Here is a 50,468-nt window from a genome sequence, read left to right as displayed (position 1 = left end):
CTGCCTGCGGACGGCGCGGCCAACGATGGCCGACGACCTCTGGTCTGTATGGGTGGCTTGCTCGAGGTTGAGTATGGCAGCCATACAGCGCGGGTGCGCGTCGCCAAGAGTTTGGCGCCCCTGTGGAGCGCCTGCGGCGCGTGAGCACAAAAATTGTCTTCTGAAGAAAAACAAGTTTGCACGACGCAATTTGCGTTTGTGCCTGTTCTGCAAAAATCGTGAAGAGAAGATTGATCTGGAGGCTTCCAGGTGTGGGTTTTGACCCATGTCCGAGGCCGGTTCCAATGACGTCGTTGATGGCCTAGCCGGCCGGATACGAAAGAGGGACCGGAAGAGGTAGGAAGCTTGTCACTCTGGTCGTCCGTTGTTGGTGTTCTTCGGAGCGCCTCTGACGGATCACTGATGATCGTTGCCTGACCGCGCGATCCCGGATTTAATCTCGAGAAGCTGGTCTTAAAGACAGGTTTGCAAGCGGGTCGCTCGGCGTGACCCCAATCAAGCAGGCTTGTCGAACACGTCGATGGCATCTGAAATGGCCCGGTTGTAAAAGGTAACCGGGTTTGGTCGGGCAGTAGGATTTAGGCATTAGGCAATGGGTTTTAGGATCTGTTGGCTCATGCCTATTGGTGATTGCCTTCCATATGGATGAGCATTGGCAATGAGAACGATTAAGTGTCGTAAGGGCATTTGGTGGATGCCTTGGCATGCACAGGCGAAGAAGGACGTGATACGCTGCGATAAGCTGTGGGGAGCTGCGAATGAGCTTTGATCCATGGATCTCCGAATGGGGAAACCCACCTTAAATACCTAGAAAGTTTAAGCCGCCCTTTGGGACGGTTTAGGTTTCTAGGTATTGCGATAAGGTATCTAACCTTGAATACATAGGGGTTAGAAGCGAACTCAGGGAACTGAAACATCTAAGTACCTGAAGGAAAGGACATCAACCGAGACTCCGTAAGTAGTGGCGAGCGAACGCGGACCAGGCCAGTGGCAATGAGGAATAAAGCTGAACAGGTTGGAAAACCTGGCTATAGTGGGTGACAGCCCCGTAGGCGTAGAACACTCATTGTCCTTGAGTAGGGCGGGACACGTGAAATCCTGTCTGAACATGGGGAGACCACTCTCCAAGCCTAAGTACTCGTGCATGACCGATAGCGAACAAGTACCGTGAGGGAAAGGTGAAAAGCACCCCGACAAGGGGAGTGAAATAGAACCTGAAACCGGATGCCTACAAACAGTAGGAGGGCGAAAGCCTGACTGCGTACCTTTTGTATAATGGGTCAACGACTTAGTGTAACGAGCAAGCTTAAGCCGGTAGGTGTAGGCGTAGCGAAAGCGAGTCTGAATAGGGCGTTCAGTTCGTTGCATTAGACCCGAAACCGAGTGATCTAGCCATGAGCAGGTTGAAGGTTGGGTAACACCAACTGGAGGACCGAACCCATATCTGTTGCAATAGATCGGGATGACTTGTGGCTAGGGGTGAAAGGCCAATCAAACTCGGAAATAGCTGGTTCTCCGCGAAATCTATTTAGGTAGAGCGTCGACCGAATACCCTCGGGGGTAGAGCACTGGATGGGCTATGGGGACTCACCGTCTTACTGATCCTAACCAAACTCCGAATACCGAGGAGTACTAGTCGGCAGACACACGGCGGGTGCTAACGTCCGTCGTGAAGAGGGCAACAACCCTGACCTCCAGCTAAGGTCCCCAAGTCATGGCTAAGTGGGAAAGGATGTGAGGATCCCAAAACAACCAGGATGTTGGCTTAGAAGCAGCCATCATTTAAAGAAAGCGTAACAGCTCACTGGTCTAAATAAGGGTCTTTGCGCCGAAAATGTAACGGGGCTAAAGCCATGCACCGAAGCTGAGGATATGCACTTAACGTGTATGTGGTAGCGGAGCGTTCCGTAAGTCTGTGAAGGAGGACCCGTGAGGGCCTCTGGAGATATCGGAAGTGCGAATGTTGACATGAGTAACGATAAAGGGGGTGAGAGACCCCCTCGCCGAAAGACCAAGGGTTCCTGCTTAAAGTTAATCTGAGCAGGGTTAGCCGGCCCCTAAGGCGAGGCAGAAATGCGTAGTCGATGGGAACCACGTTAATATTCGTGGGCCTGGTGGTAGTGACGGATTGCTCAACTTGTACAGTCTTATTGGATTGATTGTGCAGGGACGCGGTTCCAGGAAATAGCTCCACCAATATAGACCGTACCCGAAACCGACACAGGTGGTCAGGTAGAGTATACCAAGGCGCTTGAGAGAACTATGTTGAAGGAACTCGGCAAATTGCACGCGTAACTTCGGAAGAAGCGTGACCCCATTTTACGCAAGTATTTTGGGGTGGCACAGACCAGGGGGTAGCGACTGTTTATCAAAAACACAGGGCTCTGCGAAGTCGAAAGACGACGTATAGGGTCTGACGCCTGCCCGGTGCTGGAAGGTTAAAGGGAGGGGTGCAAGCTCTGAACTGAAGCCCCAGTAAACGGCGGCCGTAACTATAACGGTCCTAAGGTAGCGAAATTCCTTGTCGGGTAAGTTCCGACCTGCACGAATGGCGTAACGACTTCCCCGCTGTCTCCAACATAGACTCAGTGAAATTGAATTCCCCGTGAAGATGCGGGGTTCCTGCGGTCAGACGGAAAGACCCCGTGCACCTTTACTATAGCTTTACACTGGCATTCGTGTCGGCATGTGTAGGATAGGTGGTAGGCTTTGAAGCGGGGACGCCAGTTCTCGTGGAGCCATCCTTGAAATACCACCCTTATCGTCATGGATGTCTAACCGCGGTCCGTCATCCGGATCCGGGACAGTGTATGGTGGGTAGTTTGACTGGGGCGGTCGCCTCCGAAAGAGTAACGGAGGCGCGCGATGGTGGGCTCAGACCGGTCGGAAATCGGTCGTCGAGTGCAATGGCATAAGCCCGCCTGACTGCGAGACTGACAAGTCGAGCAGAGACGAAAGTCGGTCATAGTGATCCGGTGGTCCCGCGTGGAAGGGCCATCGCTCAACGGATAAAAGGTACGCCGGGGATAACAGGCTGATGACCCCCAAGAGTCCATATCGACGGGGTTGTTTGGCACCTCGATGTCGGCTCATCGCATCCTGGGGCTGGAGCAGGTCCCAAGGGTTTGGCTGTTCGCCAATTAAAGCGGTACGTGAGCTGGGTTCAGAACGTCGTGAGACAGTTCGGTCCCTATCTGCCGTGGGTGTAGGAATATTGACAGGATCTGTCCCTAGTACGAGAGGACCGGGATGGACATATCTCTGGTGGACCTGTTGTCCTGCCAAGGGCATAGCAGGGTAGCTATATATGGAATGGATAACCGCTGAAGGCATCTAAGCGGGAAACCAACCTGAAAACGAGTGTTCCCTATCAGGGCCGTGGAAGACGACCACGTTGATAGGAGGCGTGTGGACGTGCAGCAATGCATGAAGCTTAGCCTTACTAATAGCCCGATTGGCTTGATCGTTCTCATTGACCATGCTCATCAACGCGCCTTCGGCGCGGTGATGATGCCGTTCTTTGTCCTGACGCTGACGCATCCTTCGGATGCTAGGCTGCGGACGGCCCCGCGCCACTCGGCGCGACGGCCTATCGGCCTGTATGGGTGCCCAAAGCACTCCTCCAGGCCATCGAAGAACAAACCGACGTGTTCTAAACAAAACCAGCTTCTCGACACATCACCCATGCGTAGCCGCATCGGTGGATTGCCCTTAGCCGACCTGGTGGTCATGGCGGGGCGGCCGCACCCGTTCCCATTCCGAACACGGCCGTGAAACGCCCCAGCGCCAATGGTACTTCGTCTTAAGACGCGGGAGAGTAGGTCGCTGCCAGGTCTGCTAAAGGCAATCAAAACAATCTTCTCAACGAAAACAGATCTCGGTCAAAAGACCCAAAACATAAAACCAATAACGCGGGGTGGAGCAGCCCGGTAGCTCGTCAGGCTCATAACCTGAAGGCCGCAGGTTCAAATCCTGCCCCCGCAACCAAATCAACGGTCCCAATCCATATCCCAACAAAGCCCCTCACGTGGGGCTTTTTGCGTTTGTGGACTGTCCATTGGTCGTGACGGTCAGGATCCCGGACGTTGCTCTGCGGTGACCAACACTGAGGCATTCGAAACTGCTGCCCCAGCACGTTCAGTGCTTCCATCGATGCCATGATGTTGGCGATCGAGCCATGGACCTGCAGGGCTGCCGGCTGGGGCCCAGGGGGGGGCTTGCCGATCGCCACCTTTTCGACCAACTCCAGACACGAGGCATCAGTTGCTGCTTGGCATGCTCGTCGGCGTTGCTGCGTGCAGGAAAGATCATCTTGCGGACGATGATCTCCATGTTGGCCGGGTTGAACGAGGCCTACAGCTTCGCAATAGTGTCCTGACAATCCTCCGTCGAACCTGACAGGGCACTCATCTCCGCCGCCAGCTTCACCGGCATCACATCCGGCATGCCCCGGTGATGGTCGAGGGGCACGAGCGAGGGGCAACTTCGCCGTCAGGCCAACCGGTGGAGATGCACGATTCTTATACAGGTCGACAATCAGCCTAAATTTATTCCACAGTTCTTGCCATCGTTGCGGCACTGCGGCATCAATTGGCCATGAACCTCACCGAGCTTGCCATCCTGGTCATCGACGAGAATGCCATTCGTGCCTCAATCATTGAAGAGGGCCTACGGGAGGCGGGGCATGCGCGTGTCACGGTTATTCACGAGGTGAACGGAGTCGCACGGATCATCGAGACGCTGCAGCCGGACGTCATCATCATCGACATCGAAAATCCCAATCGTGACATGATGGAACACCTCTTCCAGTTGACGCGGACGGTCAGCAGGCCGATCGCGATGTTCGTTGATCGATCCGACACCGCATCTATCGAGGCGGCCGTCGATGCGGGTGTCTCCGCCTATATCGTCGACGGATTGAGGAAAGAGCGGGTCAAGTCAATCCTCGACATGGCCGTAAGCCGCTTCAACGCCTTCAGTCGGCTGCAGCGTGAGCTCGCCGACGCTCGCTCGGCACTGGAGGAGCGCAAGCTGGTCGAGAGGGCAAAGGGCATCCTGATGAAGATGCGCGGACTTTCGGAAGACGAGGCATTTGCTCTCCTTCGCCAGTCAGCCATGAACGAGAAAAAGAAAATGACGGACATTGCCCAGAGCATTGTTACAGCGGCGCGGCTGCTGCTGTGAATACCCTGATGCCCGCCATCGTTCGGAGAAAGCTGGTATGAACGCGACGACAGAATGCGACACGTCCGGGTCGAACCTGCCCACTCCCGCTGTCATCGGCGGAGAAGGTTCCCGCGTGGTGCGGGCGGGCTTCATCCCGCTGGTGGACGCCTCCGTCCTGATCGCTGCGGCTGAATTCGGGTTTGCCGAACGCGAGGGGCTTCGGCTCGAACTGGTGAGAGACGTCTCCTGGGCCAACATTCGCGACCGGCTGGCGTTTCGCCAGTTCGACGTGGCCCACATGCTGTCGCCCATGCCGGTGGCTTCCATGCTCGGCCTCGGCTCCAATCCCTCCCCCACCATCACGCCTTTTTCGCTAGGGCGCGGCGGCAACGCGATCACTCTGTCAACGCGCCTGTTTGCCCGCATGCAATCGGTCGCCGACATCGCTGGCGATACCAGCTCACTGGCTTCCACCCGCGCTCTCGCGCAGGTGGTCGCGGTGATGAAGGCTGCGGGAGAGCCTCCGCTGACGCTCGGCATGACCTACCCCTTCTCCTCCCACAACTACGAGTTCCGCTACTGGCTGGCGGCGGGAGGGATCGATCCGGATGTGGACGTCAGGCTGGTGGTTGTGCCGCCGCCGATGACCTCGGATGCTCTGGCCGCCGGTGCGATCGACGGCTTCTGCGTCGGCGCCCCCTGGAATATGGTCGCCTCCGAGCGCGGCGTCGGCCGCATCGTCGCCGCCAAGCAGGACATCTGGCCGTCCGCTCCGGAGAAGGTGCTGGCCATGCGGCCCGACTGGGCGGAGAGCCAGCAGGAAACCTCGATGCGGTTGCTGGTTGCCCTCGATGCAGCGGCGCGCTGGTGTGACGATGCGGAGAACCACGGCGATCTCGCGGCGGCTTTGGCCGATCCGAGGTTGATCGGCGCGCCGGTCGACATCATTCGCCATGTGCTGTCGGGGGAATTCAGCCTTGATGCTCACGGCAATCGACGCGTGATCGAAAGGTATTTTACATTCCACGCCCAATATGCCGGCTATCCCAGGCCGAGCCACGCCCTGTGGATTTACAGCCAGATGATCCGCTGGGGGCAGGTGACCTACTCGGAAGAAGGTATGGCTGCGGCGGCTCGTGCCTACCGGCCAGATCTCTACCGGACAGCCCTTGGTGCAGATGCCGCTCCGATAGACGATGACTTCAGGATCGAAGGCGACGGATCGGACGACAGCTTCATGGACGGCCATGTCTTCGACCCCCGCAGGATCGAGGAATACGTCCAGCAGTTTGCGGTCACGAGCCCGCGGATCGATCGACAGTCCCGCGGCCCGGATTTCGACTGATCTTCGTCAGTCCACTATCGCTGTCATCGAATTGCCCGACAGGAGGCCGGATCGACCGGCCAAACAAGAATGCCTGTCGCGGACTGCTGCTCGCCAGAGAGCAGGGATCTTGTCCATCGCGCCTAATCCCTGTGCAGGTCATGCCGCGCCACATGCTTGGTCTTTCTCCCTTCGCTTCTGAGAAATCAAGCGTTTTCAGTCGGTAAACTCTTGCGCCCAAATCTGGCATGGCGCTTGCAGGACATCTTGCATCCGGTCAACGGCGACCGGGCAGTCAGGCGCTCCAGAAGCGCCTGCAGTGACATCGACGTCGCAAGGATTTTGCAGCCCGGTCTTGCCCCGGAAGCGCAACTTCCGAGCGGCGTTTTTTTTGTTTTCCGAACGACCCCGAGCCCGACCGAGGGAGCGCCATGAATACCTGGACTGAGAAGCTCGTCATCATCGGCAACGGCATGGCACCTGGCCGCATGCTGGAGCACCTCCTCGAGGAGGCACTCGGCCGCTACCAGGTCACCATCTTCAATGCCGAACCGCGCGTGAACTACGACCGCATCATGCTGTCCCCCGTTCTGTCGGGCGAGAAGTCGTATGAGCAGATCGTCATTCACGGCGACGGCTGGTACGAGACCCACGGGATAACCCTCCACAAGGGCCACAAGGTCGTCGCCATCGACCGGACCGCAAAGACCGTGACCTGTGACCACGGCATCACCGCGCCCTACGACAAGCTCGTGATCGCCACCGGCTCCGTGCCCTTCATCATCCCGGTCCCCGGCAAGGACCTGCCGGGCGTCATCACCTACCGCGACCTGGACGACGTCAACGCCATGCTGCTGGCCGCCCAGTCGCGCCAGAAGGCGGTCGTCATCGGCGGCGGATTGCTGGGCCTGGAGGCGGCGGCAGGCCTTGCCCAGCGCGGCATGGATGTCACCGTGCTGCACGTGATGCCGACACTGATGGAACGTCAGCTTGATCCGGCAGCCGGCTACCTTCTCCAGAAGGCCGTCGAGCAGCGCGGCATCAAGGTCATCTGCAAGGCCAATACCAAGGCTATCCTCGGCGACGGCAGGGTCGAGGGCGTCGAGCTCGATGACGGCACCGTCATTCCGGCCTCGCTCGTCGTCATGGCCGTCGGCATCCGGCCGAATGCGTCGCTTGCCAGGGACGCGGGGCTTGCCGTCAACCGCGGCATCGTCGTCGATGCCGGAATGCGAACCTCGGATGGCGACATCCTCGCCGTAGGCGAATGCGCCGAGGTGGATGGCATGGTCTATGGCCTCGTGGCGCCGCTCTACGAGATGGCGCGGATCGCCGCGTCCCATCTTGCCGGTGACAGCACACCTGCCTTCGTGCATGCCGACACGCCGACCAAGCTCAAGGTCACCGGCATCGATCTCTACTCGCTCGGCGACTTCGCCGACGGCGACGACCGCGAGGAAATCGTCCTGCGCGATGCGACCGCCGGCGTCTACAAGCGGGTCGTCCTGAAGGACAACCGCATCATCGGTACCGTCCTCTACGGCGACACTGCCGACGGCACCTGGTTCAACGACCTGAAGAAGAAGCGCACCGACATCTCGGCGATGCGCGACACGCTGATCTTCGGCCAGGCCTATCAGGGCGGCTCGCCTCTCGATCCGGCGGCCGCAGTCGCTGCCCTCCCCGATGACGCCGAAATCTGCGGCTGCAACGGCGTCTGCAAAGGCAAGATCACATCGACCATCACCGCCAGGGGCCTTTCCTCCCTCGACGAGGTCCGCGCCCATACCAAGGCGTCGAACTCCTGCGGCACCTGCACGGGCCTCGTCGAGCAGCTAATGGCGCTGACCCTCGGCGACCGCTACAACCCGAAAGCGGTGCAGCCCATGTGCGGCTGCACCGATCTCGGCCATGACGACGTGCGCCGCCTGATCAAGGCGAAGGAACTGAAATCCATCCCGGCCGTGATGCAGGAGCTGGAGTGGAAGACCTCCTGCGGCTGCGCCAAGTGTCGCCCGGCGCTCAACTACTACCTCGTCTGCGACTGGCCGGACGAATATGCCGACGATTACCAGTCGCGCTTCATCAACGAGCGCGTCCACGCCAACATTCAGAAGGATGGGACTTATTCCGTCGTGCCGCGCATGTGGGGCGGAATGACCTCGTCCAAGGAACTGCGGGCGATCGCCGACGTGGTCGACAAATTCGAGATCCCCGCCGTCAAGGTGACGGGAGGACAGCGCATCGACATGCTCGGCATCCGAAAGGAAGACCTGCCGGCGGTCTGGGCCGATCTCGGCAAGGCCGGCTTCGTCTCCGGCCAGGCCTATGCCAAGGGCCTGCGGACAGTGAAGACCTGCGTCGGCACGGACTGGTGTCGCTTCGGCACGCAGGATTCCACGGGGCTCGGCATCCGCATCGAGAGGTTCATGTGGGGCTCCTGGACGCCTGCCAAGGTCAAGATGGCCGTCTCGGGATGTCCGCGAAATTGCGCCGAAGCGACCTGCAAGGACGTCGGCGTCATCTGCGTCGACTCCGGTTACGAGATCCACTTCGCCGGGGCAGCCGGGCTGGACATCAAGGGAACCGAGGTCCTTGGGCTGGTGAAAACCGAGGATGAGGCGCTGCATCACATCGTTGCCCTCACCCAGATGTACCGCGAGCAGGGCCGATATCTCGAACGCATCTACAAATGGGCCAAGCGCATCGGGCTCGACGAGATCCGCCGCCAGATCATGGAAGATACCGACAAGCGGCAGGCTTACTACGAGCGCTTCGTCTTCTCCCAGAAATTCGCCCAGGTGGACCCGTGGTCGGAGCGGGTCTCCGGCAAGGACAAGCACGAATTCAGCCCCATGGCCGTCATCCACAAGGAGGCAGCGGAATGAACGCCCTTTCCATTTCCATGGACGCAGCCTGGGTTCTCATCGGAACCATCGACGACATCCCGCGCCAGGGCTCTCGTCGTGTCCACGAAGGTGCAACGCGGATCGCGGTCTTCAGGACTGCCGACGACCGCATCTTCGCGCTCGAAGACAAGTGCCCGCACAAGAACGGGCCGCTCAGCGCCGGCATCGTGCACGACGGTTGCGTCACGTGCCCGCTCCACAACTGGGTGATTTCACTTGAAACCGGGGAGGCCCAAGGTGCCGACGACGGAAGGACTTCCACCTTCCCCGTCCGGATCGAAGGTCGCAACGTCTATCTCGACCTACTGCCAACCACTTTGCCAACCACTGCGGCTTGCTGAGCCGTTTCCTGCACCGTGAAAGGAAATTGCATGTCCTATGTAGCACCTCAGGAATTCGCTGCGAAAATGATCGACGCGGGCGAATCCAAAGTCTTCATGTCCACCAAAGACACCCTGATCCGAGCCTATATGGCCGGTGCCATCCTGGCTCTGGCGGCTGCATTCGCCGTGACCGTCACCGTGAACACAGGCAATCCGCTGCTCGGCGCGTTGCTCTTCCCTGTCGGCTTCTGCATGCTCTATCTGATGGGCTTCGATCTCCTGACCGGCGTCTTCACCCTGGCGCCGCTGGCGCTGATCGCGAGGCGTCCCGGCGTCACGGTCGGCGGGATACTGCGCAACTGGGGCCTCGTCTTCGTCGGCAATTTTGCCGGCGCCATGACGACGGCGGTGTTCATGGCCATCATCTTCACCACCGGCTTCACCCATGCACCCGACGCCGTAGGCCAGAAGATCGGCATGATCGGTGAGGCCCGCACGCTCGGCTATGCCGCCGCCGGCGCCTCCGGCATGCTGACGCTCTTCATCCGCGCGGTGATGTGCAACTGGATGGTCTCCACCGGCGTCATCGCGGCGATGATGTCGACCTCCGTCTCCGGCAAGGTCATCGCGATGTGGATGCCGATCCTCGTCTTCTTCTACCTCGGCTTCGAGCACTCGATCGTCAACATGTTCCTCTTCCCCTCGGGCATCATGCTCGGCGGCCAGTTCACCTGGATGGACTACTTCCTGTGGAACGAGATCCCCACCGTTGTCGGCAACCTCGTCGGCGGACTGACCTTCGTCGGCGGCATGATCTACGCCACCCACTACAAGACGTCGCCGAGCCGCAAGGTTACGGAAAAGCCCGCCACACGCCTTGTCGCGGCTGAATAGCGCTGAAGCCCTGAACAATGCAGGTCCCGCCGCGGCGGCGGGGCCTGATGAAAAGATAGGTCCGGCGATGCAACAGATAGCTGACATCACAGCACTCCGGGTGAGCATCGGGCAGTTTTCCTCGGCCGGGCGCAAGACCGCCAACCTGGACTTCCATGGCGCGATCGTTCCAAAAGGGTCGGCCCTGACCATGAAGGGCATCGCGCTGGCTGTCGCCGACGGCGTATCCTCAAGCCCGGTCGGCCAGGTGGCGGCCGAGACGGCGGTCAAGAGTTTCCTGACGGACTATTACTGCACCTGCGACGCCTGGACCGTAAAGACGGCGGCAAGCCGTGTCATCGATGCCACCAATTCCTGGCTCCACGCCCAAAGCCGTCATGTAGAGAACCGCGACCATGCGCATGTGACGACCTTCTCGGCGCTGGTGTTGAAGGGCGCGAGGGCTCACGTCTTCCATGTGGGTGACAGCCGCATCTCGCGGCTGGTCGGCCGCGACCTCGATCCGCTGACAAGCGAACATCGCCTGAAGCCGTCGCCCGGCGTAAGTTATCTGGGGCGAGCCCTGGGATTGTTTCCTGCAGTCGAGATCGATTACCGCCAGCTGAGCCTCCAGGCCGGTGACGTCTTCGTCCTGTCAACTGACGGCGTTCACGACCATCTCGAAGCGCGGCGGATGGCAGCCTGCATCACCACCGACGTGGATCTCGACCAGGCTGCCGCCGCTATCGCGAAGCTTGCCCTGGAGGCAGGCAGCGACGACAACCTGACGATCCAGATCGTTCGGGTCGACCAGCTGGACGAGGGGGACCTGGAGCCGGTCTTCGATGCGGCCGGTTTGCTTCCGGCGGCACCGGTGCCGCACGCGCCGGGGGATTTTGAGGGTTACCGCATCCATCGACAGATCCATGCCAGCAACCGCAGCCACGTCTTTCTCGCGACCGAGCCGGGCAGTGGCGATGCCGTGGTGCTCAAGTTTCCATCCGTGGATCTGCGGGAAGACGAGGCATACCTTCGCCGCTTTGCCATGGAGGAATGGGTCCTACGTCGCGTCTCCAGCGCCCATGTGCTCAAATGCAGGAGGCCTGTTCTCCCGCGGCGCTCCCTTTATCTCGTCACCGACTATGTCGAGGGCGAAACCCTGTCGCAATGGATGAAGGATCGGCCACAAGGCGAGTTGCGCGCGGTCCGCGACATCGTCTCCCAGATCGCCGACGGGCTTCGCGCCCTCCATCGCAAGGAGATCATCCATCAGGACCTGCGACCGGACAACATCATGATCGACGGCAATGGGACCGTGAGGATCATCGACTTCGGCTCCGCGCAGGTCGCAGGCCTTGCCGAGGCGGCCCCCGCGCTGGAGAGCGATGATATCCTCGGAACGTTCCAGTACGCGGCACCGGAATATTTCCTGGGCGAGCGCGGCACGGAGCGCTCCGACCTCTTTTCTCTGGGCGTCGTTGCCTACCAGATGTTGACCGGACGCCTTCCCTACGGCGCCCGCGTGGCCCGCACGAGGAGCAGGAGGCAGCAGTCCAGGCTCAGATTTCAGAGCATCGGCGACCTGCGCCCCGACGTTCCGGACTGGGTGGAGGGGGCGATCCGGATGGCAGTCCATCCCGACCCCGCGAAGAGATACGAGACGCTTTCGGAGTTCATCCACGACCTGTCACACCCCAACCCCCGGTTTGTCCAGCGCCGCAGTCTGCCGCTTTTGGAGCGCGACCCGCTGCTGTTCTGGCAGATGCTTTCGGTGGCACAGGCGCTGCTGGCGCTTGGGCTTCTGTTCGTTGTTGTTCTGGCCTGACGGCCGCCCGTTGACCGTCCGCGCTGCGCCGGGCGCCACCTAGACAAGTCCTGAAAGAGGAGCCTTTTCGCCATGACCCGTTTGCAGCCTAGATCTCCTGACGTGAACGACAGGCCGACAAGGATGGAGCCGCTTGCCGTGCTGCCGGTGTTCTGGAACCTGACCGGCAAGCGCGTTGTGCTGGCAGGCGGCTCCGATGCCGCGGCCTGGAAGGGGGAATTGCTTTGCGCCTGCGGTGCGGACGTCCAAGTCTATGCGCCACAGGCGGACCTGTCTCAGACGTTTCAGACCCTGCTCGAACAACCGCGCGCAGAGGGAACCGGGCGGTTCATCCACCATGACAGGCCCTGGGCGACGGACATCATGCAGGGCGCGGCGATCGCCATTGCCGACTGCGAGGATGACGCAGAAGCGAAGGCCTTCTTCTGTGCCGCCGTCTTCGCCGGAGTTCCCGTGAACGTCATCGACAAACCCGCATTCTGCCAGTTCCAGTTCGGCTCCATCGTCAATCGCTCGCCAGTGGTCGTGTCCATCTCCACCGACGGCGCGGCACCGATCCTGGCGCAGGCCATCCGCCGCCGCATCGAGACACTTCTCCCGCCGGCGCTCAAGGACTGGGCAGCGCTGGCGCAATCCGTGCGCGACACCGTCAACCGGCGGCTCCTGCCGGGGGCGCCGCGTCGGGCGTTCTGGGAGAGATTCGTGGATCGCGCATTTGCCGGCAATCACGCTCCGGAGGCGTCTGCCGCGGACGATCTGCTTATCGCGACGACAGGAATGGCCGACGTCAGGGCGAACGGTCGGGTGACGCTCGTCGGTGCAGGTCCAGGCGATGCAGAATACCTGACGCTGAAGGCAGTACGGGCACTTCAGGCAGCGGACGTCATCCTTTTCGACGACCTCGTCTCCGGCGAGGTCCTGGAGCTTGCCCGCCGTGAGGCCAAGCGCATGCTGGTCGGCAAGCGCGGCGGGCGGGAGAGCTGCCGGCAGGAAGACATCAACACCATGATGATCGATCTCGCCAAGGCGGGAAAACACGTGGTGCGGCTGAAGTCCGGTGATCCCATGGTGTTCGGCCGGGCCGGTGAGGAAATCGCGATTCTCCGGGAGCACCAGATACCGGTGGACGTCGTTCCCGGAATTACCGCCGCGAGCGCCATGGCGGCGAGGCTCCGGGTATCATTGACCCATCGCGATCATGCCCAGGCTGTGCGGTTCGTGACCGGACATGCGCGGGACGGGAAGCTGCCGAAAACACTCGACTGGCACGGGCTCGCTGATCCGACGACCACTACCGTCTTCTACATGGCAGGTCGAACGGCGGGTGAAATCCACGCCCATCTGCTCGCTGAAGGGATGCCCAGTGCGACACCGGCTGTCATCGTCAGCTCGGTCGCGCGGGCCACCGAGCGTTGCTGGAGCGGAACCCTTGACGACCTTCCCGCCGGCATTGCGGAGATCGGTTACGACGAACCCGTCCTCATCGGGATCGGTGGGGTCTTTGCCCTAGCGGCGGTCGACCACGAGAATACCGACAGCGAGAGGTGGCTCAGGAGAGGGCTTGATGCGCGCAGTGCATTCCTATCGTAACCGGGCATTGACTGAGCGCTCCGCAGAGCAGAATGCATGCGCCTCCGAGTACTGTCGGCGCGACCGGCCGCGCATCAGCGCCGGATCGCGCGACAGCCGGGATCTGCCACTCGAGTTCTCGACGGCCGCCCGGACCGGGCCAGGACCGCAGGTGCGGCTCAAGCAATAGTTCTGGTTCAAGCGGATACCGTTCTCAGGAGATGGCGTAGCCACCGTCGACCGGGATGATCGTGCCGGTGATGAAGCCGGCGTGAGGGCTTGTCAGGAAAAGCGCGATGCCCTGCAGGTCCTTCGGCGTACCCCAGCGGGCCATCGGCGTTCGTGCCAGGATTGGTCCGGCGCGGGCCGGATCCTCCTGCAGCGCCCGGGTCAGCGGCGTTGCGATCCACCCCGGCGCGATGGCGTTGACCCTGACGCCCCGTGGAGCGTAGGCGATCGCCAGGGACTTGGTGAGCTGGGCGATGCCGCCCTTGGACGCCGAATAGCCCGGCACAAGGCCGCCGCCGAAGAAGCTCAGCATGGAGGCGATATTGATGATGCAGCCGCCGTTGATAGCCAACCGGTCAAGCGAGGCCTCGCAGACGCGCATCGTGCCGTTCAGATTGATGTCGACCACGGTGTCGAAGACATCCGGATCACGCTCCTGCCCCCGGCGGATGATGCCGGCACAGTTGACCACGACGTCGAGGTCTCCGAGCGTCGCGATGAAGGCGCGGACAGCATCGTTGGACCGGACATCCAGAACGCCGTAACGGATCGAACCGGATGCGTCGCTGCCTCGTGCCTCCTCACATTCGGCGTCCGTTGCGCCAGTGGCGTGAACCATTGCGCCGGCGTCACGGAAGCACTGCGCAATGGCCCCGCCGATTCCCCCCGTTCCCCCGGTGACGAGGACCGTGCGGCCTTCCATCCAGCCACGGGCCCATGCGGCGGTGTCAGCGGACGAACTGGTCGACATAGTCCGCCCCCAATCCGACCTCTTCGTAATGGGCACGACACATGTCGATCTTGGTGAAGACGTCCTCGTAGCCGATCTGCTTGTTGTCCTTGTCGAGATAGACCATGCAGCCGGAGATGTTGAAGAAGGTGATCATCTCGTCGCAGTCTTCCGGGACGTTCAGCGTGTGGATCTCGCCGGGCGGCTCGAAGACGAAAGAGCCTTCCTCCGCCACCCAGTCGTGCTCGAAGTAGTGCCATCTGCCCTTCATCACCATGCCGAAGACCGGAGCGGGGTGCACATGCCGGGACAGGATGCCGGAGCGGGTCACCTTCAGGAGGTTGCACCACTGCCCTGTCAGCGTGTTGAGAAACATCGGCCGGAAGAATACGTCAGGAGCCTGGGGCACCCAGACCCGCGGATCGTCCGGTATGGCCTTGATGGCGATTTCCGCCGAGGCCAGCGCGTGGGTCGAGCCCTTCATGAACGTGTACATCGTCCTAACCTCTCTTCAGGCGAGTTTTTCCAGCGCCCGCATCGCCATCGCATGATCTTCCACGTCCGGCAGGCCGCTGATGGCGACGGTGCCGACGATCCCGACGTTCCTCACGCGAATGGGAACGCCGCCACCGCTGGCGGCAAAGTCCGAACTGGAAAGGCGGTAGCGGGCGTGGAATTCGCTCGCGTTGCGCTCGCACAGCAGGCGCATGTAGAGCGAGCTGCGGTTGAACCGTTCGACCACCGCCCGCTTGCGACCAGCCCATGCCAGGTTGTCGGGAGAGGCTCCCGGCAGCAGTGCCGAAAAGACGACGGTGCCGTGGTGGCTGATCTCGATGGCGATCGGCAGTTTTCCGGCCGCGGCCGTCTCGCGGAGCGCGCAGCCGAGCCGCCAAGCCAGGTCGTAGTCGAAGCCCCCAAGTTGGACGGCCTCCTCTTGGGCGATCAACTCTTCCATTGTCGGTGCCGCTGCCATGGTGATGTCTGCTCCTGCATGTATCGGTCGTCTGGCCAAGCGGCCCAGCCGCTTCCTTGCGCCTGGGCCCTCGTTGCGGACGTCGGTCAGTCGGCCGGCTGGGCATTGCGCCACGCGAGATACTCGTCCTGGACGCCTTCCGTGAGCGGGTAATATTTGCGCAGGTCGCCCCCCTGCGACAGGCGGAAGCGGGCAAACTCCTCCCATTCGGCATGCTCGCTCGAACGCGCGATCACTTCGGACGCCAGCGCGACCGGCACGACAATCACTCCGTCATCATCGGCCACGATGATGTCGCCAGGCATGACCAGAACACCGCCGCATGCCACCGGCACGTTGACGGCAAACGGAATCAACCCCGTCTGGGCATGGTAGTTCGGCGTTACACCCCGCACCCAGATGCCGAGGTCGAGTTCCTTGGCCTTGGCGGAATCGCGGATGCAGCCGTCGACGACCACGCCCGCGCCACCGCGGCCGGCCAGGAAGGTCAGCATCATCTCGCCGAAGATGCCGCTTGCCATGTCGCCGCGGGCGTCGACCACCACCATGTCGCCGGCCTGGGCCGGGTAGAGGACGTGGCGGTGCAACTGCAGTTCGGGGTTTTCGTATTCGTTGGAGCCGTAGAGATCCTCGCGCTTCGGCATGCATTGCAGCGTCAGCGCAGGACCCGCAACCGAGCGTCCCTGTTTCAGGGGAAGCGGGCCGCGGATCTGGACGTCCCGGATGCCCATCAGGCTCAGTTCGCTGCTGGCGGTGGCGGTGCCGATCACGGCCAGGGCGTCGCACAACTCACGGGCCGGACGAGTGATGTCTTTGATATCTGCGGGAGACTGCATGTCATGAACCTCGATGTGGGAATGGGAAGGCGGCGGTCATACCCAGCCGCCGTCGATGATGTAGTTCTGGCTGGTGATCACCCGCGCGTCGTCGGATGCCAGGAAGAGAGCGAGCTTAGCGACATCGGCCGGCAGCAGCCGTTGCTTGAGGGCCTGGCGTTCCTGACGCATGGCATCCGCTTCCGGCGTCAGCCAGAGATCCAGCTGCCGCTGCGTCATGATCCAGCCGGGCGACACGGCGTTGACGCGGATGTTGAAAGGGCCGAAATCGCGGGCGAGAGACCTGACGAGCCCGATCACGGCGGATTTGGAGGCAGTGTAGAGCGCCATGCCGCCAAAGCCTGCCATCCAGGAGATCGAGCTCATGCAGATGATCGCGCCGCCGCCTGCCGCCTTCATGTCGGGCAGCACGGCCTGCGCAGCGAAGAACTGGTGTTTGAAATTGGTGGCGATGCGATCGTCGAAATAGGCCTCCGTCACATCCTCCGTCGCATGGCGCTCGTCATGCGCGGCATTGTTGACGAGAACGGTGACGGCGCCCACCTCACGCCTGACGGTCTCGATGCCGGCGCGAAGCCCTTCCGTATCGCGCAGGTCAAGCGGCACGAAGAGAACCTCTTGCCCCTTTGCCGTCAGCGCATCGCGGAGAGTTCTGCCAGCCGCTTCGTCCCGATCCAGGAAGCCGACCCTGGCGCCCTGTTCAGCAAAGGCTTCGACCAGCGCCGCACCGATGCCGCTTGCGCCCCCGGTAATCAGGACCGTCTTTCCCTTCAGGTCCGGATAGATGGCCATCGTTACGCCGCCTCCCGGAAGTCGATGCGCTGTCCGCTCTTGCCGTCAAAGAGCTGGATGCGCTCGGGGATGAGCGAAACATGCAGGATCTCGCCAGGCTTCTGCAGGATGCGTTCGCGGAAGACGCCGACGATTTCGTGACCGGCAAGCCGCAGGAGAACCTGCGTCTCCGCGCCGGTCGGTTCGATGGTGACGATCTCCGCTGCATGCCCGTTCGCATCAAGCAAGAGATGTTCGGGCCGGATGCCGAGCTTCATCTCCCGTCCCTCGAATTCCATCACCGGGAAGGGCAGGGCAATGCGGGTGCCGTCGTCGCCGACGAAGCCGCCGCCGCTCACCTTGCCGCCGATGACGTTCATCGCCGGTGAGCCGATGAAGCCTGCAACGAAGAGGTTGGCCGGGTGATCGTAGAGATCGAGCGGAGATCCCATCTGCTCCACGATCCCGCCATGCATCACGACGATCTTGTCCGCCATGGTCATGGCCTCGATCTGGTCATGGGTGACATAGACGGTCGTCGTCTTCAGTCGATGATGGTTCTGCTTGATCTCCGAGCGCATCTGAACCCGCAGCTTGGCGTCGAGGTTGGACAGCGGCTCGTCGAAGAGGAAGACCTCCGGGTTGCGGACCATGGCCCGTCCCATGGCGACGCGCTGGCGCTGACCGCCCGATAGCTGACGCGGGTAGCGGTCGAGATAGTCGCCGAGGTTGAGCATGGCCGCGACCTTGGCGACCCGGTCACGGGTTTCTTCCTTGGGTGCGCGCGCCAGCTTCAGCGAGAAGCCCATGTTCTGCTCCACCGTCATGTGCGGGTAGAGCGCATAGCTCTGGAACACCATGGCGATGTCGCGCTCCTTCGGCTGAAGGCCGTTGACGACGCGGTCGCCGATGGAGATCTCGCCTGCCGAAATGTCCTCGAGTCCGGCCAGCATGCGCAGCAAGGTTGACTTGCCGCAGCCGGACGGGCCGACGAGAACCACGAATTCGCCATCGGCTATGTCGATGGACACACCATGCAGCACCTCCAGTGCGCCATAGGATTTCCGAACGTTGTTGATCGATACCGGTGCCAATTGCAGTCTCCTGTCAGCGGGGCGTCTCAATCATCCCAGCGGGGTGATTTGGCCGGATTGATGTGCCGTGCGGAGCGGTCCAGCGTGCGGATCCGCGTGATCTCGTCGGCGGTGAGGTTCACGTCCTGCGACGCGAAGTTGTTCTTCAGATTTTCAATGCTGGAGGAGGCCGGAATGACGGCGTGGCCTTCCGCCATGAGGAAGGCGAGCGCGACGGCCGCGGCGGTGACGCCGTGGTTCTCGGCGATGGCCTTCAGGAGCGGGTCATCGTTGACGGCCCCCTTGTAGAGGGGCTGGTAGGCGGTCAGCGCCAACCCCTTGCTGCGGCAGTGGCTCACGAGCTTGGGTGCCTGCAGGTAGGGGTGGATCTCGACCTGATCCGTGACGATCGCATTCTCGCCCAGGAGAGCAAGGGCCTTGTCGAGCAACGCGATCGGAAAATTGGATACGCCGATATGGCGGGTCCATCCGCGCTGGCGCGCTTCGGCCAGTGCCAGCATGTAGTCCTCGAACGGCACCTCGTCATTCTGCGAGGGCCAGTGGATGAGCAGCAGGTCGACCTGATCGGTGCCGATCGTCTCGAGGCTTTTCTCGACGCTCGGCAGGAAATCTGCCTTGGACAGATTGGTGTCGGCAACCTTGGTGGTGACGAAGAAGTCGGCGCGTGGCAGTCCGGACCGGCGGATGGCCTCGCCGACGCTGCCTTCGGTGTCATAGCTCTGGGCCGTATCGATGTGACGATAGCCGACCTCGATCGCGGACAGGATCGCCTGGATGCCCGCGTCGCCCGTGCGTCCGAACGTGCCGAGGCCAAGCTGGGGGATCGGGGAGGTATAGGTCATTGCGTTCCTCTCTCAGCCCTTGGTCGCGCCGGCGGTGAGGCCACCGACGAAGAGCCGCTGCATGGATAGAAACAGGATGGCGATCGGCAGGGTCATCACCACGGAGGCGGCCATGACGGCACCCCAGTCGGTGTTGAACTCCGTCGAGAACTCCGCAAGCCCGATTGGCAGCGTCTTCACCGAGGAATCGGTGGCAAAGCAAAGCGCGAAGATGAACTCGTTCCAGGTCGTCACGAAGGCGTAGACCATGACGGAGGCAAGCCCCGGCAAGGAGAGCGGCAGCGTGATGCGGAACAGGCACTCCAGACGGCTGGCGCCATCGATGATCGCTGCTTCCTCGAGCTCGACCGGGATGTTCTTGAAGTAGCTGGTGAGCATCCATACCGAGAGCGGCAGGGTGATGATCATGTAGACGAGGATCAGGCCCCAGTAGGTGTTGACGAGGTTGAGCACCCGAAGGGTGACGAACAGCGGCACGATGATGGCGGCTGTCGGCAGGAGCTGGCCCACCAGCACGAAAGACTGGAGAAGCGGCTTTCCCTTGAAGTTGAAACGGGCAAAGCCGTAGGAGGCAAAGATCGCGAGCACCAGCGCCAGTGCCGTCGACCCGACCGAGATGATGATGCTGTTGAGGAAATAGCGCGGGATGTTCGATTCAAACAGGACCGTGCGGTAGTTCTCCCACGTGGGGGCTGCGGGCCACCAGATCGGCGGAACGGTGTAGAGCTCGCGCAGCGTCTTCACCGACGACAGCACCATCCACCAGAAGGGGAACAGGCAGACCAGGACCAGCAGGACAGAGGCGGTGAGGATCAGCCAGCCCGGCAGGCCGGGGCGCTTGAGGGTCTGAGGCTTGTTCAACGTGTTTCCTCCGGGTTGGAGGCCAGCGTCCGGATGTAGATGAGCACAACCACGATCGCGACGGCAAAGAACATGACGGAAAGAGCCGCGGCCTGTCCGAACTGGACGCTTTCAAAGGCAGTCCTGAAGATCTGGATCGGTGTGATCAGGGTCCGGTTCGCCGGTCCTCCGCGGGTGATGGCATAGATGATGGTGATGTGGTTCAAGGCCCAGATGACCAGGAGAAGCGTGACCGCGACGATGACTGTGCGCACCTGCGGCAGCATGACGTAGCGGACTTCCTCCCAGAAGCTTGCTCCATCGATGCGGGCTGCTTCATAGAGATCGTTGGAGATCGACTGCAGTCCGGCGAGCACCATGATGGCGACGAAAGGAAACATCTTCCAGATGTTGATCGCGATCATCACCGGCAGCACGGTGCTGCCGTTCGTCAGCCAGCCGACCGGCTCGTCGATCAGACCGGGTCCGGTCAGCATGTAGTTGATGATGCCGAACTCGGTGTGGAGCATCCACGCCCAGGTGGTCGCGGCAACGATACCGGGCACCACCCAGGGGACCAGCGTGACGGAGCGGACCACCGCTCGTCCGCGAAAATTCTGGTTCAGCAGGATCGCCGTCAGGACGCCGAGGATGACCTGAAAGACGATGGACCCGAAGACCCACCAAAGAGTGTTCCAGAAGGCCGTCGGCGTGGCGCGCGCGGCCAGAACGCGCCGGAAATTGTCGAGCCCGACATAGTTGCCGGCATTGTCCGTGACGCTCAGCAGTCCGGTATAGGCGACCGGATAGGCGATCAGCATGCCCAGCACCATCAGTGCGGGTAGAACGAACAGATAGCCCGTGGATTGTTTCTGCATCCGATTTCATCCCTGATAGGAGAACCGGAAGGCGCCGGCAGGATGCCGAGCGCCTTCCGGACGGGAGGGATCTAAAGAAGCCCTTCGATTTCTTCGGCGGCGCCGTCCATGGCGGTCTTGACGTCCTCGTCACCGAGAAGGATGCGCTGGATCCCGTCGAAGTAGGCCTGGGATATCTGGACCCAATTCGGATGGGCCGGCACAGGCCGTCCGAACGGCAGCATTTCCTTGAAGACCTGCAGGATCGGGTCGTTGAAGCGCTCGGCCTCCATGGCAGAGATGCGGGCCGGGAAGGTGTCGGTCAGAACGGCCTGGTTCTCCGACTCGGCAAGGAAGCTCAGGAGCTTCTTGGCGTCGTCGGGATTCTTGGCGTCTTTCGGAATGACAAAGCTCCATCCCCCAAGGATGGCTGCCGTCTTTCCGTCGTCAGGATGCGGAACGGGGATAACACCGATGTCGATATTGGGATTTTCCTTGCGGATGGACTGAATATCGAACTGACCAGACTGATACATCGACACCGTCTCGGCGATGAACAGCCGGCGATTGGCGGTGCCGTCGTTCTCCAGTGTCGAGGTCGGTGAAATGCCTTCCTTGAGGAAGTCGGTGTAGAAGGTCACGGCTTCGATGGATTCCGGGCTGTTGACCAGGACCTGCTTGCCATCGTCCGAGATGATGCCGCCACCCAGCATCCACATGAAGGGCAGGGACCGGAAGATGGTGTTGCCGACCTCTCCGCCGCCGGTGATCGCAAAGCCGGATTTTCCGTTGGTGGTAAGCTTCTTGGCAGCGTCCTTGAAGGCGGTCCAGCTGGTCGGTGGATTTGCGGGGTCAAGACCAGCAGCCGTGAAGTCGCCCTTGTTGATAATCACGGCGTGGGTTTCGATCCGGTAGGGAATGCCCCAGAGCTTGCCATCCCAGGTATCGTATTCCAGGGCGGCTGGAATGTAGTCCTCGCGATCGGTCAAGACGTCGTCGACCGGCAGGACAAGGTTGTTCTGGGCGTAGCCGTTCACCCAGCCATGCTGCACGTCGATGACGTCCGGTGCAGCTCCCGACTGCAGGGATGTCAGGATGCGCTGCGGCAGTCCGTCGGTGGTGGTGACCTCAAGTTTCACCGTGACGTCCGGATTGGCAGCCTGGAATTTCTCCACGAGATCCCGGGCGCGGGCCTCGTTGAAATTCGGCGTCCACCAGACCACTTCACCAGCCCAAGCGCCGGCCGACATGGCCAGAAACGATGCCGTTGCGGCCATCGCCAGTTTCATAGTCAACGTTTTCATGTTTACCTCCCAACTGAATTCGTTGTTCGTTTTCCAGCCGTGCGCTGGCATGATCTATTCCGCAGCCGCCGAGGGCTCCTCGGCCCTATGGCCGGCGGATGCGAAAGAGCTTCTGGTCAAGGCGTCGGCGTGTGCGACAAGCGCCTTCATGTAGCCAATCGTGTAGGCATGTCCGGCGTGCCATGGGGCCGGGCAATCGAGTTCCGGAACGTGGTCGGGAACCAGGATCCCGTCGTAACCTTCTTCGTGCAGCACGCGCACGATCCGGGCCATGTCGACGTCACCGTCGTCCACGAAGGTTTCCACGTAGTTCGGAACCTTGCCGCGGACGTTGCGGAAATGGACGTAGGCGATGGCGTTCCGGCGGGCGAAGCGGCGGGTCGTTTCGTAGACGTCGCCATCGGGCATTTCCGCTAGCGAGCCGACGCAGAATTCCAGCGCATTGGCGGGGCTCTCCAGGAGCGAGAGAAGCCGGTCGTATTTGGCGTGACTGTTGACCAGCCGCGCGGTGCCGCGCAGGCGCTCGACCGGCGGATCGTCCGGATGGGCGGCCAATCGGACGCCTGCCTCTTCCGCCACGGGTACAAGCTGCTCCAGAAACCACTGAAGCCGCGCCCAGAGCGTCGCTTCGTCCACCGTCTGAGGCTCTGCGCCGGCAATAGCCAAGCGGTAGCGCATGTTGCCGACCATGCCGTCGGGGACGGGGCTTTCCGCGTCGAATTCGTCGATGGCAAAGACCGCCGTCACCGCGTTGCCGCGGGCGATCGGCTTGCGCTGCCATCCCCAGACGCCGGCAATGGAAAAATTATAGCCGAGAACGGGGATGCCAAGGCGCCCCATGTTCCGGACCAGGTCCTGAAGGTCGCGCATCTGCGCGTCCTTCTGCGGACCATCGAGCAGAATGTCCGACCAGAAGTTGGGCGAGATGTTCTCCAGGGCGGCGACCTTGAGATTGTGTCGGGACAGCATGGCGACCAGGTCCGCCAGGCGATCATAGGACCACAAAGGCGCGTCGATGCAATCGCCGTTGATCGGGCCGACGCCACCCGCCGCATAGGCGCTTGCGTCGGCATTGCGTCCATAGTCGGTCAGGTGGACGACGACGTCTTCCACACCCAGCTGGCTAGCGAAACGGGCACCCGCTTCGCTTAGAAGCGGCCCATACAATGAGATTCCGACCTTCAAGCAGCTCTCCTCCCGTTGCTGCCTAGGCGAGTTCATATTTGAACTGCACCTGTTCTAAATATAACTATGTGGTGAAGGGGAGCTGGTGTCAACTCCCTTTCCCGCGACTTCTATTCGCTTTCGTTGGCTGCGAATGTGCGAGCGCCCGTCGCCACGCCGGTCGTGTTCATGGACCCGTCGAAGAGCGGGACATTGGTCGGCTGGTAGGCAAACCGTTCGCAGGCCTCCTCGATCAGTTCGACGCCGAGGCCCGGCGCTGTCGGCGCCAGAATCGCTCCGTTTTCAAACTGCAGGGTTTCCCGCACGAGTTCCTTGCGCCAGGGAACGTCCACCGAGACGGTCTCGAACACCGAGAAATTCGGCATGGCGACCGACGCGTGCAGCGTCATGGCGTTCATCACCGGTCCGACCGGATTGTGGGGCGCGACCGGGATGAGGTGCGTGTGCGCCAGATGCGCGATGCGTTTCGTTTCGCCCATCCCGCCAGCGTGCGACACGTCGGGCTGCAGGATGTCGACCGCCTTCTTGGACAGGGCCTCGAGAAATTTGCCCGGTTCGTACCAGCGTTCTCCGGCAGCGATCGGCACCGGGCTGGCCGCGCGCACGTCCGCCAGCGCGTCGATGTTCTCCGGCGGCGTCGGCTCCTCGATCCAGGTCAGATCAAAGGGTGCCAGTGCCCGGCACATGGCAATGGCCGTCGGGACGTTGAGGCGGCCGTGGACATCGAGCATCAGGTTGACGTCAGGTCCGACAGCGTCACGGACGGCTTCGACGATTTCGATCGTCTGTCGACGTTGCCGGCGGTCCATCTCCAGGTCGGCCGTGTCAAAGGGATCCCATTTCAGGGCGCGGTATCCCATGGCGACCGCCTTGCGGGCGTTTGCGGCATATTCCTCGGGCGTCGTTGCCCCGAAGAACCAGTGGTTGGCGTAGCATTCGACGCGATCGCGGAATTTGCCGCCGAGCAGTTCGAAGACAGGAACGCCGAGCGCCTTGCCCTTGATGTCGAGGAGGGCGGCCTCGATGCCGCCGAGTGCGGTGCGGAAGACGGCGCCCGTTCGCCAGTAGCTGTCCCTATGGAGCTGTTCGATGATCGCATCCACGGCAAAGGGATCGCGACCCACAAGGACCCGCTCCAGCTCTTCCAGAGCCGCGACGACGGTTTTCGTCTTCCATTCCAGCGTCGCCTCGCCGACGCCCTCGATCCCGTCGTCGGTGTAGAGCTTGACGAAGACGAAGTTCGTCCGCTGGGCGTTGGCGACAAATACTTTCTGAGCGGTGATCTTCATGGGTGTCTCCTGCCAGGTTGGGCCAAGGCTTCTTCGAGCATGGCGCGGTAGTCCTCTGCCGACGGCGCAAGAGGGTTGGTGGCGTGGCTGTGATCGGCAAGCGCCCGCTCGATGACCCAGTCGAAACAATCCGGTGTCACGCCCATGGCCGCCAGGCCGGAGGGCATGTTCAGGCGTCGGTTCAGGGCTTCCAGTTCGCCGGGGACATCGGCGTCCGCGGCCAGTCCCATGGCCGCCCGCAGCCTGTTCAGCTTGTCGGCGACAGCCGGAGCATTGAAGCGCACAACGATCGGCATGAGGATCGCGTTCAGCGTGCCGTGATGAAGTCTAGGCTCCTTCAGGCCACCAAGGGCATGACTGAGCGAGTGAACGGCGCCGAGACCCTTCTGGAACGCCAGTCCGCCGTGGAGTGCGCCGAGCATGACCTCGCTACGGGCTGCAATATCGTCCGGAGTATCGAATGCCTGCGGCAGATTTCTCCAGATGCGGCCGGCACCGTCCAGCGCGATCGCCTCTGCCGTCGGATTGAAGCGCGGCGAAAACAGGGTTTCGATGCAGTGGGAAAGCCCGTCCAGTCCCGTGGCGGCGGTGAGGGCCGGTGGCAGGGCCAGTGTCAGCAGCGGATCGCAGATGGCGCGGCGCGGGATGAGGTGTGCGCTGATGAAGCCGAGCTTGCGGCCATCGTCGAGCGTCAGCAGTGCCGCCCGCCCGACCTCGGCGCCGGTGCCGGCCGTCGTCGGGATGGCAATGACGGGGGCGACGCTTGGACGGATACGCTCGATGCCGCCGTAGATGGCGGCGTACTGCTCCAGCGATCCGTCATGGGTGGCGAGGAGCGCGACGCCCTTGGCGAGGTCGATCGGCGAGCCGCCGCCAAGGGCGACGACGCCGTCACAGGAATTCCCGCGATAGACCTCGAGCGCATCGCAGACGGCAGCTTCGGTCGGGTTCGAGGGGGTATCGAGATAGGCGGCGGTTACCCCGGGCATCAGAGCCTGTACCTTGTCGGCGAGCCCCGACGCGGCCAGGCCGCGGTCGGAGATGAAGAGCGGTCGCGAGATCCCGAGTTCGGCCATGGCGGCGGGCAGGCCCTGCAGTTCGCCTGGGCCAAAATCGATCGCGGTCAGATAGTTGATCCTGGGCATGGTCAGTTACCCCGGAGGCGCGCGATCGCCTTTGCCTGCATTCCGTCTACGGCCATCTCCATCAGTTCGATGCGGTGCCGGTCCGGATCGACGATCCAGGTCTGCCAGTTGCCGTCGGCGCCCTGGACCTTCGGGCGGAACAGCGGGATCCCTGCAGTCTCGAGCTCGCGCACGGTCTGATCTATGCTGGGAACAGCAAGACACATGTGGTTGTATCCCACGGCTTCTGCTCCCGGCGCGTCGCCGCCCTGGCCTTCCGGGAAGACCTCAAGATACTGATCGTCGGTGATGCGCAGATAGACCAGCCAGAGACGCCCGTCGCGGTCGAGGCGCAGAAGCTCCGAAAATCCGAGCTTGTTGATGTAGAAATCGAGGGTGCGGTCGATATCCTTCACCCTGATGGCGACATGGGTAATCGCGGAAACGGTCAGCATTCTGAGCCCCTGTGTTTGGCCAATGAAGGAGGGTGCTGGTGGCTTCTGTTGCGCTGTCGAGTATCTTGCCGCCGTGCGGATGCACTGTCGCGGTGCCTCAGCGTGAAACCGAATTCAGACATCCGCCTCCTCCGGCTATCCAAATATGAACTTTGACAGTTCACATATGTATGCTAATGACGGGCTGAGTTTTGTCAACAGGGCAGGTGCCAATGAGCGAAGCCGCAGACGATGGCGTGAGCAAGCACACGATCCCGGTCATAGACCGGATGATGGATGTGCTGTGCGAGATCGAACGCAAGGACAGGGGGCTTTCAATCAGCGACCTGACGGAGGCGCTCAAGCTTCCCCGAACGACCATCTACCGGATCCTCAACTCGCTGCAGCAGCATGACATCGTCTACCGTGACGATACGGGCAGCTATCACCTGGGCCGGCGGCTGCTGTCGCTTGCCGCGCATGTCGGTGTCCGGGCGACGGAGTTCGACCTCGCCGCCCTCTGCCAGCCGTTTCTCGACAAGCTGGCTGCGGAACTGGGCGAAGGGGTGAAGCTGAGCATCCTCGATCAGGAGGGCATCCTTGTTCTTGCCGCCGCCCAGGGTAAACGGGAGTATGCCCTGACGGTGGCGCCGGGACAGCGCATGCCTATCCATGCCGGAGCGGCAAGCAAGCTGCTGCTTGCTTATCTGCCGCCCGAAGACCTCGACTTCTGGCTTTCGCGTCCCCTCGTCGCCTTCACCGCCAAGACGATCACGGATCCCAAACGGCTGCGCAGCGAGTTCGCCCGCATCAGGCGGCTGGGATGGGCGCAGGACAAAGGGGAGAATGCGCCCAGCATCCAGGCCTTCGCAACCCCCGTGTTCACGCGCAGCGGCCGGATGCTGGCGGCGGTCAGCGTGCCTTTCCTGGCCGGCACCCAGCCCAGCCGCATGGAGGAGATCCGCGTGGCGGCGATGGAGACCGCAAAGGCCATCAGCGCCGTCATTCCAGTCTGAAGTGCATTGGGGGGAGCCCGCATGAAAATCGTCGACATCAAATGTGCCGTCATCGGCAAGAGCCCGATCGTGCGCATCGTTTCGGATGAAGGCATCTCGGGCTTCGCCCAGGCGGAAACGTGGAAGCCCTATCTGAAGCCGCACATCCTGGCCTTTCGCGATGCGCTGATCGGCGAGGATCCGACTCTCGTCGAGAGGGTCATGCTGAAGATCCGCCAGAGAGGCGGCTTCAAGCCCTGGGGGAGTGCCGTCAGCGTCATCGAAATGGCGCTCTGGGACCTTGCCGGGAAGGCGGCGGGCCTGCCCGTCCACAAGCTGCTGGGCGGCAAGGTCCGTGACCGGGTGCGTGTCTACAACGGCTCGATGCGTTTTCCCTTCGCCGGCTATGAGCCGCAGGATTACGCCGACGACATCGCCAAGATGATGGCGCTTTCGGAGGGCTTCACCATCATCAAGCAGCCCATCGGCTTTCATTCCGCGATGAAGCGCGAGGTGCCGAACTTCTATTACGGCGAGCCGAACGCCAGCCCGTTCCACGGGGCGCTCGACCGGGGCCCGGTCACGGAGAAAGGCCTGAAGCACCTCGTGGACTGCGTGGCTGCCATGAAGGAGGTGGCGGGCGACAGGGTTGGCCTCGCGCTGGACTGCGGCCCGGGCTGGATGCTGGCGGATGCGATCCGTCTGGCGCGGATGCTGGAACCCTTCAACCTCCTGTGGCTCGAAGATCTCCTGTCGGGGGATTATACGCCCTGGGTGAATGCAGGCGTCTACAGGGAACTCACCCGATGCTCGACGACGCCCATCCATACGGGGGAGCAGATCTATCTGCGCCAGAACTTCAAGGAGCTGATCGAATCCCACGCCGTTCACGTCATCGGTCCGGATCCCGCGGACGTGGGGGGTATCGCCGAACTGAAGTGGATCGCCGAATATGCGGATCTGCATGGCATCACCATCGCCCCTCACGGCACTGCGAACGGCTTGCTGGGGCTGGCGGCCCTGGTTCAGGTGTCGGCCACGCTTCCCGCCAATTTCATCGCGTTCGAATACACGACAGCAGATCCTGAATGGTGGACGGATCTGGTGGAGGGTTTTCCATCGCCGATCGTGACGAACGGCATGATCGACGTCCCGGACCGGCCCGGCATGGGCGTCGAGATCATCGCCGACCGCGCCAAGGCCTATCTGTCGCCGGAAGACCAAGACTTTTTCGATTGAGGAGCAGACCGATGCACATGATCGGCATTCTGGGCGCGGCCGGCATCGCGCCGCGCTCCATCATCCAGCCAGCGCGTCGTCGTGACGACTGCCGCATCCATGCGGTCGCCTCCCGACGTCCCGCCGCTGCCGGGGACTATGCGCGGCTGCACGGGATCACGAAGGCCTATGAGAGCTATGATGATCTCCTGTCCGATGCGGACATCACCATCGTCTACAATGCCCTGCCGCCGGCCGCCCATGCCGAATGGTCGATCAGGGCGCTGAAGGCCGGCAAGCATGTGCTCTGCGAAAAACCTCTGGCGATGACGGCCGGCGAGGCCGAGGTCATGGTCGAAGCCGCAGAGGCGGCCGACCGCGTGCTGGCCGAGGCATTTCACGACCGCTACCACCCCGTCTTCCTGCATCTGCTTGCGTGCAAGACGTCGGGAGCGCTCGGCGAGATCCGCGCGCTGCGGGCCGAATTCCATGTCGATATCCCGTTTGATCCGCACAATATCCGGCACGACCCCAAGCAGGGTGGCGGCGCCATGATGGATCTCGGTTGCTATCCGCTGCACTGGCTGCGCAGCTTCATGGGCGAGGAGCCCGAGATCCTGTCCGCGCAGGCAGAGCTTACGCCGCTCGACGTCGATCAGAGAATGGAAGTCAAGTTGCGCTTTCCCGGTGGCGTCGAGGCGCAACTGGTTGCAGACATCGCCAGTCCGCCGTTTCGGGGATTGCTGCGGGTCGAGGGCGAAAAGGGGGTGATCGAGCTCGACAACCCCTGCCTGCCGCACAAGGGACATTCCATCCGGGAATGGTTCGGTGACAGCTACCGCGAGTTCACGCTGGCCGCAGGCACCACCTACGATTACCAGCTGGCGGCATTCGTAGAAGCAGTCGAGAACGGAACGAGGCTACCCACCGGCGGTCAGGATGCCATCGGCAACATGAAGGCGCTGGATGCGATCTATGTGGCCTCCGGGCTTCGAGCGGCTCAGCCTGCCGAATGAACCAATACCGCACCTCGACTCTGCGACGTGCATGGTACACCCAAACAAAGGCAGGCGTTTCGCCCGGCGGGAAATGGGCGACCGTTACGGCGCGCGCGTGAGGGCTGCAGCCGAGAGGCTGATCCATTTCCTAGGGACGGTATCCCATGGCGCGACTGAGCTGGAAGGCAGCTTCTCGCACCATCAGTATCAGGAGTTCCCGTCTCTCCAGGAAACGGGATGTCAGGGTGCCGAGATTGAGCGCCGCGATCACCTCGCCTTCGGCGTTCCAGACGGGTGCGGCGATGCCGGTGGAGCCGGTGACGAACTCCTGGTCGTTCAGCGCATAGCCGTCACGGCGCACCTTGACGAGCAATTTGCGCAGTTCAGCTGGATCGGTAATCGTATAACGGGTGTAGGTGAGGAACTGCACCCGCGAGAGATAGCTCTCCAGAACCTCGGGTCGGGCATGGGCCAGGAGAAGCCGTCCGGTGGCGGTACAATAGGGGGTGATCGCCGCATCCAGGTTGACGTCGTAGCGAAGCGGATGGTGGCTGACGCATTTGGCGAGCCTGCGGATGTCGCAATGGGCGTTCATTGTCGAGAGCAGTACCGTCTCGCCGGAATCGTCGCGCAGCCGCTCCATGTAGGGGCGGGCGGTGACGACCAGAGGCTCCTCGTGTGGGCGAAAGGGAAAGCCGTGGCTGGATTCGACCAGGATGTAGCGTCCCGCCTCGTCCTGCGTCAGGTGCCCGCGAGCCGTCAGGGTCTGGAGCAGGCCGTGGGCGCTGGACTTTGGAAAACCCAGGTCACGGATGATCTGCGACAGGGATACCGCTTCCCGGCAATGGGAGAGATACTCGAGAAGATCAAGGATGCGGCCAGCGCTCTTCACCTCGGAGTTCATGTACGTGAACAAAACCTCGATTGCTGATTAATTCTTGGGCTTGTAACACTTTTGGAGCAGGTGCGAAACGCAGATCGCGATGCGCCGCAGGATGAAGGCTACCGATGAGCGCCACGCGAGATCACGATCAGCACCAACCCTGGATGTGGCCCGAGGATATCTGGCGCCAGAAGATTGGCAAGGCCCGCGCCGGACGATCGCTGAAGCCGGCCGCCTGGAAAAACGGCGCCCGCATGGCTGTAGCGATCTCCTTCGATTCAGATCACGAAACCTTCGAGCTGAGGAACGGTGGCGAGTCCATCAGCCGGTTGAGCCAGGGCCAGTACGGCGCCCGCCGCGGCATGCCGCGGATCCTGGCGCTCCTCGAAAAATACGGTGTTCCGGCCTCCTTCTTCATGCCCGCCGTCTCGGCGATGATCAATCCGGACGAGGTGAGGGCCGTGATTGCCGGCGGCCATGAGATCGGCATGCACAGCTGGATCCATGAGTTCAATTCGCGCCTCGACCATGCGACCGAACGGGATCTTGCATTCAGGGCATCCGACATGCTGGAAACGCTCTCCGGCGTGCGCCCGGTCGGCATGCGCACGGCATCCTGGGATTTCAGCCCCTATACGCTGGCCATCGCCCGCGAGATGCGCCTCCTCTATGACTCCTCGCTGATGGCCGATGACGAACCCTACGAGCTTGTGGAAGACGGCGAGCCGACAGGCATGGTCGAGATCCCGGTGGAATGGATCCGCGACGATGCTCCCTATGTGGCGATGGACCGGATGACCGGTGCGCGCCCCTATGGCGGGCCGGCCATGGTCGCCGACATTCTCCGGCGCGAGCTGGATGTCGCATGGGAGGAGGGCGGCCTCTTCCAGGTGACCCTGCACCCGCACCACGTCGGGCACCGCTCCCGCATCTTCATTCTCGAGGAAACCATCCGGCTTGCGCAGTCGAAGGGTGACGTCTGGTTCTGCACGCACGCGGAACTCGCCCGCTACTGCGCCGACGAATGCGGCCTTTCCACTGCCGCGCCTGCCAGCTGACGCTGGTCCATCAAGCTAGAAAACCAATAAGGAAGAGGGTGAAGACATGAAAACAGGACTAGCATCCATCGCGGCCGTGGTCATGGCGCTGATGACGTCGACCGCCATCGCACAGACCAAGGACACGCTGACGATCGATCTGCCGAACGATGCGGCTACTCTCGACCCGCATCTGCAGTGGAACACCGACAGCTACACGGTCTACCGCAACATCTTCGACAACCTGCTGACGCGCGATACCTCCGGCAAGATCGTGCCGCAGATCGCCACCGAATGGACCTACGACAACGACACGACGATCACCTTCAAGATCCGCGACGACGTCACCTTCCAGGACGGCACCAAGCTGACCGCGGAAGATGTCGCCTTCTCGATCGCCCGCATCGTCGATCCCGCCCTGAAGAGCCCGCAGCTGTCGCAGTTCGACCAGATCGCCACCGCGGAAGCCGTCGATGCGACGACGGTGAAGGTGACGACGAAGTCGGCCTATCCGGCACTGCTGGCCCAGCTCGTGAAGCTGTCCATCGTTCCCAAGGCCTATGTGGAGAAGGTCGGCGACCAGGAGTTCAACCTGAACCCGATGGGCAGCGGTCCCTACAAGCTGGTGGAATGGCAGAAGGGCATCGCGACCAACCTCGAAGCCTATGATGGCTACTGGCGCGGCCAGCCGCCCTTCGAAAAGGTCGTCTTCCGTGCTGTTCCGGACGTCTCGACCCGCATCGCCGATCTGAAGACGGGCAAGGCCGATCTCGTCCGCGACGTGCCGCCCGACCAGGCATCGACGATCGAGAGCGACAGCAACACGAAGCTTCTGTCCGGCGAGACGGAGCGCGTGGGGTACCTCTACATCAACGCCGAAGCCGGCCCGACGAAGGACGTGCGGGTGCGCCAGGCGATCGCCTATGCGATCGACAAGCAGGGCCTCGTCGACGCGCTTCTGGAAGGCTACGGCAAGGCGGTGAACGTGGTCGGTGCCGAGCCGATCTTCGGCTATACCGACGCTGTCGAAGGATATCCTTATGATCCGGACAAGGCTGCCGAACTGGTCAAGGAAGCCGGTGCCGAAGGCGCGACGGTCGAGTTCCTGACATCGCCGTCCTATCCGCGCGCGCTCGTCGAGGCCATCCAGCAGATGGTCAACGAGGTCGGGCTGAACGTGACGATCTCCTCCAGCGACCAGGCCACCTTCCTGAAGCGCCGCCAGGGCGACGCCGAAAATGCCGGTGGCATGGCCTTCGGCGCCTGGTCCTGCGCCTGCCAGGATGCCGACGGCATCATCTTCCCGCTGTTTCGCAGCGGCAGCATCTGGGCCAAGTACAAGAACGAGAAGTACGACGCCCTGGTCGATGAAGCCCGCACGATCCTCGACGAGGAGAAGCGCAAGGAACTCTACAAGCAGGCCTATGAAATCCTGCGCGAGGACGTTCCGGGTCTCGGCCTCTACCAGGTCTATGCGCTCTTCGGCGCAGCCAAGAACCTGCAGTGGGAGCCGTCCGCCAACGAAGCCATGTTCGTCATGGACATGAGCTGGCAGCAGTAAAAGGCGAGGAAACGATCGTGTTGAATTACGCCGTCCAGAGATTGATACAGGCCATCGTCGCAATCTTCGGCGTGCTCACGATCGTCTTCGTCGTCATGCATCTCTCGGGGGACCCGACGCTTCTTCTGGTCCCCCAGGATGCCTCTGCCGAAATGATTGCCGAGCTGCGCCACCAGCTCGGTTTCGACCGACCCATCCATATCCAGTATCTCGACTATCTCTACGGTCTCACCCAGCTGGACTTCGGCATTTCCGTCGTCCAGCGCGTGCCCGCCCTCGACATCGTCGCCTCGCGGCTGCCCTATACGATCCAGCTCGCCGCCGGTGCGCTTGTCGTCGCCATCGGCATCGGCATTCCCGCCGGCATCGTCATGGCCACCATGCGCGGCAGCGTCATCGAGCGCATTCTGACGGCCGTCGTCGTCACCGGGCAGAGCGTACCGACCTTCCTGTCGGCCATCCTGCTGATCTTCATCTTCGGCGTCACCCTGCGCTGGCTGCCGACCTCCGGGGCAGGCGAGCTCTCCGCCATGATCCTGCCGTCCATCGCGCTCGGGGCGCTGTCGATGTCGACCTTCGCACGCATGACGCGGATCGCGATCATCGACGAGCTCGGCAAGGACTATGTCAGGGCTGGCCGTGCACGAGGGCTGTCGCTCGGGCAGGTGGTCTCTCGTCACGTGCTGCGCAACGCGTCCATTCCGGTCATCACCATCGCCGCGCTGGAAATCGGCAATCTGCTGGCCGGTGCGGTGATCATCGAGACCGTCTTCGCCTGGCCGGGCATCGGGCAGCTCGCCATCCAATCCATCCAGTCGCGCGACTTCCTGGTCGTCCAGGTGATCGTGCTGCTGATTTCCTTCGTCTATGTGCTGACCAGCGTGCTGGCCGACCTCGTCTATGTCGTCGTCGATCCGCGCATCCGTCTGGTCAAGTGAGGAGATGTCCGTGATCGCCAGCGCCCATGCCGTCCGCCAGCGTCTCCGTCGCGTCCCAACATCGGTGATCATCGTCTCGATCATCCTGGCGGCGATCATCATGCTGGCCGTCTTCGCGCCGCTTGTTGCTCCGGCCGATCCCAACAGGCAGGTGCTGCTCGCCCGCCTGAAGGCACCCGGTTTCTCCTATCGTGACGTCACCTACTGGTTCGGGACCGATGACCTGGGTCGCGATCTGCTCTCCCGCACGCTCTATGGTGCCAGGATCTCGCTGGGCGTTGCCCTTCTCTCCGTCGTCGTCTCCACGCTGGTGGGCGTGACGCTCGGCATGCTCGCCGGGTGGTTTCGCGGCTGGACGGAGACCATCATCATGCGGCTCGTCGACATCATGATGTCGATCCCGGCCATCCTGCTGGCGGTCCTCACGGTCGCCGTGCTCGGCCCGGGCTTCCTGAAGCTTGTCCTCGTCCTCGGCCTGACGCGCTGGCCGCGCTACACCCGCGTCGCCTATGCCCAGACGCTGCAGGTATCGAACCTGCCGTTCATCAAGGCCTCGGAGCTTGCCGGGGCGGGTGCCGTGCGCATCCTCTTCCATCACGTCCTGCCCAATATCGCCGGTCCACTCCTGATCGTGGCGACGGCGGAGTTCGGCCTGATGATCCTGATGGAATCGGGTCTTTCCTTCCTCGGCCTCGGCATTCAGCCGCCGTCCGCAAGCTGGGGCTCGATCATGAGCGTCGGTCGTCAGTATCTGGAGCGCGCCTGGTGGATTGTCGCCGTCCCGGGCGTCTGCCTCTTCCTTCTCGTCTTTTCCGTCAACGTGCTCGGTGACTGGCTGCGTGACCAGCTCGACCCGCGCTCCCGTTCCCGCTGAGGTACCCCATGGAATTCCAAGACAAGACAATGGTCATCACGGGCGCTGCCGGCATTTTCGGTGGCTGGACGGCGGCCTATTTCGCCAAGCGCGGCGCAAAGCTCTGCCTCAGCGACATCCGCATGGATGCGCTGGAGAAGGTAGCGGCCGACCTCAACCTCGATCCGGCCACCACGCTGCTGCACGCCACCGAACTGACGAGTGACGCCTCGATGCTCGATCTGGTGGATCTGGTTCGCCGCGAATGGAAGGCGCCGGATATTCTCGTCAACAATGCCGGCATCTACACCCGCTTCAGCCTGCTCGACATGGAGTTCGCCGACTGGGATCGCGTCTTCGGCGTCAACCTGCGGGCGCCCTTCGTGCTGACGCGCGAAATGGCGAAGCTGATGATTGCCGAGGGCAAAAAGGGGTCGGTGATCAACATCTCCTCCGGTGCCGCCCGCAAGATGAACCAGAACTCCGTGCCCTATTGCACCTCCAAGACCGCCATCGAGCGCCTGTCGAAGGGGTTCGCCATGGAGCTTGCCCACCACGGCATCCGGGTCAACATCGTCGAGCCGGGCTTTGCGCCGGGCAGCGAGGTCTCGGCGCTGGACGACGCCTATGTGCAAAACATGCTGAAGAACATTCCGCTTGGGCGCGCCAGCGGCCCGGACGATGCGCCGGGTGCGATCGCCTATCTCTGTTCCGACCAGGCCGCCTTCATCACCGGCGCTGTCCTCAGCGTCGACGGCGGCAATTCGATCGGCAACTACAAGCGACCCGAGCCGGCCGCGCCGGCAAGTGCGGGCTGAGGAGTATCGGATGGACATGGACCCGCGCCCGCTGCTGTCGGTTGAAGACCTGACCATCGAGATCGACGGTGCCAATGTCGTCGACGGAATTTCGTTCACCGTCGCTCCGGGGAAGGTGATGGCGCTGGTCGGCGAATCCGGCTGCGGCAAGTCGCTGACCTCCTATGCCATGCTCGGCCTGCTGCCGCCGGCGGCGAGGCTGTCGGCCGGGAGTGTGCGTCTGGGTGACCGCGACCTCACCGCGCTATCGGAGCGGGAGTTCCGCAAGGCGCGCGGCAAGGAGATATCGATCATCTTTCAGGAGCCGAGCGCCTCGCTCGATCCTCTGACGACGGTCGGCGCCCAGATTGCCGCCGCCTATCGCACGCACCACAAGGTGTCGCGCACGGAGGCCTACGCCAAGGCACGCCAGATGCTCGCCGACGTCGGCATTCCCGATCCGGACCACCGCCTGCACCAGTACCCGTTCGAACTGTCGGGAGGCATGTGCCAGCGCATCATGATCTCGATCGCGCTGATCTGCAGCCCGCGTGTGCTGGTGGCCGACGAGCCGACGACGGCGCTCGACGTCACGATCCAGGCGCAGATCCTCGACCTGATGAAGAAGCTCGTCGCCGACCGCGGCACGTCGATCGTCATCATCACCCACGACATGGGCGTGGTCGCCGACATCGCCGACGACGTGGCGGTGATGTATGCCGGGCGTATTGCGGAACTGGCGCCCGTCGAGGCACTTTTCGCGACACCCAAGCATCCTTATACGGCCCTGCTGCTCGCCAGCGTTCCCAAGCTCAGCGACGCGCCGAAGGCAGATCTCGCGACGATCGAGGGCCGGGTGCCGACGCCCAACGAATTCGGCGCCGGCTGTCGCTTCGCCGATCGCTGTCCGCTGGCGACCGAGAAATGTCGGGTCGAGCAGCCGCCACTCTTCGACTGCGGCGGCGGCCACCGCTCCGCCTGCTGGCACATCGACCGCATGGCCGAAATCCGTGAGATAGCCGCATGACCGAAGACCTGCAGAATGTTCTCGAACTGCGCGACGTCGCCGTCCATTTCGGTGGTCGCGGCGGGCTTCTGGGCTCGTCCGGCGTGGTGGTAAAAGCCGTCAACGGCGTCGATCTCGACATCAAGAGGGCCGAGACCGTGGCCCTCGTCGGCGAATCCGGCTGCGGCAAGTCCACGCTCTCCAACACCATCGTCGGACTGCAGGCGCCGGTGTCGGGAAGCGTCAGGATCAGCGGCGAAGAGGTGGTTGGCGCCGATCGCCGCAAGCTCAACGACATCCGCCGCAAGGTGCAGATGATCTTCCAGGATCCCGCGCTGTCGCTTGACCCGCGTTCAACCATCGGGGCGACCATCGGCGAGCCGCTGATCGTGCGCGGCATTGCGCGCGGCAAGGCGCTGAAGGAGCGCGTCGGAGAGTTGTTGACGCAGGTCGGGCTGCGGCCGGAACATGCCGACCGCTATCCGCATCAGTTCTCCGGCGGGCAGCGGCAGCGCGTTGTGATTGCCCGGGCGCTCGTCCTGGAGCCGGATCTCTTGATCTGCGACGAACCGGTCTCGGCCCTCGACGTCTCGGTGCGGGCACAGATCCTCAACCTGCTCGTGGCGCTGCAGCAGCGCATGGGTGTCTCCTACCTCTTCGTCTCCCACGACCTCAGCGTCGTGCGCCACATCTGCGACCGGGTGGTGGTCATGTATCTCGGGCGCTTCGTCGAGATTGCCGACCGCGACACCTTCTTTGCCGATCCCAAGCATCCCTACACCCGGGCGCTGATGTCGGCGGTGCCGGAGGCCGATCCCGTCGTGCAGCGCGGCAAGCAGCGCTTCATCCTGCAGGGCGAGCTGCCGAGCCCCGCCAACATCCCCTCCGGCTGCGCCTTCCATACGCGCTGTCCGCTGGCCACCGAGATCTGCTCCAAGGTGCGACCGGAACTGACCCCGCGTCCCGACGGCGCCCGCGTTGCCTGCCACCACGCCTGAAAGACATGCCATGACCGATCGCGCCACTGAAGAAACCATCGGGCTTTCGGGACTGAGCGCCGGGGCCGAGATCCGGGTCGACCGATGGGGCATCCCGCACATCCGGGCGGCGAGCGAGACGGACCTGTTTTTCCTGCAGGGCTTCAATGCCGCGCGCGACAGGCTCTGGCAGCTCGACCTCTGGCGCAAGCGCGGCCTCGGCCTGCTGGCTGCCGATTTCGGTCCCGGTTATCTCGCCCAGGACCATGCGGCGCGCCATTTCCTCTATCGCGGCGACATGCAAGCAGAATGGCTTGCCTATGCGGATGACACGCAGGCGATCTGCACCGCCTTTGCTGCAGGGGTGAACGCCTATATTGCGCTCTGCGAACGGGAGCCCGAGCGCCTGCCGTTGGAATTTTCCCTCTTCGGCACCCGCCCCGCTGAATGGCAGCCGGAAGACGTGGTGCGGATCCGCAGCCACGCGCTGACCCGCAATGGCGTCTCCGAAATCCTGCGCGCCAACGTCATGGCGATGGCCGATGCCACCACCGATCTCCTGCGGTTCGAGCTCGACCCGCCGGTGGAGCCGAAACTGGCGGACGGGCTTTCCTTCGCGGACATTCCACTGGAGGCGGTGCGGCTCTTCAAGCTTGCGACCGCGCCGGTGACCTTCGAAAAGGAGCGGCTTGCTGCTGGTCTCGCCGACGCCTGGATCTGGACCGAAGTGACGGATCTCGGCGAGGTCGTGCAGCGCAGCGCCGAAGAAGGCTCCAACAACTGGGCGGTCCACGGCTCGCGGACGGAAAGCGGACGACCCATCCTCGCCAGCGACCCGCACCGCGCCCATGCCGTGCCCTCTCTGCGCTACCTCGTTCACCTCGAAGCACCGGGCCTCAACGTCATCGGGACGGGCGAACCCAGCGCTCCCGGCGTCTCGATCGGCCACAACGACCGCACCGCCTTCGGCCTCACCATCTTCGGGGCGGACCAGGAGGATATCTACGTCTACGAGACGAAGGATGGCGACCCGGACCTCTACCGCCACGCGGAGGGCTGGGAAAAGATCGAGCGGGTCGAGCAGGGCTTCGCCGTCAAGGGCCACCCCGCGCAGGTGCTGACGCTGTCGTTCACCCGTCACGGGCCGGTGCTGCACGAGGACCGGGCGCGCCGCCGCGCCGTCGCCATGCGCACCGTCTGGCACTCCCCGGGGTCTGCCGCCTATCTCGGCAGCCTCTCCTACATGCGCAGCCCATCGGCTGCGGCGTTCGCGGATGCGCTTGGCCATTGGGGCACGCCCTCGGTCAGCCATGTCAGCGCCGATGTGGACTGCAATATCGGCTGGTTCACGGCCGGCTTCACGCCGGTGCGCCGCAACTGGCAGGGACTGCTGCCGGTGCCGGGCGACGGCAGCCACGAATGGGACGGCTTTCTGCCGCCTGAGGACCTGCCGCGCAGCTTCAACCCTGCCACTGGCTTCGTGGCCTCCGCCAACGAGATGAACCTGCCCGCCGATCGCGATCCCGCCGCTCCCTCCATCGGCCACGAATGGGCGGAGGGAAGCCGGGCAAGGCGCATCAAATCCGTGCTCGCCGCCGACCGCAGCCATACGCTGACCGCCTCCATGGCGCTGCAGACGGATGTCTATTCGCGACCTGCCGAGGTGATCGTCACCCTGCTCAAGGAGGTGGCCTCGCGAATGTCGGCAGACGCTGTCCGTCTGCACGGGATCAAGCTCTTCCAGGGCTGGGACTACCGCCTCGAGGCAGACAGCGCCGCTGCCGCGCTCTTTGAGGTCTGGTGGATGAAACATCTGCGGCCCGGCCTCCTGGCGCGTTTTGCGCCGGACCAGGCTGTGCGCCAGCTTCTGTTGCCTGGCGATTTCGACCGGCTTCTCTCGCTGCTCCAGGCGCCCGAACACCTCTGGAGCGGCGAAGAGCGGGACGCGCTGATGCTTTCGACCCTGGCGAAGGGTTGGGAGGATTGCGCGGCCCGGCTCGGCGCCGACCCGTCCGCATGGCGATGGGGTGACCTGCACCGGGCGCTCTTCGAGCATGCGGCAAGTCGCGTGAAGCCCGAAGCGGATGCCGCATGGAATGTCGGTCCGCTGCCGGTCGGCGGCAGCCGCTCCACCCCGATGCACGCGGCCTACCGGCTTGGCGACTTCGTCGTCAATTCCGGCGCATCTGTTCGCCTCGTCATGGATGTGGGCTCCTGGGACGACAGCGTCTGCGTCAACACGCCCGGTCAGTCGGGCGATCCGCGATCGCCGCATTACGACGATCTGTCCGGCCCATGGTCGCGCGGAGATTATGTGCCGCTGCTCTACAGCCGCGACAAAGTGGATGCCGCAACCGCCCATCTGATCCGGCTCGTGCCCGCAGACAACGAGGAGTGATACCGCGATGACCCTTCCCATCACCACGGGCGACGTCGATCTTGCCGCCTTCCTCGACGAACTTCGCCTGTGGGTGGAGATGGAAACGCCCAGCGGAGATGCCGCCGCCGTCAACCGGCTGGCGGATCGTATCGAAGTCCTGGCACGCGATACATGCTTTTGCGTCGAACGAACGCCCGGTAGGCTCGGCTTCGGCGACATCCTTGCCGTCCGAACGCCGCGGCTGGAGGGATACAACGCCAAAAGCGTCCTGATCCTCGCCCATATCGACACGGTGCACGCGACCGGGACCATCCGGGAGAAACTGCCGCTCCGCGAGGATGGCGACCGTCTCTACGGTCCGGGCATCTATGACATGAAGGCTGGCGTGCTGATGGCGTTCGAGGCCATGAAGCTCGCCACGAAGATGGGCCACAACCTGCCGATCGACCTGCTGATCGTGCCGGACGAGGAAGTGGGCTCCAAGAGCTCCCGGCCGCTGATCGAGGCGTACGCCCGCAACGCGGCCTATGCGCTCGTCGTCGAGCCGGCCCGCGACGGCGGCAAGATCGTCACGGCCCGCAAGGGCGTCGGCATGTTCGATATCGTCGTTCGCGGCCGTGCCTCGCATGCCGGCGTGCGCCCGCTCGACGGTCGCTCGGCGATCCGGGCCGCCGCCCGCCTGGTTCTGGAGCTCGAGGCGCTGAACGATCCGGTCCGCGGCATCACCGTGACAACCGGCATGATCCACGGCGGCACCGGGCGCAACACCATTCCGGCGGAATGCCGCCTGCAGCTCGACCTGCGCCTGCCCGACGCGGCAATAGCCGCCGAGGTGATCGACAAGATCCGCGGGATGACGCCTGTCGATCCCGACATCACCTTCGAGATTTCGGGCGATCTCAACCGCCCGCCCTTCGCCCAGAGCGAGGAAGGGCGTCGCCTCTTCGACCACACGGCCAGGATCGCGGCCGAACTGGGCATCACGCTGGAAGGCATGGTGACCGGCGGCGGTTCAGACGGCAATTTCACTGCAGCCCTCGGCGTGCCGACCCTCGACGGGCTCGGGGCCGATGGCGCCGGCGCCCATACCTTCGACGAGCATATCCTGGTCAGCAGCCTGGTGCCGCGAACGGTGCTCCTCGCCAACCTGATCGCCTCGCTGGACAGCAAGGCATGAACCGACCGGCCATGATCGGTGTGGCTCCAGGCAGTGGGGAGCGTCGCGCTTGACCGCTTTGCAGGCTCTCGCCTTCATGGTCATGGCGGGCTTTGCCGCCTATGTGCAGACGCTGACCGGCTTCGCCTTCGGGCTGATCCTGATGGCAGCGGTGGCGCTGAGCGAGATCCTGCCGCTGCGCGATGCCGCCGTCGTCACCGGCGTGCTGACGCTGGTCAATGCCGCGATCATGCTCACCAAGGGTTGGACCGAGGTGCTGAAGAGGCAGTTCGTGCTCGTCCTTCTGAGCAGCCTGCCGTCGCTGGTGATCGGCTATCTCCTGCTTGCGCATCTGGCGGACAATGGCCTGGTGGTCCTGCGCATCCTGCTCGGCGCGATCATCATCGTTTCATCGTTGCAACTGATCATGCCGCCACGGCGTGAGGAACGGCAAGCCGGAGACGGGTCCTTCATCGGCTTCGGGGTGTTCTCCGGGCTGATGAGCGGGTTGTTTTCCACCAGCGGTCCGCCGCTGGTCTATCATTTCTATCGCCAGCCCTTTCCGATGGTGGCCATCCGCGAGACGCTGGTCGCGATCTTCGGCGTCAACGCGCTGATCCGGCTCGGCGTCGTCTTTGCCGACGGCACATTTCCGGACCGGCAATATTGGGCGGCCTTCCTGGCCATCCTTCCGGTGATGGCCGGCACGCAGCTTGCCCGCCGCCTGCCGCCGCCGATTTCGCCGCGACTGCTGAAGCTGATCGTCTTCGTTCTCCTCTGCGCGTCAGGTGCTTCGCTCGCCCTGCCAGCAATTCCGGCCGCCTTGCGGATGGCCGGATACTGACTAGAAGGTCTCGTCATGCATCTTACCGTTTCCGAAGCCGAAGACCTCGTCGTCTCCATCCTGCTGCGCAGCAAGGTGACCGAAGACAATGCCCGCTCCGTGGCCAGGGCGCTGGTCGCCGCCGAGGCTGCCGGCCAGGGCGGCCACGGGCTGCGCCGGGTTCCGACCTATGCCGCGCAGGCGATTGCCGGGAAGGTGGACGGCTTTGCGACCCCGGTGGCGGCCAAGACGGCCGAGGCCGTCCTGCGCATCGATGCCGCCTTCGGCTTTGCCTATCCGGCGCTCGATCTTGCGGTGGCAGAGCTTGCGCCGCTTGCCGCAAAGACGGGGATTGCGCTTGCCGCCATCCACCGCTCGCACCACGCCGGCGTCATGGGGCTGACGGTCGAGCGCTTCGCCGAACGGGGGCTCGTGGCGCTGATGGTCGCCAATACACCCGCGGCCATGGCGCCCTGGGGTGGCAGGACGGCACTCTACGGCACCAACCCGATCGCCTTCGCCGCCCCCTTGCCGGATGGTGATCCGATCGTCATCGATTTGGCCATGTCGAAGGTCGCCCGCGGCAAGATCGTTGCCGCGAAGCAGAAGGGTGTCGCCATCCCCGCGGACTGGGCGCTCGATACCGACGGCCATCCGACGACCGATGCCGCAAGGGCCGTGGAGGGCACGATGATGCCGCTCGGGGACGCCAAGGGTGCGGCGCTTGCGCTGATGGTGGAAATCCTCGCGGCCGGGATCACCGGCGCGCAATACGCATTCGAGGCCTCGTCGCTGCTGGATGACAAGGGGCCACCGCCGTCCCTCGGCCAGACCATCATCGTCATCGACCCGAAGGCGTCCGGCGGCGCCGACATGCTGCCGCGCCTCTCCATGCTCGCCGAGATGATCGGCAGTGATCCGGGAGCCCGGCTTCCCGGCAAGCGCGGCGCCACGCACCGGCGCGAGGCGCTTGCCAACGGACTGGTGCTGGACGACGACATCCTGCAGCTTCTCGGCGCCTGACCGCAGACCTATTTCGAGCCATTGAAGGAAACCCAGATGCCCCACCTGTTTTCACCGGCAACCCTCAAGAGCGTCACGCTCAAGAACCGCATCGTGGTGTCGCCCATGTGCCAGTACCGCGCCGAGGATGGCCGGGCCAACCATTGGCACACGGTCCACATGGGCAACCTGGCGCTGTCGGGCGCCGGCACCGTGATCATCGAGGCGACGGCCGTCGAGCCCGCCGGACGGATCACGCCGGGCGACCTCGGCCTCTACGACGATGCGACGGAAGCGGCCTTGCAGACGGCAATCGAGGCGGTGCGGGTGGTGCAGGACTGCGCCGTCTTCATCCAGCTCGGCCATGCCGGGCGCAAGGCCTCCAGTCACGTTCCATGGGAAGGCGGCCCGTTGATGAGCCTGGAAGAGGGCGGCTGGGAGACATCCGCGCCCTCGGCCATTCCGTTCAAGGAGGGCGACCGCGCGCCCACCGCGATCGATGCGGCCGGGCTCGTCCGGATCCGCGAGGCCTTTGTCGATGCGGCCAGACGTGCGGCCCGGCTCGGCTTCGACGGGATCGAAGTGCATGCCGCCCACGGCTACCTCCTGCACCAGTTCCTGTCGCCGCTCTCGAACCGCCGCGAGGATGCCTATGGCGGCTCGCTGGAGAACCGGATGCGCTTCCCGCTCGAGGTGTTCGAGGCCGTCCGGGCCGTCTTTCCGGCCGATCGGCCGGTCGGCGTGCGCGTCTCGGCGACGGACTGGGTCGAGGGCGGCTGGGACCTGCCGCAGACGGTTGCCTTCGCCAAGGAGCTGGCGGCAAGGGGCGTCGATTTCGTCGACACGTCGTCCGGCGGGCTGGTGCCGCAGCAGAAGATCACCACCGGCCCCGGCTATCAGGTTCCCTTCGCCGAGGCGCTGAAGACGGAGGCGGGTGTCGCGACCTTCGCCGTCGGCATGATCACCGAGGCCGAGCAGGCAAATGCCATCATTTCCGAGGGCAGGGCGGATTTCGTGGCGCTCGGTCGCGGCCTCCTCTTCGATCCCCGCTGGCCCTGGCGCGCTGCGGCAGCCCTTGGCGAAACGATCGAGGCACCGCCCTCCTACTGGCGCGGCCTGCCGGCGGACAAGGCCGGTCTGTTCAGGGCCAAAATCGTGGCGCGCTAAGCGCGACAAGCCGTCATCCTGCTGCCAAAACACGCGGCCTGCGAAACCACTGGGTCATCCAGGCGTTTGTGCCTGGAACCTTGGAAAGCAGGAGACAGCCTCATGGCAGACGACAGCACGATGACGATCCGGGCAACCTTCGCAACGCGGGCGGCGGCCGACCTCGCTGTCGAACATCTCGTTCAGCAGCATGGCATCTCGCGGCCCGACATCTTCATCCAGTCCACGGGCGATGAGAATACGGCAGGCTCCCGGCCGTCAGGCGGCGATGCATCGCATGAGGGCGGTGCTCGCGAAGACGCGGCCCTCGAAGGCGAGATCGAGGTGTCGGTCGATATCCCCGCCAGCGAGAGTGCCGCGGTGCGGCGCAGCCTCGGTGATGCCGATGCGATCTGGGTCTCCGGTGGCTGACAATAGACGGAGCCGCGTTCCGGCGGCTCCAGTTTCCTCCGCGAAGGATCAGCGGCGCCTGCCGTAGCCGCCGCCCGTCGGGGTCACGACGCAGACCGCTTCGCCCGCCTCAAGCACCGTCTGGCCGCAGCCGCCGAGATCCTCCAGCCGTCCGTCGAGGCGCCGGACGGTTGTCGATCCCAGTTCGCCTTCCTCGCCGCCCGCAAGCCCATGCGGTCGGATCGTGCGGTGCGAGGAGAGGATGGCGCAGTCCATCGTCTCCAGGAAGCGGATGGTGCGCTTCGTGCCGTCGCCGGCCGACCACTCCCCCTTGCCGCCGGAACCCTCGCGGATGTGGAAATCCTCCAACAGCACCGGGTAGCGCGTCTCGAGAATCTCCGGGTCCGTCAGGCGCGAATTGGTCATGTGCACATGCACGGCATCCGTGCCGTCAAAGCCGGAGCCGTCGTTGAAGATCCCGGCGGGCGAGCCGGAGCAGAGCGTTTCGTAATACTGGTAGATATCGTTGCCGAAGGTGAGGTTGTTCATCGTGCCCTGACTGGCTGCCATGGCACCGAGCGCGCCGAAGAGCGCGTTGGTGACGTGCTGGCTCGTCTCCACGTTGCCGGCGACGACGGCTGCCGGATACTGCGGCTTCAGCATGGAGCCGTCCGGAACCATGATGCGGATCGGACGCAGGCAGCCGGCGTTCATCGGGATCGAGCTCTCGACCATGACCCGGAAGACATAGAGGACGGCTGCCCGTGTCACGGGCTCCGGCGCATTGAAGTTGTTCGGCTTCTGCGGACTGGTGCCGGTGAAATCGACGGTCGCCTCGCGCCTTGCCTTGTCGACGGTGATCTTCACCACGATCGTGCTGCCCTGGTCGGTGGCGTAGGAGAATGAGGAATCGCCGAGCTTCTCGATGACGCGGCGTACACTTTCCTCGGCATTGTCCTGCACATGGCCCATGTAGGCCTGCACCACGTCGAGCCCGAACTGCGCGATCATCTTGCGCATTTCGTGGACACCCTTCTCGTTGGCGGCGATCTGCGCCCGCAGGTCGCCGACATTCTGGGCAACATTGCGCGCGGGGTAGGGATGGTCGGAGAGAAGCCGGGTAATGCCGGCCTCGTCGAAACGTCCCCGGTCGACCAGCAGCACGTTGTCGAAGAGGACGCCCTCCTCGTCGACGGTCGTGGCAAGCGGCGTCATGGAGCCCGGCGCCGTGCCGCCGACATCGGCGTGGTGGCCGCGCGAGGCGACGTAGAACAGGATGCCGCTGCCGGCATCGTCGAAGACCGGGGTCACCACCGTGATGTCCGGCAGATGCGTGCCGCCGTTATAGGGCGCATTCAGTGCGAAGACGTCGCCGGGGCGGATTTTTCCTGCGTTGGCGGCGATGATGGATTCCACCGAGCGGTCCATGGAGCCGAGATGCACCGGCATGTGCGGCGCATTGGCGACCAGCGCGCCCTGCGCATCGAAGACGGCGCAGGAGAAGTCGAGCCGCTCCTTGATGTTGACCGAGGAGGCGGTGTTCTGCAGCGTCACGCCCATCTGCTCGGCGATCGACATGAAGAGATTGTTGAAGACCTCAAGCAGCACGGGATCTGCCTCGGTGCCGATCGCCTTGCTGCGGGCCAGCACCTTCACCCGCTTCAGGATGACATGTTCGAGCGCGGTGATCTCGAAGGCCCAGCCGTCCTCGACGACGATCGTCTGGTGTGGTTCGACGATGAGGCAGGGACCGGAAGCCTTCGCGCCCGGCCGGATGTCGGCGCGGCGGTAGACGGGTGCTCGGCGCCACTCGCCGCCGGAGAAGAAGCGCGTTTCGTCGGCAGCCGTGGGAACAGAGGCGTCGAGCGGATGCGTCGGCTCGCTTGCCTCGGCACCGCCGCCGATCGCCTCGACTTCGTAGGACTCGAAGATGATGTCGCGGTTTTCGAAGATGAAGCCGAACTGCTTGCGATGAAGCGCCTCGAAGATCTCCGTCATCCCGGCTACATCGGAAATCGGCAGGGCGATCGTCGTGTCGGTGCCCTGGTAGCGCAGATGCGCCCGGTGCAGCACCTGCGTATTGGCCTCGGCCACACCCTGTGCCGCCATCTCCTGAAGCGCGCTGGAGGTCAGTTCGTCGCGGACCGGGCCGAGCGCAGCCAGGGCGTCGGATAGTTCAGCGGACACGGTCTTCTGGCGGGTCGCCCGGATATCGGCAAGCCCCATGCCATAGGCGGAGAGGATGCCGGAGAAGGGGTGGATCATCACCGTCGAGATGCCCAGCGCATCGGCGGTCAGGCAGGCGTGCTGGCCGCCGGCGCCGCCGAAGCACGTCAGCACGTAATGGGTCACGTCATAGCCGCGCTGAACGCTGATCTTCTTGACGGCATTCGCCATGTTCTCGACCGCGATGGCCAGGAAGCCGTCGGCCACCTCTTCCGGCGTGCGTCCGTCGCCGATGACCTCGGCCATCGACTCGAAGCCTTCGCGCACGGCGTCCGCATCCAGCGGCTGATCGCGGTTGGGGCCGAAGATCGCGGGGAAGAGGTCGGGCGAGAGCTTGCCCAGCATGACGTTGGCGTCGGTCACCGTCAGTGGGCCGCCGCGGCGATAGGCCTTGGGTCCGGGATTGGCCCCGGCCGAATCGGGGCCGACGCGGAAGCGGCCGTTCTCGAAATGCAGGATGGAGCCGCCGCCGGCCGCCACCGTGTGGATCGACATCATCGGCGCGCGCATTCGCACGCCCGCCACCTCCGTCTCGAACGATCGCTCCAGTTCGCCGTCGTAATGGGACACGTCCGTGGAGGTGCCGCCCATGTCGAAGCCGATCATGCGGGTAAAGCCGGCAAGCCTGGAAGTCTCCACGGCGCCGACGACGCCGCCGGCCGGGCCGGAGAGGATCGCGTCCTTGCCCTGGAAGAGATCGGCCGCCGTCAGTCCGCCGGAGGATTGCATGAACATCAGGCGCGCGCCGTCCTGGCCATCGGCGCCGAGTTCCGATGCGACCTGCTCGACGTAGCGGCGCAGGATCGGCGAGAGATAGGCGTCGACCACGGTCGTATCGCCACGTCCGACCAGCTTGATCAGCGGCGAAACCTCATGGCTGACGGACACCTGGGTGAAACCAATCTCGCGGGCGATCCGCGCGGTCAGCTGCTCGTGCTCGGGGTAGCGGTAGGCGTGCATGAAGACGATGGCGAGGGCGCGGTAGCCCGCATCGAAGCGGGCCTGCAACTCTTGGCGAACGACCGTCTCGTCGGGCGACGCCTCGACCTGTCCGTCGGCGCGCACCCGTTCGTCGATCTCGACCACAGCGCTGTAGAGCAATTCCGGCTTGATGATCTTCTTGGCAAAAATGTCCGTACGGGCCTGGTAGCCGATCGCCAGCGCGTCGCGGAAACCGCGGGTCGTGACGAGCAGCGTCCGCTCGCCCTTGCGCTCCAGCAGCGCATTGGTGGCGACCGTCGTTCCCATCTTCACGGCGCCGATCGAACCGGCAGGAACAGGCTCGCCCGCCTTCAGCCCCAGGAGCTCGCGGATTCCCTGCACGGCGGCGTCCCGATAGGCTTCCGGATTTTCCGACAGGAGCTTGTGAGCAATGAGCTGGCCATCCGGTCGGCGCCCGACGATGTCGGTAAAGGTGCCGCCACGATCGATCCAGAAATCCCATCTCGCGTCTGTCATGTCCCGCCTCCATGGAAGAGTATTTTCCTTAACGAATGCATTTCGTCGATAAAACGTCAATGATTGATTGACAGCAAATTGCACATTGCTGCATCATGCCTGCATAACGGGCAGAAGGGCCGCAAGTGCCCCGCTCGCAACGGCAACCGAGGGGAGCCGACGATGCATGAGAACCGTATGTTCTACGGGAGGATGACCTGTGTCCTCCATTGATCCGCGTCACAGTATCTTTCCCGAATGGCTGAGGAAGTCGCTCGACGGCCTCTATCTTGCTTCCGGCTATCTGGCGGGAGTGTTCCTGGTCGCCATCTTCCTGATCATGCTGGCGCTGTCGGCCGGCCGTCCGCTGGGGATCGACGTTCCCGCCGGCGACGACTTTGCCGCCTGGTGCATGGCAGCGACGGCCTTTCTGGCTCTCGCGCATACGTTCCGGTCCGCTGAGCTCATCCGCATGGGCCTTGTCATCGACCGCTTCACCGGATGGCGCAGGCGGCTGATCGAGATCGCCTGCACCGCGATCGGCGCGACGGCCGTTTCCTATTTCGCCTGGTATGCCATCGACATGACCTGGGTGTCCTGGAAGTTCAACGACGTCTCCATGGGGGTCATCGCCGTCCCCCTTTGGATCCCGCAATTGGGCATGTCCGTCGGGCTGTCGGTGCTCGCCATTTCATTCGTCGACGAACTCCTGCACGTCCTCTTCGGAGGGACCCCTCGCTACGAGAAGCCACCGGCGACCAGCACGGACGAGATCATCGAGCGCGTCATGGAAAGCGGGGTCTGACGATGGACAACGGATTGCTTATCGAAGTCTCCGGCATCATCCTTGGAACTCTGCTGCTCCTCCTGGTGGGGGGCGTCTGGATCGGGGTGGCGCTGCTCGTCTGCGGCTTCATCGCGATGCAGTTTGCGCCCGCAGGCATTCAGATCGGCGCAGCGCTCGCAACGAACGCCTGGAGCGGCACGGCGTCGTGGAGCCTGGCGGCCCTACCGCTGTTCGTCTGGATGGGGGAGATCCTCTACCGCACGCGGCTCTCCGACGAGATGTTCCGCGGCCTTGCACCCTGGTTGAACTGGCTGCCCGGTCGGCTCGTGCACGTCAACGTGCTGGGATGCGGCCTGTTCGGCGCCGTCTCCGGTTCCTCGGCCGCAACGACGGCCATGGTGGCAAAGATCACGCTGCCGGAGCTAAAGAAGCGCGGCTATGACGAGATGATCAGTCTCGGCTCGCTGGCCGGTGCGGGAACGCTGGGCTTTCTCGTGCCGCCGTCGATCACCATGATCGTCTATGCAGTGGCCGCCAATGTCTCGATCATCCAGATGTTCCTTGCCGGTCTCATTCCAGCGGTGATCGTCATGGTCCTCTATATCGCGGCCATCGTGGTCTGGGCCCTGAGAAATCCCGACAAGTGCCCGCCGCCTGAACCGAAGACGAGCCTGGCGAGCAAGCTGAAGGAGACCCTCAACCTCATTCCGCTCGCTCTCTTGATCGCGACGGTGTTTTCCGCCCTACTGATGGGCTGGGCGACCGCCACCGAATGCGCCGCCTGGGGGGTGCTGGGCTCGCTCGTCATCGCCGCCTGGCAGAAGGCGCTGACCTGGAAAAGCTTCAAGGAGAGCGTCATGGGGGCGACGCGCATGACAGCCATGATCATGCTCATCCTCACCGGTGCGGGCTATATGTCGATTGCCATGGGTTACACCGGCATACCGGCGGCCCTCGCCAGCTGGGTCGACGGCTTCGGTCTCAGCCCCTACGCCCTGATCGCCGTTCTGACGATCATGTACATCCTGCTGGGCTGCGCGATCGACGGCCTGTCGATGATCGTGCTGACCACCGTCGTCGTCCTTCCAATGATCCAGCAGGCCGGCTTCGACCTGATCTGGTTCGGCATCTTCCTGGTGCTGATGGTTGAAATGGCCCAGATCACGCCACCGGTGGGCTTCAATCTCTTCGTGCTGCAAACGATGAGCGGCCGAGACAGTCTGACGGTGGCTCGGGCGGCCTTGCCGTTTTTCTTCCTGCTCGTGGCGACTGCCGCCATCATCACGGTGTTCCCGGATATCGTGATGTTCCTGCCGCGAATGGCGTTTCCGGGTTAATCCA

At 63.3% G+C, this 50,468-nt stretch carries 41 protein-coding genes, 1 tRNA gene and 2 rRNA genes; 28 read left to right on the top strand and 16 right to left on the bottom strand.

Annotated elements, in window-relative coordinates; translation table 11 throughout:
• Positions 1-666 precede the first annotated feature (666 nt).
• From M1E10_RS06140 to cysG, 10 genes are all read left to right on the top strand, one after another.
• Positions 667-3,467 (top strand): 23S ribosomal RNA (locus M1E10_RS06140).
• A gap of 252 nt (positions 3,468-3,719) precedes the next feature.
• Positions 3,720-3,834: ribosomal RNA gene (gene rrf / locus M1E10_RS06135) — 5S ribosomal RNA — on the top strand.
• Between the two features lie 76 nt (positions 3,835-3,910).
• Positions 3,911-3,987 (top strand) — tRNA-Met (locus tag M1E10_RS06130).
• A gap of 609 nt (positions 3,988-4,596) precedes the next feature.
• A complete protein-coding gene (locus tag M1E10_RS06125; protein ID WP_499175501.1) occupies positions 4,597-5,184 on the top strand; it encodes an ANTAR domain-containing response regulator in 588 nt (195 codons plus the stop codon).
• A 37-nt stretch (positions 5,185-5,221) separates the two neighbouring features.
• Positions 5,222-6,511 carry a CmpA/NrtA family ABC transporter substrate-binding protein gene (locus M1E10_RS06120; protein ID WP_499175500.1) on the top strand — a complete coding sequence of 430 codons (1,290 nt, stop codon included), beginning with the start codon at positions 5,222-5,224 and terminating at the stop codon, positions 6,509-6,511.
• A 410-nt stretch (positions 6,512-6,921) separates the two neighbouring features.
• On the top strand, positions 6,922-9,378 hold the full coding sequence (gene nirB, locus M1E10_RS06115; RefSeq protein ID WP_499175499.1) for a nitrite/sulfite reductase domain-containing protein: 2,457 nt from the start codon (positions 6,922-6,924) through the stop codon (positions 9,376-9,378).
• Positions 9,375-9,740, top strand: a complete 366-nt coding sequence (gene nirD / locus M1E10_RS06110; protein ID WP_499175498.1) for a nitrite reductase (NAD(P)H) small subunit — start codon at positions 9,375-9,377, stop codon at positions 9,738-9,740. The genes nirB and nirD overlap by 4 nt, the downstream gene beginning before the upstream one ends.
• Before the next feature lie 30 nt (positions 9,741-9,770).
• Positions 9,771-10,616 (top strand): formate/nitrite transporter family protein, encoded by an 846-nt coding sequence (locus M1E10_RS06105; RefSeq protein ID WP_499175497.1) that lies wholly within the window; start codon positions 9,771-9,773, stop codon positions 10,614-10,616.
• 67 nt (positions 10,617-10,683) lie between these two features.
• Positions 10,684-12,420, top strand: a complete 1,737-nt coding sequence (locus M1E10_RS06100; protein WP_499175496.1) for a bifunctional protein-serine/threonine kinase/phosphatase — start codon at positions 10,684-10,686, stop codon at positions 12,418-12,420.
• Between the two features lie 72 nt (positions 12,421-12,492).
• Positions 12,493-14,010 (top strand): siroheme synthase family protein, encoded by a 1,518-nt coding sequence (gene cysG, locus M1E10_RS06095; RefSeq protein ID WP_499175495.1) that lies wholly within the window; start codon positions 12,493-12,495, stop codon positions 14,008-14,010.
• Between the two features lie 193 nt (positions 14,011-14,203).
• Here the strand turns inward: cysG and M1E10_RS06090 are convergent, their stop codons facing one another.
• The 14 genes from M1E10_RS06090 to M1E10_RS06025 form a co-directional block, all read right to left on the bottom strand.
• Entirely contained in the window at positions 14,204-14,968 is a 765-nt protein-coding gene (locus tag M1E10_RS06090) for an SDR family NAD(P)-dependent oxidoreductase (RefSeq protein ID WP_499175494.1), read from the bottom strand.
• On the bottom strand, positions 14,946-15,443 hold the full coding sequence (locus tag M1E10_RS06085) for a 2,4'-dihydroxyacetophenone dioxygenase family protein (RefSeq protein ID WP_499175493.1): 498 nt from the start codon (positions 15,441-15,443) through the stop codon (positions 14,946-14,948). Before M1E10_RS06085 ends, M1E10_RS06090 begins: the two co-directional genes overlap by 23 nt.
• Positions 15,444-15,458: 15 nt before the next feature.
• Entirely contained in the window at positions 15,459-15,920 is a 462-nt protein-coding gene (locus M1E10_RS06080; protein ID WP_499175492.1) for a heme-degrading domain-containing protein, read from the bottom strand.
• Positions 15,921-16,006: 86 nt separating this feature from the next.
• The gene (locus M1E10_RS06075) at positions 16,007-16,756 is read right to left on the bottom strand and encodes a ribonuclease activity regulator RraA (RefSeq protein ID WP_499175491.1); all 750 of its coding nucleotides are present in this window, start codon (positions 16,754-16,756) and stop codon (positions 16,007-16,009) included.
• A gap of 36 nt (positions 16,757-16,792) precedes the next feature.
• The gene (locus tag M1E10_RS06070) at positions 16,793-17,548 is read right to left on the bottom strand and encodes an SDR family NAD(P)-dependent oxidoreductase (RefSeq protein ID WP_499175490.1); all 756 of its coding nucleotides are present in this window, start codon (positions 17,546-17,548) and stop codon (positions 16,793-16,795) included.
• Positions 17,549-17,550: 2 nt separating this feature from the next.
• Positions 17,551-18,621 carry an ABC transporter ATP-binding protein gene (locus tag M1E10_RS06065; protein WP_499175489.1) on the bottom strand — a complete coding sequence of 357 codons (1,071 nt, stop codon included), beginning with the start codon at positions 18,619-18,621 and terminating at the stop codon, positions 17,551-17,553.
• Positions 18,622-18,647: 26 nt separating this feature from the next.
• A complete protein-coding gene (locus M1E10_RS06060; RefSeq protein ID WP_499175488.1) occupies positions 18,648-19,463 on the bottom strand; it encodes an aldo-keto reductase family protein in 816 nt (271 codons plus the stop codon).
• 12 nt (positions 19,464-19,475) lie between these two features.
• The gene (locus tag M1E10_RS06055; protein ID WP_499175487.1) at positions 19,476-20,324 is read right to left on the bottom strand and encodes a carbohydrate ABC transporter permease; all 849 of its coding nucleotides are present in this window, start codon (positions 20,322-20,324) and stop codon (positions 19,476-19,478) included.
• A complete protein-coding gene (locus M1E10_RS06050; protein WP_499175486.1) occupies positions 20,321-21,181 on the bottom strand; it encodes a carbohydrate ABC transporter permease in 861 nt (286 codons plus the stop codon). The genes M1E10_RS06055 and M1E10_RS06050 overlap by 4 nt, the downstream gene beginning before the upstream one ends.
• A 71-nt stretch (positions 21,182-21,252) precedes the next feature.
• Positions 21,253-22,464, bottom strand: coding sequence for an ABC transporter substrate-binding protein (locus tag M1E10_RS06045; RefSeq protein WP_499175485.1), 1,212 nt, complete (start codon positions 22,462-22,464; stop codon positions 21,253-21,255).
• 54 nt (positions 22,465-22,518) lie between these two features.
• Positions 22,519-23,649, bottom strand: a complete 1,131-nt coding sequence (locus M1E10_RS06040) for an apurinic/apyrimidinic endonuclease family protein (RefSeq protein WP_499175484.1) — start codon at positions 23,647-23,649, stop codon at positions 22,519-22,521.
• A gap of 110 nt (positions 23,650-23,759) precedes the next feature.
• Positions 23,760-24,938, bottom strand: coding sequence for a mandelate racemase/muconate lactonizing enzyme family protein (locus M1E10_RS06035; protein WP_499175483.1), 1,179 nt, complete (start codon positions 24,936-24,938; stop codon positions 23,760-23,762).
• Positions 24,935-26,083, bottom strand: a complete 1,149-nt coding sequence (gbd, locus tag M1E10_RS06030; RefSeq protein WP_499175482.1) for an iron-containing alcohol dehydrogenase — start codon at positions 26,081-26,083, stop codon at positions 24,935-24,937. The genes M1E10_RS06035 and gbd overlap by 4 nt, the downstream gene beginning before the upstream one ends.
• 2 nt (positions 26,084-26,085) lie before the next feature.
• Positions 26,086-26,517, bottom strand: a complete 432-nt coding sequence (locus tag M1E10_RS06025; protein WP_499175481.1) for a VOC family protein — start codon at positions 26,515-26,517, stop codon at positions 26,086-26,088.
• Positions 26,518-26,729: 212 nt separating this feature from the next.
• On the opposite strand from M1E10_RS06025, the gene M1E10_RS06020 reads away from it, so the two are divergent.
• Genes M1E10_RS06020 through M1E10_RS06010 form a run of 3 tightly spaced genes read left to right on the top strand, consistent with a single transcriptional unit; the run spans position 26,730 to position 29,725 of the window.
• Positions 26,730-27,512, top strand: coding sequence for an IclR family transcriptional regulator (locus M1E10_RS06020; protein ID WP_499175480.1), 783 nt, complete (start codon positions 26,730-26,732; stop codon positions 27,510-27,512).
• A 21-nt stretch (positions 27,513-27,533) separates the two neighbouring features.
• Positions 27,534-28,730, top strand: a complete 1,197-nt coding sequence (locus M1E10_RS06015) for a mandelate racemase/muconate lactonizing enzyme family protein (RefSeq protein WP_499175479.1) — start codon at positions 27,534-27,536, stop codon at positions 28,728-28,730.
• Between the two features lie 11 nt (positions 28,731-28,741).
• Positions 28,742-29,725, top strand: coding sequence for a Gfo/Idh/MocA family protein (locus M1E10_RS06010; protein ID WP_499175478.1), 984 nt, complete (start codon positions 28,742-28,744; stop codon positions 29,723-29,725).
• A 130-nt stretch (positions 29,726-29,855) separates the two neighbouring features.
• Here the strand turns inward: M1E10_RS06010 and M1E10_RS06005 are convergent, their stop codons facing one another.
• Entirely contained in the window at positions 29,856-30,611 is a 756-nt protein-coding gene (locus M1E10_RS06005) for an IclR family transcriptional regulator (RefSeq protein WP_499175477.1), read from the bottom strand.
• A 104-nt stretch (positions 30,612-30,715) separates the two neighbouring features.
• Between M1E10_RS06005 and M1E10_RS06000 the strand changes: the two genes are divergently transcribed.
• The 13 genes from M1E10_RS06000 to M1E10_RS05940 all read left to right on the top strand — a co-directional run bounded on the left by M1E10_RS06000 (position 30,716) and on the right by M1E10_RS05940 (position 44,698).
• Positions 30,716-31,648 (top strand): polysaccharide deacetylase family protein, encoded by a 933-nt coding sequence (locus tag M1E10_RS06000; RefSeq protein WP_499175476.1) that lies wholly within the window; start codon positions 30,716-30,718, stop codon positions 31,646-31,648.
• A 46-nt stretch (positions 31,649-31,694) separates the two neighbouring features.
• Complete coding sequence (locus tag M1E10_RS05995; RefSeq protein ID WP_499175475.1) at positions 31,695-33,188, top strand: ABC transporter substrate-binding protein; 1,494 nt, start codon at positions 31,695-31,697, stop codon at positions 33,186-33,188.
• 17 nt (positions 33,189-33,205) lie between these two features.
• Positions 33,206-34,126 (top strand): ABC transporter permease, encoded by a 921-nt coding sequence (locus tag M1E10_RS05990; protein ID WP_499175474.1) that lies wholly within the window; start codon positions 33,206-33,208, stop codon positions 34,124-34,126.
• Positions 34,127-34,130: 4 nt separating this feature from the next.
• On the top strand, positions 34,131-35,000 hold the full coding sequence (locus M1E10_RS05985) for an ABC transporter permease (RefSeq protein ID WP_499175473.1): 870 nt from the start codon (positions 34,131-34,133) through the stop codon (positions 34,998-35,000).
• 8 nt (positions 35,001-35,008) lie between these two features.
• A complete protein-coding gene (locus tag M1E10_RS05980; protein WP_367571793.1) occupies positions 35,009-35,797 on the top strand; it encodes an SDR family NAD(P)-dependent oxidoreductase in 789 nt (262 codons plus the stop codon).
• Positions 35,798-35,813: 16 nt separating this feature from the next.
• The gene (locus tag M1E10_RS05975) at positions 35,814-36,803 is read left to right on the top strand and encodes an ABC transporter ATP-binding protein (RefSeq protein ID WP_499177097.1); all 990 of its coding nucleotides are present in this window, start codon (positions 35,814-35,816) and stop codon (positions 36,801-36,803) included.
• Complete coding sequence (locus M1E10_RS05970; protein WP_499175472.1) at positions 36,800-37,780, top strand: ABC transporter ATP-binding protein; 981 nt, start codon at positions 36,800-36,802, stop codon at positions 37,778-37,780. The genes M1E10_RS05975 and M1E10_RS05970 overlap by 4 nt, the downstream gene beginning before the upstream one ends.
• Before the next feature lie 10 nt (positions 37,781-37,790).
• A complete protein-coding gene (locus M1E10_RS05965) occupies positions 37,791-40,157 on the top strand; it encodes a penicillin acylase family protein (protein WP_499175471.1) in 2,367 nt (788 codons plus the stop codon).
• Positions 40,158-40,164: 7 nt separating this feature from the next.
• Entirely contained in the window at positions 40,165-41,316 is a 1,152-nt protein-coding gene (locus tag M1E10_RS05960; RefSeq protein WP_499175470.1) for a M20 family metallopeptidase, read from the top strand.
• Positions 41,317-41,365: 49 nt separating this feature from the next.
• The gene (locus M1E10_RS05955) at positions 41,366-42,139 is read left to right on the top strand and encodes a TSUP family transporter (protein WP_499175469.1); all 774 of its coding nucleotides are present in this window, start codon (positions 41,366-41,368) and stop codon (positions 42,137-42,139) included.
• A gap of 15 nt (positions 42,140-42,154) precedes the next feature.
• Positions 42,155-43,141, top strand: coding sequence for an Ldh family oxidoreductase (locus tag M1E10_RS05950; protein WP_499175468.1), 987 nt, complete (start codon positions 42,155-42,157; stop codon positions 43,139-43,141).
• Positions 43,142-43,177: 36 nt separating this feature from the next.
• Entirely contained in the window at positions 43,178-44,287 is a 1,110-nt protein-coding gene (locus M1E10_RS05945) for an NADH:flavin oxidoreductase/NADH oxidase (protein WP_499175467.1), read from the top strand.
• A 102-nt stretch (positions 44,288-44,389) separates the two neighbouring features.
• The gene (locus tag M1E10_RS05940) at positions 44,390-44,698 is read left to right on the top strand and encodes a hypothetical protein (protein WP_499175466.1); all 309 of its coding nucleotides are present in this window, start codon (positions 44,390-44,392) and stop codon (positions 44,696-44,698) included.
• A gap of 48 nt (positions 44,699-44,746) precedes the next feature.
• Here M1E10_RS05940 and M1E10_RS05935 read toward each other — a convergent pair whose 3' ends face one another.
• The gene (locus M1E10_RS05935; protein ID WP_499175465.1) at positions 44,747-48,361 is read right to left on the bottom strand and encodes a hydantoinase/oxoprolinase family protein; all 3,615 of its coding nucleotides are present in this window, start codon (positions 48,359-48,361) and stop codon (positions 44,747-44,749) included.
• Positions 48,362-48,560: 199 nt separating this feature from the next.
• Between M1E10_RS05935 and M1E10_RS05930 the strand changes: the two genes are divergently transcribed.
• Both M1E10_RS05930 and M1E10_RS05925 read left to right on the top strand, forming a co-directional pair.
• Positions 48,561-49,145, top strand: a complete 585-nt coding sequence (locus tag M1E10_RS05930) for a TRAP transporter small permease (protein WP_499175464.1) — start codon at positions 48,561-48,563, stop codon at positions 49,143-49,145.
• 2 nt (positions 49,146-49,147) lie between these two features.
• The gene (locus M1E10_RS05925) at positions 49,148-50,464 is read left to right on the top strand and encodes a TRAP transporter large permease (protein WP_499175463.1); all 1,317 of its coding nucleotides are present in this window, start codon (positions 49,148-49,150) and stop codon (positions 50,462-50,464) included.
• The last annotated feature ends 4 nt before the right edge of the window (positions 50,465-50,468 follow it).

This window comes from Rhizobium sp. PK7-22, from assembly GCF_056530405.1.
This window is presented reverse-complemented; position numbering and strand designations above follow the sequence as displayed.

Coding starts and splice junctions, on each gene's coding strand:
- M1E10_RS06125 (WP_499175501.1), top strand. CDS start 4,597: ATGAACCTCACCGAGCTTGCCATCCTGGTCATCGACGAGAATGCCATT.
- M1E10_RS06120 (WP_499175500.1), top strand. CDS start 5,222: ATGAACGCGACGACAGAATGCGACACGTCCGGGTCGAACCTGCCCACT.
- nirB (WP_499175499.1), top strand. CDS start 6,922: ATGAATACCTGGACTGAGAAGCTCGTCATCATCGGCAACGGCATGGCA.
- nirD (WP_499175498.1), top strand. CDS start 9,375: ATGAACGCCCTTTCCATTTCCATGGACGCAGCCTGGGTTCTCATCGGA.
- M1E10_RS06105 (WP_499175497.1), top strand. CDS start 9,771: ATGTCCTATGTAGCACCTCAGGAATTCGCTGCGAAAATGATCGACGCG.
- M1E10_RS06100 (WP_499175496.1), top strand. CDS start 10,684: ATGCAACAGATAGCTGACATCACAGCACTCCGGGTGAGCATCGGGCAG.
- cysG (WP_499175495.1), top strand. CDS start 12,493: ATGACCCGTTTGCAGCCTAGATCTCCTGACGTGAACGACAGGCCGACA.
- M1E10_RS06090 (WP_499175494.1), bottom strand. CDS start 14,968: ATGTCGACCAGTTCGTCCGCTGACACCGCCGCATGGGCCCGTGGCTGG.
- M1E10_RS06085 (WP_499175493.1), bottom strand. CDS start 15,443: ATGTACACGTTCATGAAGGGCTCGACCCACGCGCTGGCCTCGGCGGAA.
- M1E10_RS06080 (WP_499175492.1), bottom strand. CDS start 15,920: ATGGCAGCGGCACCGACAATGGAAGAGTTGATCGCCCAAGAGGAGGCC.
- M1E10_RS06075 (WP_499175491.1), bottom strand. CDS start 16,756: ATGCAGTCTCCCGCAGATATCAAAGACATCACTCGTCCGGCCCGTGAG.
- M1E10_RS06070 (WP_499175490.1), bottom strand. CDS start 17,548: ATGGCCATCTATCCGGACCTGAAGGGAAAGACGGTCCTGATTACCGGG.
- M1E10_RS06060 (WP_499175488.1), bottom strand. CDS start 19,463: ATGACCTATACCTCCCCGATCCCCCAGCTTGGCCTCGGCACGTTCGGA.
- M1E10_RS06050 (WP_499175486.1), bottom strand. CDS start 21,181: ATGCAGAAACAATCCACGGGCTATCTGTTCGTTCTACCCGCACTGATG.
- M1E10_RS06045 (WP_499175485.1), bottom strand. CDS start 22,464: ATGAAAACGTTGACTATGAAACTGGCGATGGCCGCAACGGCATCGTTT.
- M1E10_RS06035 (WP_499175483.1), bottom strand. CDS start 24,938: ATGAAGATCACCGCTCAGAAAGTATTTGTCGCCAACGCCCAGCGGACG.
- gbd (WP_499175482.1), bottom strand. CDS start 26,083: ATGCCCAGGATCAACTATCTGACCGCGATCGATTTTGGCCCAGGCGAA.
- M1E10_RS06025 (WP_499175481.1), bottom strand. CDS start 26,517: ATGCTGACCGTTTCCGCGATTACCCATGTCGCCATCAGGGTGAAGGAT.
- M1E10_RS06020 (WP_499175480.1), top strand. CDS start 26,730: ATGAGCGAAGCCGCAGACGATGGCGTGAGCAAGCACACGATCCCGGTC.
- M1E10_RS06015 (WP_499175479.1), top strand. CDS start 27,534: ATGAAAATCGTCGACATCAAATGTGCCGTCATCGGCAAGAGCCCGATC.
- M1E10_RS06010 (WP_499175478.1), top strand. CDS start 28,742: ATGCACATGATCGGCATTCTGGGCGCGGCCGGCATCGCGCCGCGCTCC.
- M1E10_RS06005 (WP_499175477.1), bottom strand. CDS start 30,611: ATGAACTCCGAGGTGAAGAGCGCTGGCCGCATCCTTGATCTTCTCGAG.
- M1E10_RS06000 (WP_499175476.1), top strand. CDS start 30,716: ATGAGCGCCACGCGAGATCACGATCAGCACCAACCCTGGATGTGGCCC.
- M1E10_RS05995 (WP_499175475.1), top strand. CDS start 31,695: ATGAAAACAGGACTAGCATCCATCGCGGCCGTGGTCATGGCGCTGATG.
- M1E10_RS05985 (WP_499175473.1), top strand. CDS start 34,131: ATGTCCGTGATCGCCAGCGCCCATGCCGTCCGCCAGCGTCTCCGTCGC.
- M1E10_RS05980 (WP_367571793.1), top strand. CDS start 35,009: ATGGAATTCCAAGACAAGACAATGGTCATCACGGGCGCTGCCGGCATT.
- M1E10_RS05975 (WP_499177097.1), top strand. CDS start 35,814: ATGGACCCGCGCCCGCTGCTGTCGGTTGAAGACCTGACCATCGAGATC.
- M1E10_RS05970 (WP_499175472.1), top strand. CDS start 36,800: ATGACCGAAGACCTGCAGAATGTTCTCGAACTGCGCGACGTCGCCGTC.
- M1E10_RS05965 (WP_499175471.1), top strand. CDS start 37,791: ATGACCGATCGCGCCACTGAAGAAACCATCGGGCTTTCGGGACTGAGC.
- M1E10_RS05960 (WP_499175470.1), top strand. CDS start 40,165: ATGACCCTTCCCATCACCACGGGCGACGTCGATCTTGCCGCCTTCCTC.
- M1E10_RS05950 (WP_499175468.1), top strand. CDS start 42,155: ATGCATCTTACCGTTTCCGAAGCCGAAGACCTCGTCGTCTCCATCCTG.
- M1E10_RS05945 (WP_499175467.1), top strand. CDS start 43,178: ATGCCCCACCTGTTTTCACCGGCAACCCTCAAGAGCGTCACGCTCAAG.
- M1E10_RS05940 (WP_499175466.1), top strand. CDS start 44,390: ATGGCAGACGACAGCACGATGACGATCCGGGCAACCTTCGCAACGCGG.
- M1E10_RS05935 (WP_499175465.1), bottom strand. CDS start 48,361: ATGACAGACGCGAGATGGGATTTCTGGATCGATCGTGGCGGCACCTTT.
- M1E10_RS05925 (WP_499175463.1), top strand. CDS start 49,148: ATGGACAACGGATTGCTTATCGAAGTCTCCGGCATCATCCTTGGAACT.